Consider the following 57671-nt stretch of genomic DNA (forward strand, 5'->3'; position numbering starts at 1 on the left):
CACCGACAATGCGCTGGCGTTCATGCCAGAGCAACCGACCGTCGCGGCGGATATCCAGTTGCGATTGAAAATGCCCGGCATCGAAGCGCTCGCCACTGGCCGGACGACCCAGCGCCACCACATCCCAATAGAACAACCGGGCATCACCTTCAAGCTCGATAGAGGTGCTGAGTTCGGCCTGGGCGGCGCTGAAGATAATGGTTTCCTGTGGCAGCCATTCCAGCGTTGCGCCCGCTTCGACGTGAAAGTCCAGCTTCTGGTAAGCCGGCCCTGCGGCGCGATACCACTTGGCCGCACCGGGGCTGGTCAACTGGGACCAGGCATCGGCGCCAACATGGACGTTGATGTCCAGCCGGTCACCGCCGGCAATCCCGCCCGGCGGGTGGACGATAATGTGCTGGCAGACTTGCGGGCCTTCGGCATACAGATGCTTTTGCACCCGCAGCGGGCCTTTGTGCCGGCGCTGGACGGGACGCGTGCTGTCGCCGGATCGGGCATAGCCGAGCTCCAGCTCGGCGTGCCAGCTGGGGGTGAACAGAGCGGTGTGGGCAGGAAGGTTCATGATCAGTGCTTATCGTCAGGACGCTACAGGTTAGATCGTAACCAGCCCGCGCACACCTTCGGTTTCCATATTTTCTCCACGGCCTTGCTGGACGATCTCTCCCCGGGACATCACCAGGTATTGATCGGCCAGTTCGGCTGCGAAATCGTAGAACTGCTCCACCAGCAAAATTGCCATGTCGCCGCGTGCCGCGAGTTTTTTGATCACCGCACCGATCTCCTTGATCACCGACGGCTGAATGCCTTCGGTGGGTTCATCGAGAATCAGCAGTCGCGGACGACTGGCCAGGGCGCGGCCGATGGCCAGCTGTTGTTGCTGACCACCGGACAAGTCGCCGCCGCGACGTTGCTTCATCTGCAGCAGCACCGGGAATAGCTCATAGATAAACGCCGGGACTTCCCTGGCTTCGGAACCCGGGAAACGGGACAGGCCCATCAGCAGGTTTTCTTCCACTGTCAGTCGGCCGAAAATCTCCCGGCCTTGCGGCACGTAGGCGATTCCTGCATGCACCCGCTGGTGCGGCTTGTAACCGGTGATGGCTTTGCCTTCCCAGTTCACCGCGCCTTCTTTTGCCGGCAGCAGCCCCATCAGGCATTTGAGTAGCGTGGTCTTGCCGACGCCGTTACGCCCCAGCAGGCAGGTGACCTCACCGACTTTCACGTCAAACGACAGACCCCGCAGGATGTGGCTACCGCCGTAATACTGGTGCAGCTTGTCGACTTGTAGCATGTTCTCATCCTTTCGAAATTCTGCTCTTCGTAGCAACTGGCGCAGCCTGCGTTCGGCCGCGTAGCGGTCGTAGAGCCTGCAATCGCGTTTTGTCAGGTGTATCGCCGTTGCCGAATTACGAGTGCTTCGCCCTCGAACGCAGCCTTCGGCAGCTGCTACGGTTGGGGCACGTGCTTCAACGCCCGAGATAAACCTCAATCACCCGTTCATTGTCCTGCACCTGCTCCAGCGACCCTTCGGCCAGCACACTCCCCTGGTGCAACACGGTGACGTGGTCGGCAATCGAGCCGACGAAGCCCATGTCGTGCTCCACCACCATCAGCGAATGCTTGCCGGCCAGACTCTTGAACAGCTCGGCGGTGAATTCGGTTTCGGCGTCGGTCATGCCCGCCACCGGCTCGTCGAGCAGTAGCAGTTGCGGGTCTTGCATCAGCAGCATGCCGATTTCCAGAAACTGCTTTTGCCCGTGGGACAGCAAACCCGCCGGGCGACTGACCGACGCCGTCAGGCGAATGGTTTCCAGGACTTCGGCAATGCGGTCTTGTTGCTCGCCATTGAGTTTGGCCCGCAGGCTGGCCCATACCGATTTGTCGGTTTTCTGCGCCAGCTCAAGGTTCTCGAACACGCTCAAGGCTTCGAACACGGTAGGTTTCTGGAACTTGCGACCGATCCCGGATTGGGCGATCTGCACTTCGCTCATCTGCGTCAGGTCCAGGGTTTCACCGAACCAGGCCTTGCCGTGGCTGGGACGGGTCTTGCCGGTGATCACATCCATCAGCGTCGTTTTACCGGCACCGTTGGGACCGATGATGCAGCGCAATTCGCCGACGCCGATGTACAGGTTCAAGTCATTCAGCGCCTTGAAGCCATCGAAGCTGACGCTAATGTCTTCCAGAGTCAGGATGGTGCCGTGGCGAGTGTTCAGACCGGGGCCGGCGCGCTGGCCGAGGCCAATCGCATCGCGGCTGGTGCCGGCGTCCTTATTGGGCTCCGGTGGGAAAAACACCGGTTCGAGCATGAATTCAGTCGTCGCAGTGACTCTCATTGTTCACCTCTTTTTTTCAGCAGCCCGATCACACCCTTGGGCAGATACAGGGTCACGACGATAAACAGCGCGCCAAGGAAGAACAGCCAGTACTCGGGGAAGGCCACGGTGAACCAGCTCTTCATACCGTTGACCACACCGGCGCCGAGCAGCGGTCCGATCAACGTGCCGCGCCCGCCGAGGGCGACCCACACTGCCGCTTCGATGGAGTTGGTCGGCGACATTTCGCCGGGGTTGATGATCCCCACTTGCGGCACATACAACGCACCGGCCAGACCGCACAACACTGCGCTCAACACCCAGACAAACAGCTTGAAGCCGCGCGGGTCATAGCCGCAAAACATCAGGCGGTTTTCTGCGTCGCGCAGAGCGGTCAGCACACGGCCGAACTTGCTTTGCGCCAGACGCCAGCCGATGAACAGGCTGGCTACCAGCAACAGCACCGTGGCCACAAACAGCACCGCCCGGGTGTTCGGTTCGGTGATGCCGAAACCGAGAATGCTGCGGAAGTTGGTGAAGCCGTTATTGCCGCCAAAACCGGTTTCGTTGCGAAAGAACAGCAGCATCCCGGCGAAGGTCAGGGCCTGGGTCATGATCGAGAAATACACGCCCTTGATCCGCGAGCGGAAGGCGAAGAAGCCGAACACCAGCGCGAGCAAACCCGGCGCCAACACCACCAGGCACATGGCCCAGAGAAAGTGGCTGGTGCCGGTCCAGTACCAGGGCAATTCGGTCCACGACAGAAAGGTCATGAACGCCGGTAGCTCGTCGCCCGAGGCCTGGCGCATCAAGTACATGCCCATGGCGTAGCCGCCGAGGGCGAAGAACAGGCCGTGACCCAGTGACAGCAACCCGGCGTAACCCCAGACCAGATCCAGCGCCAACGCGACAATCGCGTAGCAAAGAATCTTGCCCACCAGGGTCAGGGTATAAGCCGAAACGTGCAGCGGATTGTCCGCCGACAACAGTGAAAGCAGCGGCAAGGCCAGCAACAGCGCGAGCACCAAACTGCCGACGATCAGAGTGACTTTGGGCCCGGCTTTTTTGGTCGCCGTGAGCATCAGAGGCTGGTTCATCAGTCGATCACCCGTCCTTTCAGTGCAAAGAGTCCTTGCGGGCGTTTCTGGATAAACAGAATGATCAGCGCGAGGATCAGGATCTTGCCGAGCACGGCACCGATTTGTGGTTCGAGAATCTTGTTGGCGATGCCCAGGCCGAAGGCCGCCAGCACGCTACCGGCCAACTGGCCGACACCGCCGAGTACCACCACCAGGAACGAATCGATAATGTAGCTCTGGCCCAGGTCCGGGCCGACGTTGCCGACCTGGCTCAGGGCGACGCCACCAAGCCCGGCGATACCGGAGCCCAGGCCAAAGGCGAGCATGTCGACACGCCCGGTGGGCACGCCGCAGCAAGCGGCCATGTTGCGGTTCTGGGTCACGGCGCGCACGTTCAGGCCCAGGCGAGTCTTGTTCAGCAACAGCCAGGTCAGCACTACAACGAACAGGGCGAACGCGATGATCACAATGCGGTTGTATGGCAGCACCAGGTTCGGCAGCACTTGAATGCCGCCGGAGAGCCAGGCCGGGTTGGCGACTTCGACGTTCTGCGCCCCGAACAGCAAACGCACCAACTGGATCAGCATCAGGCTGATGCCCCAGGTCGCCAGCAGGGTTTCCAACGGACGGCCGTAGAGGTGTCGAATGACCGTGCGCTCGAGAATCATGCCGATCCCCGCCGTCACAAAAAACGCCACCGGCAGCGCGACCAATGGATAGAACTCGATGGCTTGGGGCAGGAAACGCTGGAATAACAACTGCACTACATACGTGGAGTAGGCGCCGAGCATCAGCATCTCGCCGTGGGCCATATTGATGACACCCAGCAGACCGAAGGTGATCGCAAGTCCCAGCGCCGCGAGCAGCAGGATCGAACCCAGAGACATACCGCTGAAGGCCTGACCGAGCATCTCTCCGATCATCAGTTTGCGTTTGACCTGAGCCAGACTGGTTTCGGCGGCGGTGCGAACGGCTCCATCGGCTTCGACGCCCGGATCCAGCAAGCCTTCAAGGCGAGTGCGGGCCAGCGGGTCGCCGGTTTCGCCGAGCAGCCGCACGGCCGCCAAACGCACGACTGGATCGCTGTCCACCAGTTGCAGGTTGGCCAGAGCCAGGCTCAGGGCCGCGTGAACGCCTTCGTCTTTTTCGCTGGCGAGTTGTTGCTCCAGAAATTTCAATTGCGCCGGTTTGGCGCTTTTTTGCAGTTGCTGCGCAGCGGCCAGACGCACCTTGGCGTCAGCGGCGAGCAGTTGCTGGCTGGCTTGCACGGTGTCGATCAGACCCCGCAGGCGGTTATTCAGGCGCAAGGTTTTGGCTTCGCCGTCGAGGGTCAGTTGGCCTTGCTGCAAGGCGTTGATCAGTTCGACACGAGCCGGATCGGGCTGCGCGGCCCAGTCTTCCAGCAGTTTGGCTTGCTGCACGGGATTGGCAGCGACGAAGTCTTCGGCGTCGCCGGCGTATGTAGCCATCGGCAATAGCAGCGTGAGGGCGAGGATGAAGCGGTAGAGGGCAGTGGGCATAGCAGTGTCCTATTGATCGTTCCCACGCTCCGCGTGGGAATGCCGCCACGGACGCTCCGCGTCCGCTTTGGAAGTGACGCAGAGCGTCACGGGATGCATTCCCACGCGGAGCGTGGGAACGATCAGTGCTTAATTGCTCTTCACCGCATAATCCGGCTTCTTGTCGTTACCCGGAATGAACGGGCTCCAGGGCTCGGCGCGGATCGGGCCTTCGGTCTGCCAGACCACCGAGAACTGACCGTCAGCTTGAATCTCGCCGATCATCACCGGCTTGTGCAGGTGGTGGTTGGTCTTGTCCATGGTCAGGGTGTAACCCGACGGCGCGGCGAAGGTCTGGCCGGCGAGGGCTTCACGAACCTTGTCGACGTCCGTGGATTTGGCTTTCTGCGCCGCTTGCGCCCACATGTGGATGCCGACGTACGTGGCTTCCATCGGGTCGTTGGTTACGGCTTTATCCGCGCCCGGCAGGTTGTGTTTCCTGGCGTAGGCTTTCCAGTCGGCGACGAATTTTTTGTTGACCGGGTTCTCCACCGATTCGAAGTAGTTCCACGCGGCGAGGTTGCCCACCAGCGGCTTGGTGTCGATGCCACGCAGCTCTTCCTCGCCGACCGAGAACGCCACGACCGGGACGTCGGTGGCTTTCAGACCCTGGTTGGCCAGCTCTTTATAGAAAGGCACGTTGGAGTCGCCATTGACCGTGGAGATCACCGCAGTCTTGCCACCGGCCGAGAACTTTTTGATGTTGGCGACGATGGTCTGGTAATCGCTGTGGCCGAACGGGGTGTAGACCTCTTCGATGTCCTTGTCCGCCACGCCTTTGGAATGCAGGAACGAGCGCAGGATTTTGTTGGTGGTACGCGGGTAGACGTAGTCGGTACCGAGCAGGAAGTAGCGCTTGGCGCTGCCACCTTCTTCGCTCATCAGGTACTCCACCGCCGGGATCGCTTGCTGGTTGGGCGCCGCACCGGTGTAGAAGACGTTCGGCGACATCTCTTCGCCTTCGTATTGCACCGGGTAGAACAGCAGGCCGTTGAGCTCTTCGAACACCGGCAATACCGATTTACGCGACACCGAGGTCCAGCAGCCGAACACCACCGCGACCTTGTCCTGGGTCAGCAGCTGCCGGCCCTTTTCGGCGAACAGCGGCCAGTTCGAGGCGGGGTCCACGACCACCGGCTCAAGCATCTTGCCGTTGACGCCGCCCTTGGCGTTGATCTCGTCAATGGTCATCAGCGCCATGTCTTTAAGCGAGGTTTCAGAGATCGCCATGGTCCCTGACAACGAGTGCAGGATCCCGACCTTGATGGTCTCGGCGGCCTGGATGCTCCAGGTCATACCCATCGCGGCAATCGATGCCGACAGAGTGAAAGCCTTGATCAAGCTACGACGCTTCATTGTGCGATCTCCATGATATTAAGGTTTTTTTCTTGGTTGGCAGATACGGACGCTGAAGGGGCTTTAGCAAGGGTTGTGCCCGGTCGGGCAAAGGCAAGGAAATGTCGTATTACGCAGGGTTGCAAAGCGTGGTGCGCACCAAGCCGGGGCCGACAAAAGTGCTCAGTGCGTTTGTGTGCGCCGCATTGGTGCCTGCATTGCCGGGGGCGGCGTTCGACCGCGGTTATCGTCGGCGCATCAGACCAATGAAAAACACCCCGCCAATCGCCGCAGTGGCCACGCCAATCGGCAAGTCTTCAGGCGCGATCAGCGTGCGTGCGGCGACGTCGACCCACACCAGAAAAACACTGCCGAGCAACACGCACACTGGCAGCAATCGCCGATGTTCAGCGCCGACCAATCGGCGGGCGATGTGCGGCACCATCAATCCGACAAAGCCGATGGAGCCGCTGATGGACACCAATACCCCGGTCATCAGCGAGGCAATCAAAAACACCCGCAAGCGCACGCTGCGGGCATTCAGACCTAATGTCACAGCGGTCTGTTCGCCGGCCATCAAGGCGTTCAGCGGGCGCGCCATGCCCAGCAGCAACACCAGCCCGGACACTACGCTGGCGGCCGGAATCGCCAGCAGTTCCCAGCGCGCCAGACCGAGGCCGCCGAGCATCCAGAACATCACGGCTGAACTTGCCCGGTGATCGCCGAGAAACAGCATCAGGTTGGCGATTGCCATCATCACGAAGGACACCGCGACACCACACAGCAGTAATCGATCACTGTCCAGGCGACCGTTGCGATTGGCGATGGCCAGCACCACCAGCATGCTCAACAGTGCACCGATGAACGCGGCGATCGGCAGGGTCAACAGGCCGACGATTTCGCCGACATGTAGCACTACGATCACCGCGCCCAAGGTGGCGCCGGAGGTCACGCCCAGCAGGTGCGGGTCGGCCAGCGGGTTGCGGGTCACCGCTTGCAGCACCGCGCCAATCAACGCCAGGCCGGCGCCGACCAGCGCACCAAGCAACATCCGCGGCACGCGAATCAGCCAGACGATGTGTTCCTGCCCGGCGCTCCAGCTCACTTCGCCGAGACCGAACGCCTTGTACAGTAGAATCCGCCAGACCACGTCCACCGGTACCCGCGCCGAACCCGCACCCAGCGACACCACACAGGACACCAACAGCAGCGCGCCGAGACCGATCAGCAGCAGGGCATAACGACGGCTGATCATTCGCCGTGGAATCCCTTGGCCATGGTTTCAATCGCCGCGACGTTATCGATGCCCGGTGTGGCCTGGACGTAGGGGATGACGATGAAACGCTGATTCCTGATCGCGTCTACCGACTGCAGTGCCGGGTTGTTTTCCAGGAACTGTTGCTTCTGCCCGGCGCTGACTTCGCCATAGTCGACAATCACGATCACCTGCGGATTGCGCTCGACCACATTCTCCCAGTTGACCCGGGTCCAGCTGGCCTCGACGTCATCAAGGATATTGCGCCCGCCGGCGGCGTCGATCAGTGCTTGTGGCATGCCCAGTCGACCTGACGTCATGGCGCGGTCCTCGCCGCTGTCGTAGAGGAACACTCTGGGTTTTTCTGCTGGCAGGTCCTTCTGGATCTCGGCGACTTGCGCCTGCATGTCGGCGATCAGCTGGTTGGCGCGATCCTGCACGTCGAAAATTTTCCCGAGGTTGCGCAGGTCGTTGTAGGTGTCTTCCAGCGTAGCGGGGGGACGCTTCATCACGAAGGCGCAGGACTCGGTCAGTTCGTAGACATTAATTCCCAGCGGGCCGAGGGTCTGCGGCGTCAGGTCACCGCCCACGCGCATACCGTAATCCCAACCGGCAAAGAAGAAATCGACATTGGCATTGAGCAGGGTTTCCACCGACGGGTACTTGCTCGCCAGTTCCGGCAAGCCGTCGAGGAGGCTCTGCATCCGGGGTGTCACGGCTTTCCAGCCACTGATGCCGCTGTACCCGACCATGCTCGGTTTGAGGCCGAGCGCGAGCATCATTTGAGTCATATTGATGTCGTGACTGAGGGCGTGTCTGGGTGCCTTTTTGAAGGTTACCTGTCGGTTGCAGCTCTGGATCGTCAGCGGGTAATGGGTGGCTTCGGCGAATGCCTGGGCAGTGCCTGACAGCAAGGCGACAGACAGGCTGGCGCGCAGCAGGGAACGCAAAATCATGGTTGGGTTATCCAGGTAATTCGTGGGTAGCCGGACAGCGGGTGTCGGTCGATCAAGGCTTGGACACCGAAGACTTCGCGCAGCAACTGAACGGTCAGCACTTCGTGCGGTGTACCGCTGGCGACAATGCGCCCGCCGTTGATGACGTACAGCCGATCACAAAACGCCGCGGCGAGATTGAGGTCATGGATGCTGGCGAGGGTGCCGATCTGCAAGCGTTTGACCCGTTGTAACAGCTCCAGCTGATAACGCGGATCGAGGTGGTTGGTCGGCTCGTCGAGGATCAGCAGTTGCGGTTGCTGAGCCAGGGCGCGGGCGAGGATTACCCGCTGCTTCTCGCCGCCCGACAGGGTGGCGAAGGCGTGATCCTCGAAACCCCGCAGGCCGACTGATTCCAGTGCTTGCTGACAGATGCGTCGATCTTCGAGGGTGTCGCCGTCGAACAGACCTTTGTGCGGTGTGCGGCCCATGGCGACCACTTCATCGACGGTCAGGCCAAAGGCATCGGGGAATTCTTGCAGCACCACCGCGATGCGCTGCGCGCACCAGCGAGGCGACTGTTTCCAGACATTGTGATGTTCGAGTTTGACCTCGCCGCTTTCCGGTTTGCTGAAGCGATAGGCACAGCGCAGCAGGCTGGTTTTGCCGCTGCCGTTGGGTCCGATCAAACCGACGAACTCACCCGCCGACACCTGCAGGCAGGCCTCACGCAGTTGGAACTGGTGATGGCAATGGCCGTGACCCAGAGGGGTCCAGGCCAGGTTGGTGAGGTTCAGCGAGGTCATTCAATACTCATTAATTGCGTTGAGGCTGAATCCATCGCGGGCAAGGGCCAGGCGCCCCCCCTTGCTCCTGCAGGATCACGCTGTACCGCAGGAGCGAGGCTTGCCCGCGAAAATGTGAGGAACATTGCGGGCCGGCATTGTAGAGCCTGCAAGGCCGTTTCATATATCTCGCAGTCTTCAGCTTGAAGATGAGGCCGGCTCAGCTTTCCCCGCCAGCCGCGACAGTAGTATCCGGTCCAGGATCCACACCGCGATCAACGATGCCCCGACCAACGGAAATGCCACCGCCAATGCGAACATGATGACCATCGCGGTTTTCCACTTCGCCAGGTCGTGGCGCAATGGCGGAACACCGAGTCGACCTTGTGGGCGGCGCTTCCACCAGATCACCACGCCGCTGACCGCGCTGAGCAAAATCATCAGGCACACCAGCAGCACCACGATCTGATTGAACGCTCCGAACATCTTGCCTTCGTGCAGCATCACGCCCATCTCCGTGGCGCGGGCGACGTTGCTGTAGTGCTGCCACCGCACATCGGCGAGCACGCTGGCGGTGTATTGATCGACATGCAGGGTCGCGTCGTTACGTGGGTCGTCGGCGAACACAGCGATGGTGAAAACGCCGGTGGCGGTGGTCGGGAAGGTGATGCTATAGCCCGGCTCTACCCGACGCTGGACGGCAATGTTCTGCACCTCTTGCAGCGAGATTGTCGGCGCGGCCGCAGCGGTTGGGCTGCCTGTGTGAGCCATGTGTTCGGCATGGTCGCCGGACATCGGCATCGGCGTGTTTTCCATTGCCCACGGTATGGTCTGGCGCGTCGCCGTATTGAGGCTGCGAGCCTCTTGATCGGACTTTGGCACCTCGTTCCACATGGCCGCCGGGAAGCGGTTCCAGAGCTCGGCGTATTGCTTGCCCCAGAAACCGGTCCAGGTCATGCCGCTGAGCAGCATCACCAGCAGAAACGCCGCGCCCCAGAAACCGGTCACCGCATGCAAGTCGCGCCAGAACAAGCGCCCTCGATTGCTCAATCGTGGCCATAACACGCCGGCCGATGACTTGCCTCGCGGCCACCACAGGTACAGACCGGAAAACACCAGCATGATGCCCCAGCCGGCAGACAGCTCGACCAGCCGATCACCCACGGTGCCGATCATCAACTCACCATGAATGGCGCGGGCGATGGCTTGCAGGTTTTTCCTGGCGTCCTGGTCACCGAGGATTTCTCCGCGGTACGGATCGATGAACACGTTCAGTTCATGACCGTCGTTTTGCACCACGAACTGTGCGCTACGTTCGGGGTTGACCGGCGGCAGGTATTGCTTGACCTGCCCCTGCGGATAAGCGACCTGCACACGGCGAAGTTGCTCATCGGCGCCAAGCGTTTGATGACCGGCCGGGACGTTCAGCAGGTTGCCGTACATCAACGGGTCGAGTTGGGGTTTGAACAGGTAGATGATCCCGGTCAGGGCCAGCATCACCATGAACGGCGCGACGAACAGCCCGGCATAGAAATGCCAGCGCCAGGCCAGGTTGTAGAAAGACACTTTAGGTTGGCTCATCAGGAGCGCTCCGCTTTGGCATGGATCTTTTAATGTTTTTTGCGACTGCTTCGCAGTCGATCGCGGGCAAGCCTCGCTCCTACGCAAATATGTGATCCCTGTAGGCGCGAGGCTTGCCCGCGAAGCTTTTTAGAAACTCATATCCACCTTGGTCCAGAGCGTGTGCCCCGGTTCATTGATGGCTTGCCGAACAGGTTGTCGACGCCGCTGCTGGCCAGCACTGGTTGGCATGGAACTTTCGGGTTGGTGATGATGGTCAACGGTGAGCTGGGGGCAATGGCGGTGATCACCGTCGGGCTCGGTTCGTTTGTATGTCGGGTGTGTTCATCGGGTTGTTCGGCCGCCAAAACCAGCGGTGTCAGCAGCGCGCCGTGGAGGACGGCTATGGCCTGTTTGAGGCGAAGACCTGGCTCGTTCAGGGCAAGAAGAGAATGTGCCTGAGCAGAGCGCAAGCGAGTGTCAGTAGAAAACCTGGACATAAAGGTTCCATCAATCAATCGTAAACAACACGGCCAGCAGCCTGCGGCTGTCTTTTCTACAGTCGGCCGGGTGATGTGAAATGTGGGTGTTTACGTGATGATGGGCGGGGCGCGGGTTCGGGCGCCGGGGAAGACTGCTTGCCGGGCATGGCCCAGACGCGGGAAAGGGTTGATGAAATTCGTCGGCGGCGGTGTGTCGAATGCCGCGAACGACAGGCTACCGGGCAGCGCCGGGCAGTTGAACAGGAGGCTGCAATACCCGCACTTCTCCCAGAGCATTTGATGCTCGGCAGGCGCCTTGACGGGTTTGGCATCGTGGTTCGAAGTGCCATGGCAGCCGGGCTCGTCCATGCGCATGTCCATCGACATGTTCATTGGCATGGCGTGATCCATCGGCATCGCTTGGGAAATCAGCGGACCGATAAAGATCATCAGCATGGCGAACAAGCTGATCCAGCTACCGCGTTTGACCCTCAACGAATCATGATGCGGCACTGATCGCCTGACGCTTGGCGAGCGCAGGGCGTTCACAGGTGTTGTGGGCTGTGATTACTGGGCGTGCATATGCTCTTCAGTGCCTGCGGGCGCTTGCTTCTGCACCGCGACCTCGACGGTTACGTCGCCTGATTTTTCAAAATGCAGGGTCATTGGGAAGCGCTTTCCTTCGCTCAGCAAGCTGCGGTCTTTGAGCTCCAGCAGCATCACGTGGTAGGCCATCGGCGCGAACGTAATGTCGCCACCGGCAGGAACTTCCACGCTGGGCACCTGCTGCATTTTCATCAGGTCGCCCTGCTTCACATGCTCGTGCAGCTCGGCCAGGCCGGCGATCGGCGAGGCCACGCCGAGCAGGCGGTCGGCGGTTTTGCCGTTGTTGTGAATGACGAAATAGGCTGCGACGGTCGGGGCATTGGGTGGCAGTTCCTGCGACCACGGATGAGCGATGTGCAATTGGCCGGCAGCATATTCGTGAGCATGGGCAAAGCAGGCGGGCAACAGCAAAGCGGCAAGCAGCAAAGACTGCTTCACCAGGGATTGTTTCAACATGGCAGTTCTCCTGAACGATTCAAAACGCAGATCAATTGCGAGAAGGAATCAGACCAGAGGCGAGGCGCGGGGATTGAGGTTCGGCCATTGCTGGCGCGGCGTGGGCGTTTCGAAGGTGGGCGGCGGCACGCTTCTATTGGACTCGAACCGAGCGAAATACAGCTGCGACATATGCCCCGGTAACGCCACCAACGGTGCCGAACCCGAACAGCACCAGCAATGCTGCATGTTGGAGTGATCGTCGTTTTGTGGTGCTTTTTGCTCAAGCGTGCCCAGCGAAATCGCTACCAGTTTGGTGCCGTTCGAGGAGCAGAAGCTGCCCCACAACAACTGCTCGGCAGGCGACTGATTCGCAGCCTGGGGCATCGTCCCGGAAATCGGCATGGCGAGCATGTTGAACAGCACTGCAAAGCAGGCGATCCAGGCAAATGCAAGCCGTTGTCGGGACATCGGTCAGATCCGTTGAGATGGACGATCAAGCAAGGTATTTAGCCTGATCAAGGGCGATAAGTAAAAAGACCGCGTGCGGTTTGGTGTCGCAGTGCCTTGGCCAGCAGGTACAAAAGTCTGCGCGCGACTTCCGGCTCGTCGATTCGAAAGAGTGTAGCGGCTTCGATTCGTAATGCCTGGGCGAATACCGGTTGTGGCTCGGCACAGGTGTCGTGATCGACGCGGTCCAATGTGGGAACTGGCTTGCCTGCGATCGAGTGCGCAGCACTCACAATGATTACTGCCGCACAGAAGTTTACTGGGGTAACAGATAACCTTGCTGCGTCAGCGCCTCGAGCGTATTGGCGACAGTCTCAAACTCCCGCTCAACCCTCACCATTTCCGGCCTTTTCAATATCAACACCGGTACCCCACGCTCGCGCGCCACTTCCAGCTTGGGTTCGGTGGCGCTGCTGCCGCTGTTTTTACTGATCAGCACATCAATCCGGCGTCGTTCGAACAGCTCCCGCTCATCGTCGATTAAAAACGGCCCACGGGCGCCGATCACTTCGCAGCGCTGATTGCCGGGATACGGGTCGAGTGCTCGTAAAGTCCAGAACTGTCCGTCCGGGATTTCATCCAGATGCTGCAACGGCTCGCGCCCCAGGGTGAACAGCGGGCGCTTGAAGGGCTTGAGCGCTTCAACCAACCCGGCCCAATCGCTGACTTCCCGCCAGTCATCACCTGCCTGTGCTTGCCAGGCCGGTCGCCGCAGCGCCCAGCAGGGGATGCCGCTCAATTGCGCAGCGGTCGCGGCGTTCTGGCTGATTTGTGCGGCATAGGGGTGGGTGGCGTCGAGCAACAAGTCGATGCCTTCGTCTTCGATGAACTGCGCCAAACCTGCCGCGCCGCCATAGCCACCGACCCTGACCTGACAGGTCAAATCCGTCGGCACCCGGCCGATGCCCGCCAGGCTGTAGACATGTTGCGGGCCCAGCGTGCGGGCAATCGCCAAGGCTTCGGTGACGCCGCCGAGCAGCAGTAACCGTTTCATTGAAAAGCTCCGGCATGGCCGACGATGCCGCCCTGGCGATCGATGGCAAACACCTCGACCTGAACCTGCGCCGGTACCACGCTGCGGGCGAAGTCCAGTGCGTGTTGGCACACCGCGTCGCCAAGGGCGATTCCGACAGCGCTGGCCATGGCCAAGGCTTGTTGACTGGTATTGGCTTCGCCGATGGCTTGCTGCAAGGCGTCATCGGCGCCGACGTCTGCCGCCCATTGCGCCAGTTGCGGCAGGTCAATGCTCGAATGACGGCTGTGCAAATCCATATGCCCGGCGGCGAGTTTGCTGATTTTGCCAAAGCCACCACAAATGCTGAGTTTATCCACAGGCACTTTGCGCAAATGCTTGAGCACCGCACCGACAAAGTCGCCCATTTCGATCAGGGCGATCTCAGGCAGGTCGTATACGCGGCGCATGGTGTCTTCGCTGGCGTTGCCGGTACAGGCGGCGATATGCGTGTAACCATTGGTTTTGGCGACGTCGATGCCCTGGTGGATCGAGGCGATGTAGGCCGCGCAGGAGAACGGCCGGACAATACCGCTGGTGCCGAGAATCGACAGGCCGCCGAGGATACCCAGCCGTGGGTTCATGGTTTTCAGTGCAAGGGCTTCGCCGCCCTCGACGTTGATCGTGACCTCAAAGCCGCCGTCATAATTACGCTCTTGCGCCAGTTGTAGCAGGTGATCAGTGATCATCTTGCGTGGCACCGGGTTGATCGCCGGTTCACCGACGCCCAGTACCAGCCCCGGCCGGGTGACTGTGCCGACGCCAAGGCCTGCGCTGAAACGTATACCCGGTTCGGCGTTCAAGCGTACGTGGGAATACAGCAACGCGCCGTGGGTGACGTCTGGATCATCGCCGGCATCCTTGATCGTTCCGGCTTCGGCGCCGTCTTCGGCCAGGCGACAAAACTCCAGGCGCATCTGTACGTGCTTGCCTTTGGGCAGGGTGATATCCACTGCGTCGTGGCTGATACCGCTGAGCAGCAAGCGGGCGGCAGCGAGGCTGGTGGCGGTGGCACAACTGCCGGTAGTCAGGCCGCTGCGCAGGGGCGCAGGTTGTTCGGCGGTTTCGTCACGCATGGAGCTGGCAATTCCCTTGCAGGAGCGAGCGGTGCGGCGATCCGACTTGCCCGCGATGGCATACTCGAACTTCACACATCATCGGGCTTGACTACTTCCAGCAAGGTAATCGGCAACGCCTGGCGCCAGGTATCGAAATCCCCCAAGGGCTGCGCCTGAGCGATATGAATGCGGGTCAGTTCACCGCCATGCTGTTCGCGCCAGGCCATCAAGGTCATTTCGCTTTGCAGGGTGACGGCGTTGGCGATCAGCCGGCCGCCGGGTTTCAATTGCTCCCAGCAGGTGTCGAGCACGCCCTCGCGGGTGACGCCGCCGCCAATGAAAATCGCATCCGGTCGCTCCAGGCCTGTCAGCGCTTGCGGCGCGCTGCCGCGAATCAATTGCAAGCCGGGGACACCGAGGGCATCACGATTGTGTTCGATCAGTTGCTGACGGCCGTCATCGGCCTCGATGGCCAAGGCGCGACAGCCTGGATGAGCGCGCATCCATTCAATGCCGATCGAGCCGCTGCCGGCGCCGACATCCCACAGCAGCTCGCCTGGCACCGGAGCCAGGCGGGCGAGGGTGATGGCGCGAACGTCACGCTTGGTCAGTTGCCCATCGTGTTTGAAGGCCGCATCCGGCAACCCGGCGAGTCGCGATAAGCGCGGTGTGCCGGGTTCGGCGATGCAGTCGATGGCGACCAGATTCAGATCGGCGATGGTCGGCTCGCTCCAGTCGCTGGCAATACCTTCGATGCGTCGTTCGGCAGGTCCGGCCAAGTGTTCCAGTACCGTGATCCGGCTCGGCCCGAACCCCCGCTCACGCAACAGCGCGGCGATCGCCGCGGGGCTCTGGCCATCGTTGCTCAGTACCAGCAATCGAATACCGCTAAATAGTTGTGCGCCCAGGGCCGCCACAGGGCGGGCGACCACCGAGAGCGTCACCACCTCTTGCAGCGGCCAGCCCAGTCGAGCGGCCGCCAACGAGTAGGAGGACGGCGCGGACAAAACCTGCATCTCATCGTTGGCCACCTGCCGCGCCAGGCTGGCGCCGACGCCAAACAGCATTGGATCGCCGCTGGCCAACACGCAGACGGGCTCGCCGCGCTGCGCCAGCACCGGTTCCAGGGAGAACGGGCTGGGCCACAGTTGACGCTCGCCACGGATGCAAACCGGCAACAAGTCCAGTTGCCGCTGGCCGCCAAAAATCCGTGAAGCGCCCAGCAGGGCGTGTCGAGCATTCTTGCCCAGACCGCTGAAGCCGTCTTCACCGATTCCTACTACTGTCAGCCAGGGCGCCATCCATATTCCTCAAACAAAAAAACAGTGGCTCCGAGACACGGGTTGGCTGGGCCTCGGACCAAAGCGCAATGATAGCGCGGCTTCGATAGGTTTTTCCTGCGCTGTTCGACAGGTGCTCAGAATGACCGCGGGATGAACTGGATAACGCGAATGTTTTGCCGATGGTTAAGGACGACCTGAATTAGCCACCGATATTTCGAGGCCCCTTCCATTTGCGACTCAAAAAATGGGTGGTCTGCCAAAAAACGGGCATTGGCTGTTGTTAATTCATGTCTTTTCCTTGGACTGCGCCTTTTCTCGGCACACTTCGCGCATCGCAGACGCGCCTGTCCCGCACCCAACAGCCGCTTTCGCATCATCCACAGGTTTGACAGAGTCAATAGTGTGGTCTGTTGCGCGGTGTTTTTCAGAAGTCCGCGATAGCGCACTTTCGTATAACCCGTCCGATCCATCTCAATCGGGAAGTGCTCGCGCAGGGGCTGCTGACACTTGCCGGCATGTCTGTTTCATCGAGGCTCAACCGCTCCGTTCGTGTGAGGTGTGTATGTCTCCATGTATGGAGGTCTTTTTCAGCGGTTCCTTAAGCCTGACTTTTCTCCGGGCAAGCTATGGGGTGAAGAGCGTGTTGTTGATGGGGTGTTGTTTGAAAGGATGAGTAATTGAATTATTTTGTTTTTTTAAAGTTGGGCTTTGTGAGTCGTGCGTCTGGATTTTTATCTGCATTTGACTAGGTTTAATAAACAGTGTCGAAAATTGCTTTTTAGATAATGGTGTACTCGGATGCTGTACGGAAGGCTTTGTGGATGCTCTGGATGAAATACAATATTTAAGGACCGATGAAATGATTAGAACATCGATGGATGCCCCCGCGAGTCTTGAGGCGCGACTGGCCTTCATTAACGCCGCACAATTACCTCCTGTGCACCGATCTTCGACGCGCGCCTGGATCGATAAAAAGACGCGTGGTTCGACTGGGCCGGGCAGGGGGCGTGCAGCCGTGGTGGGCAGTGCTTTACTGTCGTTCACCTCCGGGGTGTCTCGGCAAGATCAACAGGATGTACAGGACTGCGTACTGTATTTGGAACAATATACTGATACGAAGTATGACCGAGAGAGTCAGTGGTATGAATGGCTGCAGCATTTTACGCTTGGGCTTTGGCACTTAGGGTGGATACATGATCGCCCGGTCATGCTTGAGAGCCACTTGACGACGCTCTACGGACCAATCACTCAGTCCGTTCTGGATGTCTTGAAGCCAATATCCAGTGGGGCCATGTATAACGTAGCCGTTGATGCATTCAATGCTTTGAAAAATAATCTGGCTGCATTGAAACTGTTCTCATCAAAGAGTGCCAGAGCGGGAGGGCGAAGTTTCCAGGTGATGCCATGTGCCGATAATGGCCAGGGTCAACTATCAATGGCAGTGAGTCATTCATGGTTTGTTTCTGTCAAGACTTCGGAGGAGTTTCTATTTATAAAGTGGGAGGAGCAGGAGACCACGCTGGTGCACCACTATGGATATTTCACCCTCGATCGAAAGCGTTTTTTCGAAATAAGAGAGGCTATGCTAAAGAAAATTACAGACCGATCATCAGGTTATTTCGAGGAGCTGACGCTATAAACAGCCTGGCGTTTCGCTACAGTTGACCGGTAAATAGCATTGAACAATGCCCGTGCGTTATGTTGATGGTCGCTGACCCAAGAGGCCATCAACTTTAACCAGGATGGCCTCCTTGCTTGAGGTCCATCGGGTTTGCGCAAGAAAACAGCGTTCCGACCAGCAGGCTTTTCATGCCCTTGATCAAAGCAGGCATAATACGCCGCCTTCGACCGCGAAGCGCTTTTCCACGGGCTGATCCTTGAACACTCCAACACCTGCAAATCCGCTCATAACGACTCTGCGCCCCTCGGCTTGCCCGGGGTTGCTGCGTATCGTCCAGGCAGCGGACGGCGGTATCTGCCGGATCAAACTGGCTGGCGGTTCGATCAGCGCGGCGCAAGCCTGCGCAGTAGCCGACGCGGCCGAGCGCTACGCGGGTGGCGTGATCGAGGCGACCAACCGCGCCAACCTGCAGATCCGCGGGATCGGCAGCGAGCAGACGGCATTGATCGACAGTCTGCTCGCCGCAGGGCTCGGCCCGACCACGGCGGCCGGCGATGACGTACGCAATCTGATGCTCAGCCCAAGCGCCGGGATCGACCGGCACATGCTGATCGACACGCGACCGCTCGCCGGGCAGATTCTCGCCACCCTGCAAAACCACGAACGTTTCCACGATTTGTCGGCCAAATTCGCCGTGCAACTCGATGGCGGTGAAGCACTGGTGATGCTTGAACATCCCCATGACTTGTGGCTGTCGGCGGGTGAGTTGAACGGTGAACTGCTGCTGGCCTTTGGTTTGGCGGGTTGTCCGATAGACCCACCATTGGCCGCGGTGCCGCTGGCCCACGGTCATGAACTGGTGGTCGCGGTGCTGGAGCTGTTTCTTGAGCTGGCCCGCCCGGATCAGACTCGTATGCGTCATCTGCTGACGGAACTTCCGGTGGATAACTTTTTGCGGGCGTTGGCCAAGCGGGTGCCATTGATCGCGATCGCCGAATGGCAACGGTCGCCCGCGCCGAAGCTGTTGCATCTGGGCACTTATCCACAGCGTGAAGCGGGCCGGGTCTATGTCGGCGCTGTCACTCCGTTGGGTCGCCTCGATCCGGCGATGCTGCGCGGTGCCGCGCAGCTGGCCAGCGAGTCTGGCGATGGCAGCCTGCGGTTTACCCCTTGGCAAAGCCTGTTGCTACCCGGTATCGACACAGATCATGCGCCTGAAGTGACGCAGCGCCTGCAACAACTTGGTTTGCTATGTTCGGCCGATCATGCGCTGGCGCAGTTGATCGCTTGCACCGGCGCAAGCGGCTGCGCAAAGGGCTTGGCCGACACCAAGGGTGATGCGCTGCAACTGGCTGCGCTGTTGCAGCGCCAGGGCAATGCACCGAGTGTGCATTTGTCGGGGTGCCAGCGATCCTGCGCTGCCGCACATACTGCGCCCGTCACGCTATTGGCCGTCGCCCCCAGCCGTTACGACCTCTATTTTCGCGATGCAGGGCAGCCGGGTTTCGGCGCCCTGCATGCGCGCAACCTCACCATTGAAGCGGCAGGCGCATTGCTCGACGCCCGCCCACGGAGCCACCTTGATGCTTGATTACATCCGCGACGGTCAGGAGATCTATCGCAACTCGTTCGCGATCATTCGCGCCGAGGCCCGCCTGGACCGAATCCCGGCCGACCTGGAAAAACTCGCGGTGCGGGTGATCCACGCCTGCGGCATGGTCGACGCAATCGATGGTCTGCAATTCTCGCCTGGCGCGGGCAAGGCCGGGCGTGATGCGCTGGCGGCCGGTGCGCCGATTCTCTGCGATGCGCGAATGGTCTCCGAGGGCGTGACCCGCGCGCGTTTGCCAGCCAACAATCAAGTGATCTGTACCCTGCGCGACGAGAGTGTGCCGGACCTGGCGCGGGAGTTGGGCAACACCCGTTCAGCGGCCGCACTGGAACTCTGGCGTCCGTATCTGGAAGGCAGTGTGGTGGTGATCGGCAACGCGCCGACCGCGTTGTTCTATTTGCTGGAAATGCTCGATGCCGGCGCGCCGAAACCGGCATTGATTCTCGGCTTTCCGGTGGGCTTCGTCGGCGCCGCCGAGTCCAAGGCCATGCTCGCCGCTGATAGCCGTGGCGTGCCCTTTGTGATCATGCAAGGCCGACTGGGCGGCAGCGCCATGGCCGCCGCCGCTGTCAACGCCCTCGCTACGGAGATCGAATGATGCAGCAACCTGGACGCTTGATTGGCCTGGGCGTCGGCCCGGGTGACCCGGAGCTGATTACGGTTAAAGCCCTGCGGCTACTGCGCGAATCGCCGGTGGTGGCGTACTTTGTCGCCAAGGGCAAGAAGGGCAATGCCTTCGGCATCATCGAAGCCCACCTGCAAGACGCGCAGACGTTACTGCCGCTGGTCTATCCGGTGACCACCGAAGCATTGCCCGCGCCTTTGTCTTACGAGCAAGTGATCAGCGATTTCTACGACGCTGCCAGCGAGGAAGTCGCCAAGCATCTGAATGCCGGTCGCGACGTGGCGGTGATCTGCGAAGGCGATCCGTTTTTCTACGGCTCTTACATGTACTTGCATGATCGCCTTGCTGAACGCTACGACGCCGAAGTGATACCGGGTGTGTGCTCGATGCTCGGCGGCGCTTCGGTGCTGGGTGCGCCGTTGGTTTATCGCAATCAGAGCCTGTCGGTGTTGTCCGGCGTGTTGCCGGCCGAAGACCTCAAGCGCCGTTTGGCCGATGCAGATGCTGCGGTCATCATGAAGCTGGGGCGCAACTTCCCCAAGGTTCGTCAGATACTGGAAGAACTCGGGCTGGCGGATCGGGCGCTGTATGTCGAGCGTGCAACCATGGCCAACCAGAAGATCGTGCCACTGGATCAGGTTGAGCCAATGTCCTCGCCGTACTTCTCGCTGATCATTGTTCCCGGCGAAAGGTGGCAAGGCTGATGACTCGTCCTGCACCGGCAATTGTCATTCTGGGCAATGGCAGCCTCGCCACTGCGCGCAAGATCCAGCAGCTGTACCCGCAGGCCATGATCCACGGCCTGGCCGAGCGGGTTGAAGGTGCCGACCGGACCTATCACGAGTTCGGTGCAACCTTGCGCCTGCTCTATCAGCAGGACACGCCGATCATCGCCTTGTGCGCAGCCGGGATCGTGATCCGGACTCTGGCGCCGCTGCTACTGGAAAAAGGCGCCGAGCCGCCGGTACTGGCCGTCGCTGAAGACGGCAGTGCCGTGGTGCCGTTACTCGGCGGGCTGGGAGGGGTGAACGTCCTTGCGCGAGAAATTGCGGCCGGATTGGGTGTCGCGGCCGCCATCACCACCAGCGGTGAGTTGCGCTTCGGTACCTGCCTGCTCAATCCACCCAGTGGCTATGCCTTGGGCGATCTGGAGTCAGGCAAGCGCTTTGTCTCGGACCTGCTCGCGGGTGAAAGCGTGCGTATCGAAGGCGCAGCTCCCTGGCTGGCCCAGGCGCAGCTGCCGGAAGATCAACACGCCCGGCTGGCGATCCATGTCGGTTGTGCCGAGCGTGAGCCCGCGGCCAATGAACTGCTGATCTACCCGCGCAGTGTGCTGGTGGCGGTGAGCGCCAGTGTGGCGGATCTGGCGACAGCCATTGGTGCGGCCCTGCACGAATCAAAGATTGCCGTTCAATCGGTTGCGTGCCTGTTGGCGGCCGACACGGAAATGGCCAGTCCTCAGTTGCGTGAAGCCGCTCTCCAATTGAATGTGCCGCTGCGTTTTGCAACTGCTGCCGCCAGTGTCAGCGAGCTGGCGCAACACGCGGTCCCGCAACTGCTGCCGCCACTGAGTGTCGGCAATGGCATTGCGATAGCCGTCGCCAATCAACCGCTGGACCCTTTGCGGATCGGTCGCGCCCGTGGCCGTCTTGCGGTCATTGGTCTAGGTCCAGGTGCTGCCGAACTGATGGTGCCGGCAGTCAAGGCTGAGCTGGCCAAGGCCAACGATGTGCTCGGTTATGAAACTTACGTGCGCATGGCCGGGCCGTTCCGCGCCGATCAAGTGCTGCACTGCACCGACAACCGCGAAGAAATGCAGCGCGCCCGACATGCCTTCGAACTGGCCGCCCAAGGCCGCTCGGTGGTTGTCGTCTCATCGGGAGATCCGGGTGTGTTCGCCATGGCCGCAGCGGTGCTTGAAGCCCTGCATGAGTCAAATGAACCGAGCTGGCACAGCGTCGATCTGGAGATCCTGCCGGGTGTTTCCGCCTCCCTGGCCACCGCCGCGCAAGCCGGTGCACCGCTGGGGCATGACTTCTGCGTGCTGTCGCTGTCGGACAACCTCAAGCCGTGGGACATCATCGAGAAGCGACTGGACCTGGCCGCGCAAGCCGACCTGGCGCTGGCGTTCTACAATCCGATTTCCCGCTCACGGCCGTGGCAGCTTGGCCGGGCGCTGGAAATCGTCGGGCAGCACCGCACGGGCGCAACGCCAGTGGTGCTGGGGCGTGATATCGGTCGCCCTGGTCAAACCTTGCGAGTGACCACCCTTGGCGAGCTGACACCCGATCAAGTGGACATGCGCACCATGGTGCTGATCGGCTCATCCACCACCTGCGTATTTGCGCGTGCAGACGGTGGTGAGTGGGTCTATACGCCAAGGTGGTATGGCGATAAACCTTAGCTGTAATTCGGCGCTATTGGCTGTCAGGCGCACACGATAAAACCTGTGCGCGCTGACAACCTTTTCCCAGGTTGGTTTGTCACCCTTCTGAATAATAGTCAGAACGTGGGGTGAGACTCGTCTTGTTCGCTTGTAAGTTTAATTGCTCTTGATTATATTGGCTGCCTTTCTGTATGGGTTGCTTCTTTGCGGAGTGAGTAATGTGTCGAACGAATAAGTCACGCCTGGCTGGACTTGGTTTCGTTATTTATAGTTGCGGCTGAATTATTTAAAATGTATTGCAGTCGCCGCTTTTTTCATGTGTCGAGTCTGGGGTATGTGCTCGTAATATATTGTCAAGTGTCTGGTGTGGAAGTTGTCGGGTTTGGGCGCTAGCTTTAGGAGGCCAGCTAAAAAGCTGAAACCCAAACTGATATGAGTATTTAATGATGACATTTGAAATGGATGTGGCCGTTCCCAGTCTTGAGGAAAGCAGGGCTTTTTTTCGTGACGCAAAAGTTGCACCACAATCTTTACGTCCCCAGGTTCGGTCGCTGAACATGCCCTTGGTGAAACAAGGTAATGAAGACTCGGATTTACTCCTTGGCAAGTATGCTCCCGCGGTAATGGGGTTTGCTGATAATGTCTCGGAAAATAATAGACAAGCTGCAATGGACAGTATTCACTTTTCCGAGCGATATGCTGATACAAAAGCGGATGTCAAGAATACGCCGATTGCGTGGCATGCCCATTATCGTGAGGCAATGAAGCACTGCGGCTGGACTATGACCTCCTATAAATATGATGACCATACAACTTCCCAGACGAACATCACGATGGAGTCCATTGTCCTGGATATTGTCAAGGTCGTTGCCGGGGCCAATGCTGCTGCAATGCTGGACTTGCTGGGCAGTGTATTCAATACGATAAAATCTGATGATAAGCTTATACAAATTTTCGATAGCACCAGCAAGAAGGGCAGTACGGGAGAGTTCAGGATTGTGCCGTGTTTACAGTCCCGTGGCGGTACGGTGATTACTTTATTCCTGGCCATGGATTGCGAACTCAGGTCAAGTCAGGGTGGAGCCTGGTTCTGGAAGTGGAAGTGGTCCCGGCTTAAAATGAAAAAAGTAGCCACAATGGTTGAGCTGAATATGCGTGTTCACCTCCGAAATCAGGACCTAATGCACGCGGTACTGGATCGGTCTTCGGAAGACTTCTTCGAAAAAGCCAAACTCCAATAAGTAATAGTCCCGACTGGGTTGCTCGACGAGTAACCCTTTTTTGGAAAAAATACGACTTATGGGAGCTCCGCGATGAGTGCTGATTATGATGTGATGGTGGTTGCAGGAAATCTGCTGTCGACTTCGGACGGTTTGCCGGATTCCTGGAGGGACGATGCGCTGAACGCTCTGCTTTTTTCTCAGCTGTTTGCAAACTCTCAGGTGGATAAATTTGATAAGCCTGAAAAGTGGTACAGGGCTCATACCAAGGCCATGGTGCAGACGAAGTGGCGTCGTACTCATTACCGGTCGGAAACCTTCGAGCCGGACAGAAAATCGATAATCACGCTTCAAGAGCTGATTCAGGTGCACTTACCGGGTTGTTTGAACAGTTCTCAAAGGCTGAGCGTTGGGGATATGACGAGTCGCATTGCTCAGCTCCCCTGTGCTGAGGTGGTTCAGACGGTATTTCGGGAGCACGTAACAAGTACAGTACGGACTGGAATCAGTTCGCCCGGGAAAGCTGCGATTTCAACTATCGCTCTGCAGGCAGGTTTTATCGAACAGGGTCCCATTATCTGTTCGGTATATATCAATTTTAGTACTTCTGAGGTTGTCGATATCAACCTGTTTAATCAATGTTTTTCGGGTAAACACATTGTTGGCAAAATCAGTGTCGATTTTTCACAGCAAGAGCTGGATAAGGTGGATTATGAAAAATACAACGTGCGTGAGAAAGTGCTGAGCCGACTCTCCGGTGCGCAAGACAATTTGATTCTTGCCGTGCCTTCTAACTGCATTCAACTCGACTGCAGCAAGTGCTGTACCTCCGTCACGTGCCAAAAGCACGACGAATCGACAGGGTAACGTTGTTCTCATCATTTTAGAGGTCCGCAGGATGCGGACCAACATAATTCAAGGAGGGGCTGGATATGAGTAGCGAAATAGACGAATTGAACTCGCCAGAGTTTCTCGTGCGAGCTGAATATTTTAATAGTCTGGAGACGTCGCGGCCTATTGTTAATGGAACCAGGCACTTTGCCAGGCTGCGCTCTGTCATGGGGAACCTGGCAGTACAGGCCGTTCCTCAGGATGGTGCCGCTGTCATTGGGGAGAGTGTTGTCGCCTACGATCGTAAATTGACGCCGCAGAACCGCGAGGACTTCGATGACAGCATCCTGTTTGCGCAACTTGTTGCGGGCAGGAGATTCGATCCGGACACACACCTTGCCCAGTGGTTTAAAGAATATGCCAAGGCGCTGGAGATGGCTGGTTGGGGTACTGCAAGCCACGCTTTTTCCGAGTTTCAAAGTCGTGAAATACAATTCACGATGGATGAGGCTATCCTGCAAATCATTACCGCCATCGCCGGGCCGGATAAACTCCAGCTCTTGGGGCTGGTAACCGGTGCATTCAAAGCACTGGAAAAAAATGATAATGCGTTAAAACTGTTTGAATCCAAGAGCAAGAAAAGTCGCTCGAGCAATTTCCAGGTTGTCCCGTGCATTCTGACTGCCGATGGTCAACTCAGCATGGCGATAGCGTGTGTGCACTTGATGGCCAAGTCGCGTATCACGAAAGTTCTGTTCTTTAAGTACTACGGTGAGGACATAAAACTTTATCGTGCGGCGGGACGTCGCGGATTGAATCAGCGTGTCTACAATAAATTCAGAACTAAAATTCAGGATTATGTCGATAGCGCCAGGGCAAGCTACTTTGAGAACCTGATCTAAGTAAGCCGAGAGCCTCGGTTGCCCGAAGTTCTCGAGCTTTAATGCCGGTTTAGAGTGATAAGGGCATGACTGAAATGGACGTTCAAGATAAACAGGTGTGCCTCTGCGCTGGCGAATTGCTGGTGTTTTCGGGGGCGGTGGATCCTCAGCTCAGAGAAGATGTTTTACATTCAAATCTGGCCGCTCAACTCAGAGCCAACAAAGATCATCCCGGATTCTCGGAGAATGCCGAGTGGTATGCGGGTTTCATAAAGGCGTTAGGTGTTTGTGGCTGGAGAATTCATGCTCAGGAGAGCCGTTCGTATGAGCTGGAATCCTCTGTCGAGTTCTCTGTGGCAGGAATTGTTGAAAAGGAACTGGCGACCCATTTACCAGTACCGAATGTTGCTGCGGTACTCGACGGTCTCAAGGCAGTGGCCGAACTCCCGGCCTTGCGTGACCACACCGTCAAGGCGCAACGGCACGCGTCCTCTGAAACGGGTGGGGCACTCACCACCGGGGTCCGGCTACTCGTTGCTCTGTGCAATCACGGCTCGACGATGAATTTGCTGTTCCTGAATTTTGAGACTTCAGAGGTTGTGGAGCTGAATGCAGTTGATCAGCTTTTTTCCACTGACAGGTTCTTCTCGGGCCTGTCGGTCAGCTATTGCTCGCTGGAACTCTCACAACGAGTATTTGCGAGGCAGCGAGACCGATTGACCAGGCTGCTTGAGCCTCACCAGCAATTGTTGTCGATAATCGCTGGGGGCACACAGGAAAATTGATGGCGACCAAAGCCGATACACGTTGAAGCTTCAATCCAGGGGGATCAGGGCCAGGCCCTGATGCATATCAGCATTACGGCACCAGATACCCTTTGACCCCGGTAAAGATAATCTGCGCTGCCAGCGCGCACACGAACAGCCCCATCAACCGACTGACGATTTGCAAACCCTGATCGCCAAGAATGCGTTCGATGCGGTTCGACAGGTAGAGCACGACGCCGACGGTGAAGCTGGCTATGGCAATGCTGAGAATGGCGGTGAGTTTGTCGTCCCAGTGCGGCTGGCTGACGCCCATGACCAGCAGAGCACCAATAGTGCCAGGGCCGACTGTCAGGGGAATGGTCAGCGGGACGATGGTCACGTCCTGCTGCACGTTATCGGTCTGCACTGCCGACTTGCCTTGAGCCATGCCCAGCGCCGAGATGAACAGCACGCTCCCGGCACCGATGCGAAAGGCATCCACGGTGATGCCGAACACGCTGAAAATCACCCGTCCGAACAGATACAGCAAGACGCTGGAGACCAGGGTCGCGAGGGCGACTTTCCAGGCCAGACGCCGACGTTCCTTACTGGAATAGCCACGGGTCAGGCTGATGAAGCAGGACAGAACGAAGAAGGGGCTGTAGAGCACCAGCATCTTCAGGTAAACGCTGAACAGCACGTGGAGCATGGTTGGAGCTCGCGGCGAAGGAGGGCGACGGAGAGTCTATCAGGCGTTGTGCAGTCTGTCGGCTCAGGAGGTTTGAGCCGTTGGCTGATTGTGCGAATCACGTTGCGCAACCCAATGCTCGACCAACTCGCGCAGTTGCGACAGCTCGACCGGTTTGGCCATGTGCCCGTCCATGCCGGCCTGGCGAGCGCGCTCCTTGTGTTCGGTCAGGATGTGCGCGGTAAGCGCTACCACCGGCGTGCGCATGCGCTGATTGCCAACTTCCCAGGCGCGCAATTGTTGCGTGGCGGAAAAACCGTCGAGGATTGGCATTTCACAATCCATCAGCACCAGATCGTAACGTTGGGCCTTCATCGCGCGCAGGGCTTCTTCGCCGTTGCTGGCGGTGTCCGGCTGCAGGTTGAGTTTGCCCAGCATGCCGCGAATCACCTTGGTCGAGATGCTGTTGTCTTCAGCGACGAGGATACGAAAATCGTGTGGCACCTTGATCGCTACAGGCACGCCTGATGGTGCGTGATAGGGCATAACGAGCCCTTTGTTGCGTTGGGTCAACTCGTCGGCCAGCGTAGTCTTGAGGGTGTAGCCAGCGACAGGTTTGGCCAGGATGCGTTTGATCCCGGAGTTGCGCGCAATGATCTTGCTCGGTGCGTTGCTGATACCGGTGAGCATGATCAGCAGAATATCGTGGTTCAGGCTCGGGTCTTCCTTGATCTTCGCGGCCAGTTGCATACCGGTCATGCCAGGCATGTTCTGATCGAGCAGGACCACGTCGAAGTAGTCGCGCAGGTGGGCCTTGGTTCGCAGCAGGGCCAGCGCTTCCTTACCGGAAGGGACTGCGCTGACGTTCAGGCCCCATGCGCTGCATTGCTGCACCAGGACTTTGCGGCAGGTGTCGTTGTCATCCACCACCAACACTCGGGCACCTTGCAGCGGGCCATCAAGATCGGAGGTCGGGTGTTCGAGGCGTTCCGGATCCAGGGGCAAGGTCAGCCACAGCGTGCTGCCGCTATTATTGCCGCTTTTGATGCCGAACTCACCGTGCATCAGCAGGATCAACTGGCGGGCGATGACCAGCCCCAGGTTGCCACCCAGGCGCGTCGCGGAGAGAAAATTCTTGCTGTGCAGCTCGGCATGCAGCAAGGCATCGCGTTCGCTTGTGTCCATGGGAACACCGCTGTCTTGTACTGCGATGCGTAGCCGAGGTTTGGGGCTGCGTTCGTCGAGGGCGACGACGATCAGGATTTCGCCCTCGTCGGTCTTCTTCAGCGCGTTTTCCAGCAAACTCAGTAGCGTCTGGCGCAGACGTGTGGGGTCACCGCTGATCACCCGTGGTACTTGCGGCTGAATAAAACTGATCAGCTCGACGTTTTGCTGCTCGGCCTTGGCCCGGAAAATACTCAGGCAGTCTTCGATCAGCGCGTTGAGGTCGAACTGCACATCGTCCAGCTCGATTTGCCCGGACTCGAGCCTGGAGATGTCGAGAATCTCGTTGATCAAGGTGAGCAGTTCGTTGCCGGCGCTGTGGATGGTCTGCACGTAGTCCCGTTGTTTGACGGACAGTGGTGTGCCCAGCAGCAGCTCGGTCATGCCCAGCACACCATTCATCGGTGTGCGGATCTCATGACTGATTTTCGCCAGGAACTCGGCCTTGGCGTTGATCTCGGCATTGCTGGCGGCCAGGTCGCGGCTGATGCTGAAGCGGGCTTCGGTGATGCTGCGCTGACGCTCGCTCAATGCGATGCTCATCAGCAGGCCGCTGATGCAGATGAACCCGAGCAACGTCATGATCAGACCTTGCGGAGCCACCAGGGTCAACCCCAAAAGTGCTGGCAGAATGATCAGGGTGCCAATGTTGAATATCACCATGGCCACAACGAACAGGCGTGCCGGACGGTAGCCTTTCTGCCAGTGATAAGCCGCGACGAACAGCATGCTCAGGCCGGCGAGAGCCACCAGCGCATAGGTCATGATGTTCAGCGGCAGTGTGTTGACAAAGAGCAGCAGCAAGCCGCACAAGGTGATGAGAAGGATATCGCCCAGCAACAGTTTGTTCAGCGGATGTGGGCCAAGGGGAGCGAAGAATCGGTAGGCGAACATCAGGCCGCAAGGCGCGGTCAGCAGCAAGGACAGGTAGGCGCCGGGCGTTTGCAAGGCGTGCCAGTCCGACAGCCATGGGCCAGCAAGATTGAGCAGAAGCAGCAGGCTCAGCAGCAACAGACCTTCGCAGGCGGCCAGCCACATACAGCTTCTGGAGCGCGTGTAGGCGTAGCGGGTCAGGTTATGCAGGATCAGCATCGCCAGGCAGCCGAACAGCAGGCCGTAGATCAGGGGCTGGCCTTGATCTGCTGCGCTCATGACTGCAGATTGCAGGGTGATGTAAGGGCGCAATTGGTGTTCGGAAACCAGTCGCAGGTAGACATCGAGGGCTTTTTGACTTTGTGGCAGCGGCAGGATGTAGTCGCTGCTGGGCAGCGGTCTCTCGGCCTGCGGCTGAGCGTTGCCGGTGTTCACTTGCTCGATCAGCTTGTCGTCGTCGAGCACGTATAAATTAAGGTGAGCAAGATCAGGCGCGAAAATTCGCAGCAGTTGCTCGTGTTTGTCTGGCTGGAGTTTGAAGCGTAGCCATAAGGCGCCGTCAGGCTCGGCAGCGGTCAGGTGACTCAGTTCGATCGGGCTGAATTGATTGGTGTAGCGGGCAGAACGGATGTCGCTCAGTTGCAGATCGGCCGTTTCGTCAAGCAATACCGCCCAACCGCTGCCTTGCGCGGCCTGGACCGGTAGCAAACAGAGCAGAGTCAGCAGACTGACGGTGAAGCCTATGGCAATCCTGAGCCAGCGCACGGCGAAATCCCTTCGTAGATTGATGCCAGAATATAACTATGCGCGGGGCTGGAATAGTACGGCAAGGGCCAGAAGCCCTTGCCTATCCAAATGGATAGCTTATTCCTGATTTTCGCCACGCTCGCGGGCAATGGCACGGTAGCCAATGTCCTTGCGGTAGAAGCAGCCTTGCCAATCGATTTTGGCCGCCAGTCTGTAAGCTTGCTGTTGAGCCGCATCGACGCTCTGGCCCAAAGCGGTGGCGCAGAGTACTCGGCCGCCAGCGGTGATGACCTGACCGTCTTTCAGTGCAGTGCCAGCGTGAAAGACTTTGCCTTCCAGTGTGGCCGCTGCATCCAGACCTTCAATGATCGCGCCTTTGGCGTAATCACCAGGATAGCCGCCGGCTGCCAGAACGACACCCACGCTTGGACGTGGATCCCATTGCGCTTCGACCTTGTCCAGTGCCTGGGCCAGAGCAGCCTCGATCAGCAACACCAGGCTCGATTGCAGACGCAGCATCACCGGTTGGGTTTCCGGATCGCCGAAGCGGCAGTTGAACTCGATGACTTTCGGATTGCCAGCCTTGTCGATCATCAGACCGGCATAGAGGAAGCCGGTGTAGACGTTGCCTTCCTCGGCCATGCCGCGCACGGTTGGCCAGATCACCAGATCCATGACGCGTTGGTGAACTTCGCTGGTGACCACCGGGGCAGGGGAGTAGGCACCCATGCCGCCGGTGTTCGGGCCAGTGTCGCCGTCGCCGACGCGTTTGTGGTCCTGGCTGGTGGCCATCGGCAGCACGTTCTTGCCGTCGACCATGACGATGAAGCTGGCTTCTTCGCCGTCGAGGAATTCCTCGATGACCACACGGGAACCGGCTTCGCCGAAAGCATTGCCGGCGAGCATGTCACGTACGGCGTCTTCGGCTTCAGACAGGGTCATGGCGACGATCACGCCCTTGCCGGCGGCCAGGCCGTCGGCCTTGATCACGATCGGTGCGCCTTTCTCACGCAGATAAGCCAGGGCTGGCTCGATCTCGGTGAAGTTCTGGTAGTCGGCGGTCGGAATCTTGTGGCGGGCCAGGAAGTCCTTGGTGAAGGCTTTGGAACCTTCCAGCTGTGCGGCACCGGCAGTCGGGCCGAAGCAATCCAGGCCACGGGCGCGGAACAGATCCACGACACCGGCGACCAGCGGCACTTCCGGACCGACGATGGTCAGGGAAACGTTCTTCTCGGCGAAGTCGGCCAGCTGCTCCAGGGCCAATACGTCGATAGCGACGTTCTCGCACTTGGCTTCAATGGCGGTGCCGGCGTTGCCCGGGGCCACGAATACTTTTGCGACACGCGGATCCTGAGCCACTTTCCAGGCCAGGGCGTGTTCACGGCCACCGCTGCCAATGATCAAAACATTCATTTCAAAAACCTCGGATGACGCTAATTCGGGGGAAGCTGATCGTTCCCACGCTCTGCGTGGGAGTGCCTCTACGGACGCTCTGCGTCCGATGCCGTGGGACGCGGAGCGTCCCGGGCTGCGTGCCCACGCAGAGCGTGGGTACGATCAAACAGATTAATGACGGAAGTGGCGCATGCCCGTAAAGACCATCGCAATACCCGCTTCGTCGGCCGCGGCAATCACTTCGTTGTCACGCATCGAGCCGCCAGGCTGGATCACGGCAGTGATACCGACCTTGGCCGCGTTATCGATACCGTCGCGGAACGGGAAGAAGGCGTCCGAGGCCATGACCGCGCCCTGGACTTGCAGCCCGGCGTGTTCAGCCTTGATCGCGGCGATGCGAGCGGAGTTCACGCGGCTCATCTGGCCAGCGCCGACACCGATGGTCTGACGGTTCTTGGCATACACGATGGCATTGGACTTGACGTACTTGGCGACTTTCCAGGCGAAGATCAGGTCATTGATCTCCTGCTCGGTCGGAGCGCGCTTGGTCACCACTTTCAGGTCTTCGCTGCCGATCATGCCGATATCGCGGCTCTGGACCAGCAAACCGCCGTTGACGCGTTTGTAGTCCCAGGCCGGAACGCGGTCAGCCGACCACTGACCGCAGGTCAGCAGGCGCACGTTCGCTTTCGCGGCAACGATGGCGCGAGCTTCTTCGGTGACGCTTGGAGCGATGATCACTTCGACGAATTGACGCTCGACGATGGCCTTGGCGGTTTCAGCGTCCAGCTCGCGGTTGAAGGCGATGATGCCGCCGAACGCCGACTCGGTGTCCGTCGCGTAAGCCAGTTCGTAAGCCTGGCGGATACCGCCTTCGGCGTCCGGGCTGACCGCCACGCCGCACGGGTTGGCGTGCTTGACGATGACGCAGGCTGGCTTGACGAAGCTCTTCACACACTCCAGTGCAGCGTCGGTGTCGGCCACGTTGTTGTACGACAGCTCCTTGCCTTGCAGTTGGGTCGCGGTGGCGATGCCGACTTCGGCCGGCTTGGCCTCTACGTAGAACGCCGCGCTCTGGTGCGGGTTCTCGCCATAGCGCATTTCCTGGGCCTTGATGAACTGGCTGTTGAAGGTGCGCGGGAATTCGCTGCGACCGGAGGTCGAGAGGGTTTCGGCGGTCTGGTTCACAGTGCCCATGTAGTTGGCGATCATGCCGTCGTAGGCGGCGGTGTGCTCGAAAGCCTTGAGCATCAGGTCGAAGCGCTGAGCGTAGGTCAGGCCGCCGGCCTTGAGGCTTTCCAGAACATTGGCGTAATCGCTGGCGTTGACCACGATGGCCACGTCTTTGTGGTTCTTGGCCGCGGAACGAACCATGGTCGGGCCGCCGATATCGATGTTCTCGATCGCGGTCGGCAGATCACAACCTGGCTTTGCGATAGTGGCTTCGAACGGGTAGAGGTTGACGGCAACCAGATCGATCGGCTTGATGCCGTGCTCGCTCATGATAGCGTCATCGATACCGCGACGACCCAGGATGCCGCCGTGGATTTTCGGGTGCAGGGTCTTGACCCGACCGTCCATCATTTCTGCAAAGCCGGTGTAGTCCGCGACTTCTACTGCGGCCACGCCGTTGTCCTGCAGCAGCTTGAACGTACCGCCGGTGGAGAGGATCTCGACGCCCAGGGCTTCCAGCTCACGGGCGAATTCGAGGATCCCGGTCTTGTCGGAAACGCTGATCAAGGCGCGGCGGATCGGCAGGCGGGTAGTCTGGTCGGTCATCTCAATTTCCATCAAAAGCAAAGGAGTCAGCAAAAAAGGCGACCGGTCTTACGCGGGCGCCTTTCTGGTTTGATTGAATGCTTACAGCAGATCGTACTGCTTGAGTTTCTTGCGCAAGGTGCCGCGGTTCAGACCGAGCAACTCGCTGGCCTTGGTCTGGTTGCCCTTGACGTAGTTCATCACGCTTTCGAGCAACGGCGCCTCGACTTCGGAGAGCACCAGGTTGTACACGTCCGTGACGGCAGCGCCCTCAAGGTGGGCGAAATAATTGTGCAGCGCCTTCTCGACACTCCCGCGAAGGGTCTGACCCTCTTCGCTCGGTGTATTGAGGTGCTGTTTCAAATTTACATTGTCGCTCACGGGTGTTGTTCCACTCACTAAAGTCTCGCTCATCATCGTCATGCGGCCACCCCTTCTCCGTCCCCTGTCACCAGGCTCTTGTAACGCTCGGCGAAAAACTCACGAACGTTGGCGCGCTGTGCTTCCGTATCATCCAAACGATTGAAGTGGGCGCGGAACTCCCTGGCGCCCGGCAGGGTTGCGAGATACCAGCCCACATGCTTGCGAGCAATGCGTACGCCCATGACATCCCCATAAAAGGTATGCAGCGCGGCCAGATGCTCTAGCAGAATACGTTCCACCTCGAACAGCTCCGGTGCCGGAAGTGTTTCGCCGGTACGCAGAAAATGCTCGATCTCACGAAAAATCCATGGTCGCCCTTGGGCGGCCCGGCCAATCAACAGACCATCGGCACCGGTCGCCTGGAGCACGTACCGGGCTTTTTCGGCCGAGTCGATATCGCCGTTGGCGAAGACCGGAATGGACACCGCCTGCTTGATCGCGGCAATGGTGTCGTACTCGGCTTCACCGGTGTACAGATCGGCGCGGGTCCGGCCATGGACTGCCAGCGCCGTGATTCCTGCCTGCTCGGCGATCTTCGCCACCGTCAGGCCGTTTTTGTTCGCCCGGTCCCAGCCGGTGCGGATTTTCAAAGTGACCGGTACATCGACTGCGGCCACCACGGCGTGCAGGATCTCGCTCACCAAATCTTCGTCTTTCAGCAACGCGGAGCCGGCAGCCTTGTTGCAGACCTTCTTCGCCGGACAACCCATGTTGATATCAATAATCTGCGCACCCAACTCGACGTTGGCGCGGGCCGCATCCGCGAGCATCTGTGCATCACCGCCGGCGATCTGTACCGAGCGTGGCTCGGGATCACCTTCGTGGATCATGCGCAGACGCGATTTGCGACTGTTCCACAAGCTCATGTCGCTGGTGACCATTTCCGAGACTACAAGGCCTGCGCCCAACCGTTTGCACAGCTGACGAAAGGGCTGGTCAGTGACGCCCGCCATGGGAGCGAGAATCAAGCCGTTAGGCAATGTATATGGACCGATGCGTACCGCCGACATAGGGCTTCCCTGTTGTGGGGCCGGATCATTAGAGTTCGAAAAAGGGTTGGCATGATACCCGCTCTCGATGACTGGATAAAGGCTGAATTGGATAAATTCTGAACAGTTATTCTGTTATCGCCAGCGGTTTGGCTCGACGCGAGGGAGTCAAAAAGCTGTCTTCAATGTGCAGTTACGCCAATTGACTGCGGCGTTTCATTCGGGTGAATGGAAGCTCAGGCTGTAGTTGACGGCTTTCGGGCCGGGGTCAAGGATGTCCAGAGCGATATGGATCGGCGTCTGTGGCGGCATTTCTGCCAGGCCTTCAAGTTCGCCGTTGAGGTATTCGCTTGGTTTGAAGCGCCGACTGGCGATCAGGTGCCCATTGAGGTCGGCAAAGCGTAACTCCAGCAACGGAAAGGGCTGAGAGAATTGTGCGCGGTTGTAGATGATTGCATCGACCACCAGTGCGCCACTGAAATCCGGATGGCTGCGCACCACCAGATTACTGCTCTTGATGCGCGCGATGTCGACCTTGGACGGCACTGTGCAGCCGATTTCCGGGCACAGTTGCTGGAACCATGGCCGGTATTGGTCCTGACGGGCCAGCTCGTCGAAATGGTAGGCGATGTACTGGCCTGCCAGTGCGGCGGCGCCGAGCAGAATCAATAATCCCCAGAAGAAGCGTCTGCCCCAGGGGGAGCGGCGCTTTTGCCAATCAAGATGCACCGGTTCGTCGGCCAGGTCCTGCAGCACCTCGTCATGCAGGCCAGGCTCACTGCGTGCGTGTTTTTTGCTCGCTGGTTCGGCCTCCAGCGGCTCTTCGTCGTCATCTGCTGCCGACAAGCGTTCGTGGTGTTCGTGCGCTAGCGGCTCCTGGCTCGGGCGCATAGGCGGCGCGGTGGGTTCGTCGTCAAGATCGGCCAGCTCAAAAGACAGTGAGGGCTCGGTGCGGCCGGGTTTGGGCGGTTCGACGGGCGGGGCTGTCGGTTTACTGTTTGTGTTGGCTGCAGGCTCAGCGGGCTCAATCGGTTCTGCGCGCTCGGCAGCCGATCCGCTGAACAGGCTTTCGGACCATTGTTCTTCCTCGCTGTCGGTCGTATCCCTGCGTGCGCTCAGCGAATCCTCCTTGTGCTTGCGCTCTTGCCCGAACTCCTTGGTCGGCTGGATTTCCCGTTGTTCGAGCTTGGCGAGTTCTTCGTCGAGGTCGAGATTGTCCAGGTCGAGTTCGGCGGCCGTCCATTGCTTCTGGCTGATCGCCCTGGGGGCGGAGGTCTCGGTCGGTGTTGTCGCATTGGGGGCGACGGCTTCATTGCCAGTGCGTTGCTCGAGCAACTGCCGCGCGGCGTTGAACACCTGCAGGCATGAGCCGCAGCGAACCACTCCACGGGCTACGCTCAACTGGGCGTGGCTTACGCGAAAGCTGGTTTGGCAATGCGGGCACTGGGTGACGAAGCTGTCGGTCATGCGGCAATCCGGTTTGTGCAGGCGTCCATTCTAGCGCCGACGGCCAGTGATACGCACCCAGCCTTCGCGATTGGCAATCGGGTCCAGCTCGAAGTCCCGGGCATAAGCTGCTGCGACGTCTTCGCCCTGTTCGGCGAGGATGCCCGACAGCGCCAGGCGGCCACCCGGCCTGACCAGGCTGGACAGTTGCGGGGCCAGGGAAACCAGGGGGCCAGCGAGGATATTGGCGACCAGGACATCGGCCTGAACCTGCGGCAAATCCTGTGGCAGGTACAGCGGGAACAATTCTTCGGCAATGTTGTTGCGCCCGGCGTTATCGCGGGAAGCCTCCAGGGCTTGCACGTCGATGTCGGTGCCGACGGCTTCTTTGGCGCCCAGCAGCAGGGCGGCAATCGCCAGGATCCCCGAGCCGCAACCGAAGTCCAGCACGTTGCAGTCCTTCAGGTCCTGGCCGTCGAGCCATTCCAGGCACAGCGCGGTTGTCGGGTGGGTGCCGGTGCCGAAGGCCAGGCCCGGGTCGAGCAGCAGGTTGACGGCGCCCGGCTCCGGTGCGGCATGCCAGCTCGGGACGATCCACAGACGCTGGCCGAAGCGCATTGGCTGGAAGTTGTCCATCCAGCTACGTTCCCAGTCCTGATCTTCGATCACTTCGCAGTGATGTTCAGGCAGCGGGCCGCCGGTCAGCAGTTCCATATGGGCGAGGACGCTGGCGGCTTCTGTGCCGCCTTCGAACAGTGCCAGCAAATGGGTGTGGGACCACAGCGGGGTGGTGTTCAGTTCCGGTTCGAAGATCGGCTGATCTTCGGCGTCCATGAACGTCACCGAAACGGCGCCGACTTCAAGGAAAGCGTCTTCGTAGGTTTCGGCTTGTTCTGGGCTGATGGCGAGACGGACTTGCAGCCAAGGCATGGCGGGCACCTTCGGAAAATGTAATTGCAGCCTGGCGGGCTGTGAGAAGCGCACAAGTTTACGCGAGGCGAGTGCAGAAGACGACAAGGGTGACGCGCGATGGGCTCTTCGCAGGAGCGAGCGGTGCGGCGATCCGACTTGCCCGCGAAGAACGATGACGCAGTCGGCCTGAAAGATCGCGGCGCCTGAGTCGCGGGCAAGCCGCGCTCCTGCAGGTGGCGTCGTAACCAGAAACAACAAAGCCGCAATCAAGCGGCCTTGTTGGTCTGGATCAAGCTTAGTGCTGCTTGGCCAGCTTGTGCTCCAGGTAGTGGATATTCACTCCACCTTCGCAGAAGCCTTTATCGCGGACCAGATCGCGGTGCAGCGGGATATTGGTTTTGATCCCGTCGACAACGATTTCATCCAGTGCATTGCGCATGCGCGCCATGGCTTCATCGCGAGTCGCCCCCCAAGTGATCAGCTTGCCGATCAGGGAGTCGTAGTTCGATGGCACCTTGTAGCCGCTGTAGAGGTGCGAGTCGACCCGTACACCATTGCCGCCTGGAGCATGGAAATGCTTGACCATGCCAGGGCTCGGGATAAAGGTTTTAGGGTCTTCGGCGTTGATCCGGCATTCCAGCGCGTGGCCGTGGATCTTCACATCGTCCTGGGTGTACGACAGTTTGTTGCCAGCGGCGATGCTGAGCATCTCCTTGACGATGTCGATCCCGGTGACCATTTCCGATACGGGGTGCTCTACCTGTACCCGAGTGTTCATCTCGATGAAGTAGAAATGGCCATTCTCGTACAGGAACTCGAATGTGCCGGCGCCACGGTAGCCGATGTCGATGCAGGCTTTCACGCAACGAGCGAGCACTTCCTGGCGAGCCCTCTCGTCGATGCCCGGTGCCGGGGCTTCTTCGAGAACTTTCTGGTGGCGACGTTGCAGCGAGCAATCGCGGTCGCCCAGATGAATGGCGTGGCCCTGGCCGTCGGAAAGTACCTGGACTTCCACGTGACGCGGGTTGGTCAGGAATTTTTCCAGATAGACCATCGGGTTGCTGAACCAGGCAGCCGCTTCGGCGCGGGTCTGCTTGGCCGCTTCGACCAGGTCTTCTTCGCTGTGCACTTCACGCATGCCGCGACCACCGCCGCCGCCAGCGGCTTTGATGATCACCGGATAGCCGACTTCGCGACCAATGCCGATAGCGGTTTCCGGGTCTTCCGGCAGTGGGCCGTCGGAGCCCGGTACGGTCGGTACGCCGGCGCGCTTCATGGCGTCCTTGGCTGAAACCTTGTCGCCCATCAGGCGAATGGTGTCAGCTTTCGGGCCGATGAAGGCGAAGCCGGATTTTTCGACCTGTTCGGCGAAATCGGCGTTTTCCGCGAGGAAACCATAGCCAGGGTGAATCGCCGTGGCGCCAGTGACTTCAGCGGCCGCGATGATTGCCGGGATGTGCAGATAAGACAGGTTGGCAGGCGCCGGACCGATGCAAACGCTTTCGTCGGCCAGACCCAAATGCATCAGCTCTTTGTCGGCAGTCGAGTAAACCGCGACGGTCTTGATGCCCATTTCCTTGCAGGCGCGCAGGATCCGCAGGGCAATTTCACCGCGGTTGGCGATCAGGACTTTTTCCAGCTTCGCAGGTTTCAACATCGTTGGCTCTCCGCGGTTCAAACGATGGTGAACAGTGGTTGGTCGTACTCAACCGGCTGGCCGTTTTCTACCAGGATGGATTCGATCACGCCGCTGGACTCAGCCTGGATGTGGTTCATCATTTTCATCGCTTCAACGATGCAGATGGTGTCGCCTTTCTTCACGCTCTGGCCAACTTCAACGAAGGCTGGCGAAGTCGGTGCCGGGGTACGGTAGAAGGTACCGACCATCGGGGACATAACCACGGTGCCGTTGAGTTTCGGTGCTGCCGGGGCTTCAACAGCGGCCACCGGAGCAGCGGCGACTGCGGCAACCGGAGCCGGCGCGGCGGCCATAGGTGCTGGCGCGTAAAACTGTTGCGCAGGGGTTTTGCTGTGACGGCTGATCCGTACGGATTCCTCGCCTTCCTTGATCTCCAGCTCGTCGATACCGGATTCTTCCAGCAGTTCGATCAGTTTCTTAACTTTACGGATATCCATGAATCATCAACTCCCAAGGGTCGGTCAGGGGCGTTTAGCTTGTTGTTCAAGCTGTTCCAGGGCGGCCTCCAGGGCCAGTCGATAACCGCTGGCGCCAAGGCCGCAGATCACTCCCACCGCAACGTCGGAGAAGTAGGAGTGATGGCGGAAAGGTTCGCGTTTGTGCACGTTAGACAAATGCACTTCGATGAATGGGATGCTCACCGCCAGCAACGCGTCACGTAATGCGACGCTTGTATGTGTAAAAGCTGCTGGATTGATCAAAATGAAGTCCACACCCTCGCCGCGCGCGGCATGGATGCGGTCGATCAATTCGTACTCGGCGTTGCTTTGCAGGTAGAGCAAATGGTGGCCGGCATTACGGGCCCGCTGTTCCAGATCCTGATTGATCTGAGCCAGAGTTACCGCACCATAGACCCCCGGTTCGCGGGTGCCGAGCAAGTTCAGGTTGGGTCCGTGCAGAACCAGTAAGGTCGCCATCTGCTGTTCCTTGTGATCTGTGTACAGTTGTCAGAACCCGGCGACTATGCCGCAAAGCCTTTGTGACTGTCCAGTTCTCTGCAATAGCCAGCACAATGCCCGATGTTTGCGCGAAATATATGACCACCTGATTAAATCTGGTCATTCGCTTTCGCGACACGTTCGGCGAAGTCCGCTGCATTGATCTCGCCGATCACTCTCACCTCACCCTGTTCGACGCCGTCTTTGCCGAAAAACATCAGTGCAGGCGGGCCGAACAGTTTGTAACGGTCGAGCAGCGTGCGTTGTTCGCGGTTGCTGGCGGTCATATCGAAGCGGATCAGCCGATAACCCTTGAGCCGTTCGACGACGGTGCTGTCGTTAAGCACCTCATGCTCGATGACTTTGCAGCTGATGCACCAATCGGCATACCAGTCGAGCAGCAGCGGGATGCCGGCAATTTTGGCTCCAGCGAGGGCGAGCTCCAGTTCCGCAGGCGTGTTGATGGTCTGCCATTCGCTGGCGTCTTGGGCGTGTGTGTCAATGGCTGAATTGACGGTCATTGACCGGCCGATCGGGCTCAGCGGATCGCTCTGGCCGCTGAATGCGCCATACCAGCAGGCCAGCGCATAGAACAACAGTAATAACCCCAGCAACTGCGCCAGGCGCTGTCTCGGTGCCTTGTAGATGAACTCCAGTGCGCCGAGAAACAAGCCGACACCGGCAGCCAGCAAACCGATCAACAGCAAGGTGATCTCGCCTGGAAGCACGCGACTGAGCAAGCCGACTGCCAGCCCAAGCAGCAGAATGCCGATGGCATGTTTAACGTAGATCAGCCATGGGCCGCTTTTTGGCAGCCAGGCCGCACCACCAGTGGCGACGAGCAACAGCGGTGCGCCCATGCCCAGACCCAATACGAACAGCTTCAGCGCGCCGCCCAGTGCATCACCGCTGGCGCTTATGTAAAGCAGGGCGCCAGCCAATGGCGCCGAGACGCAGGGCGAAACCAGCAGGCTCGAAACCACGCCCAGCACTGCTGCGCCCCACAAGGAACCGCCTTCGGTGCGGTTTGCCACCCGGTCCAGGCGACTGCTGATGGCGTGCGGGAGTTTCAGTTCGAAGATGCCAAACATAGCCAGGGCAAACACCGCGAAAAACAGTGCGAACGGCACCAGCACCCAGGCTGACTGCAGACGTGCCTGCAGATTCAGTTGTGCGCCGAACATTCCCATCAGTGCGCCGAGCAAGGCAAAGCAGGCCGCCATCGGGAGCACGTAGGCCAGCGACAGATTGAAACCGCGCAAGCCACCGACCTGGCCGCGCAGTACAACGCCGGAAAGGATCGGCAGCATCGGCAGCACGCAAGGGGTGAAGGTCAGGCCAAGACCCGCGAGGAAGAACAGCGCCAGTTCGCGCCAGGTCCAACCGGTCTGATGACGGGGCGTCGGCATATCGGTGCCGACGACTGAAGCAAACTTGCCGTCGATGCTCAGTCGCTCGGTTTCCGGCGGGTAGCACAGACCTTTATCGGCGCAGCCTTGATAGGTGACCGCCAGGGTCAAGGCGCGCTGATCGCCGGGCACGCGCGGTAGCTCTACATCGAGAATGCCGTGGTAGACCTCGACGTCGCCGAAATACTCATCATGTTTTTTCTCGCCCTGCGGCAGTTGAGCGGCGCCCAGGCCAATGTCGGCGGGCTCGCTGCGAAACTGAAAGCGATGGCGGTAGAGGTAATAACCTTCGGTGGCGACGAAGCGCAGCTTGATCGATTGCGGCGTGCTTTCAATCAGGCTCAACTGAAAGGCTTCGTGTACCGGCAGGAAGTCGGCGCTGTTATTGATCGCGCCCAGCGTCGAACTGGGGCGACTGTCCAGCAATCCGGTGGCGGTCGCCGGCAGGGCGAGCAATAACAGCATCAGGCAGAGCAGACGGCGCATAGCGATCTCGCGTATCTAACGTGTGCGCATGATAGCGGAGTGGGGCGGGGTATGCAGGAAGAGGGGGGATGATCGTTCCCACGCTCTGCGTGGGAATGCCTCAATGGACGCGCAGCAATCGCTTCGGCAGTGACGCAGAGCGTCACGGGCTGCATTCCCACGCGGGAGCGTGGGAACGATCAAAAGTGGTCTTTAAACCCTGAAGGCCTGAACGGCGGTATGCAACTGCCCGCCCAGCGCCAATAAATGTTCGCCCTGGCTGCGCCCTTCACCAATCCTCAGCAAGTTATCCCCACCCAATTGGTGAATCCGCTCACTGTGATCGCGGATTTCACTGACGGCGCCGCTCTGCTGGGCGGTGACATCGGCGATGCGAACCGCGGTGTCGGAAATGGTCTGTATCGCCCCGACGATTTCATCCAGGGCTCCGTCAGCTGCTTGTGCCTGGTTGGCTGTGGCTTCGGCGTGTTCGACCTGGGCGCGCATGCCTTCCACCGATTGTCGGGCTGCGGTTTGCAGGCCCGCGATCAGTGTCTGGATCTCGGCGGTGGCACCCGCGGTACGCTGCGCCAGTGAGCGGACTTCTTCGGCGACCACTGCAAACCCTCGACCCATCTCCCCTGCGCGAGCGGCTTCGATGGCGGCGTTCAACGCCAGCAGATTGGTCTGGTCGGCGATCGAACGGATCACTGTGAGCACGCCGCCGATGGTCGCCGACTCTTCGGCCAGGTGTTCGATCATCTGCGCGTTGCCTTGCACTTCGCCCACCAGGGCGTGCAACCCGGTGAGGCTCAAACCGATCACCTTCTGGCCATGCTCGACCGCAAGCCCGGCGTGACGGCTGGCGTCGGCGGCCTGGCTGGCATCACCGGCCACCTGCACAATGGTGGCTTCCAGTTCGCCCAATGCGTCGCGTATTTGTGCGGTATCCCCAGCCTGCCGTTCGGCACCGCTGTGCAGGCCGCTGCTCAACTCGGCCAGGGCGCGGCTGCTGCCAGCGACTTGTTCTGCGTTTTGCCGGATGGTCCCCACCAGATCAACCAGATACGCCCGCAGGCGATTCAGTGACTCTTCAATATCGTGCAGCTCGCGGTTGGTGGCGCCCAGTTGGATATTCTGGCTGAAGTCGCCTTCGGCCCAGGTCGACAAGGCCGGAGCCAGATTGGTCAGCACGCGGGCGAGCCGCCGTTGCAAGGTGTCAATAAGCAACGCGATCAACAGGATCAGGCCAATCATCAGTCCCTGGATCATCCGTACTTCGCTCTGAATCTGTCCATGTTGAGCGCGGACAGCAGGCTCCAGAGCAGCAATCGCCTGCTGAACGTCAGCGATCTTGAGGTGAGTGGCATCACTGAGCCCGGCGCGTTTTTGAATCTGCTCGCGAGTGCGGCTCAGTTCGGCCGGGTAACGTGTCAGCAGGCTGTTCAGTTCGCGCTTGAGGCCAATGCCAGTATCTTCTGCGGCGCTTTTTTCAGTGTTCTCCAGCCCCATCATGGAGGCGAAGTCTTCGGTATTCGATTCGCTACTGGTGGTGACGCCTAACAACGGTAGAGTCTCCAGCTGTTCAGCCTGGGAGCGGATGCTGGTCACCTCACGCTCGACGTCGGCAGCCAGTTCGCTACGACCGCTGCTGACCAGCTTGTCCCGGGCCAACGACAGCTTGGCCAGGTGCTGTGACGCCGCCAGTAGCAATGGCAAGTAACCTGCGGCAATCGGGGTATTGGCGCCGCTGGCGTACTGGCTGAGTTGTTCCAGGTTGGCGCCCAGCTCACGCTCGGCCTGCAGGAGCAGGGCTTGCGGGTCGCCGGCGAGTTTGCCGGCAGCCAGCAGGTCGGTCTTGCTGAAGCTATCCAGGCTCGAAAGGCTTGGGCGCAGGCTTTGCGCCAGCTCGGCAGGTAATTCGCCGAGCTCTGTTTGAAGCGTTTCGAGCGATTGGCTGGCGGCACTCAAGCGCAGGGCGTCGCCACTGGCCAGGTAATCTTCAACATTGCGTACCACCTGATTCTGGAACTGCTGCGACAGGCCCAAGTAGCGTTCCATCAGCACATAGGGGCGTTCCAGTGCCTGTTGCGACCACCAGAGCGTGGCGCCCAGAGCGAGACAAACGGCGACTAATAGGAGGGTGTTGAGATTGGTCAGCAGCTTCAGGCGCATCGTGGCTCTACCAACGATAGAATGGTAAGCGCTTGAAGTTATTGCGTTTCTGTTACAGCGTTATGACTGACTCGGTGGTTTCCGATGAAAAAGTGGCACTTTGCTTTGATTGCAGAGCGGCTTGCACACGATTGCGTCCGGCGTGCTTGGCACGGTACAGCGCTTCGTCCGCCTGGCTGGCCATCATCAGGCTGTCGGAGTCCTCGCGCAGTTCTACGACGCCGGCGCTGAAGGTGCACCAGAGATCCTGAGGTTGCGCCGGATAGTGAATCTCGGCAAAGCGCTGACGGATTTCATTGAGCACGTTGTAGGCCGATTCGATATCGGTGTCGGGCATGATGATGGCGAACTCTTCGCCACCATAGCGGCCGATAAAGTCGGTCTTGCGCAGACGTTGCTTGAGGAATAGCGCCAGGCTCTTGATCACGCGGTCGCCCATGGGGTGGCCGTGGCTGTCGTTGACCCGTTTGAAGTGGTCGATGTCGAGCATGGCAAAGCTCAGCGGCTTGCTTTCGCGGCGGGCACGGAAACTGCAGTCTTCGAGCAATTGCAGGATATGGGTATGGTTGTACAGGCCGGTCAGGCTGTCGCGAACCATCCGCGCCTTGAGATTGCGCGCCCGGGCCGCACGGTTGCGCACCGTGGTGATCAGGTGCCGCGGCTTGATCGGCTTGGTCAGGAAATCGTCGCCACCTTCGCTCATGGCATCGAGTTGCTTGTCCAGGTCGTTTTCGGCCGACAGATAGATGATCGGCACGCTGACATAGCGGTCATTGTGGCGGATCACCTTGGCAAGTTCCGTACCGGTGCAGGCCGGCATGTACATGTCGAGAATGATCAGGTCCGGCTGAAAGTCCGCCAGTTCAGCCATCGCTTGAATCGGCTCGATCAGGGTGCGGGTGACGATACCGGCGCTGTTGAGCAGGCGTTCGGTGTGCAATGCCTGAGCGCGCGAATCATCGATGATCAGCACTTTGTACGGTTCGTACTGGGCGACGCAGGTCAGGACTTCGATTTTCTCCAGCAGGCTCGAAGCTTCAAGGGTACCGGTCAAAAACTCCTGACCGCCGGCGCGAACGGCGGCGAGACGGGTCGGGGTATCGGTTTCGTTCAGGCTGAAGAACAGCAGTGGCAGCTTGTGCTCAAGGCCTTCCTGGGCCTCGGCCGCCAGCCGCAGGCCCATGCCGGCGCCACAAAAATCGACATCCATGACGATCGCTGCCGGAAGCCGCTCGACCAGCGAGGAGCGGAACGCCGCTACACTGTCCAGCGACTGGGCGCTGAGTCCAAAGAATTCGAGTTGTTTGGCCAGCCGCTCGGCGCGGTCGTGATCTTGCAGCATCACGTAGATCGGCTTGCGCAGCGGTGGCAGGAAGGTTTGTTCGAGTTGCTCGCCATGACGCAGGCCGGTGCGGGACAAGCGTTGCATCAGGCGATTGAGATCGGTGATCAGCCCGCTGTTCAGACGCCCGCGGTTGGCATCCACGGCTTTCAGAGAGTGGCCGATGCTGTGCGCGAGCTGACTGTGTTCGGGCTGTTCAAACCGTTCGGCGAACCGCAGCAGGCGCAAGTTGGCCTCGGCCAGTTCGGACATATCAGTGGTCGACCATTCGCTTCGCTGCAGGCGTTGCCATATCTCAAGAATCTGACGTGCCTGATGAATCACCCGCTGGGCAAAGTGGTGCTTGAGGCGCTCACGGCTGGGGTCTTCTGGCTCGGTCATATCCTGACTACTAGTTAGGGGGCATGCTGAGATTGACTGGTGGCTCTATGCTAGCACCTCTTTTCGATTGCATGAGTGTCCTGCATCAATAAACTGCAAAGCGATGCCATTCATTTTTTGAACGGCGGGTCTCATGGGTTGGTGGCTGCGCTTCATTGATAGTGGTGGCTTGATGCGCGACTATTGTGCGGCGTCCTGGTTTGCGGCTGATTTAATCCGCTCGAACCGGGGCGCGATGGAGTAGGGTTGTGGTCGAACCGATGAATTCAAGTGATTGAAAGGATATAGCCATGCTGGACTGGAAGAACCGCGCAGGCAGCGCGCCTGATCGTGCCGCTGAACCTGAGTCGGCAACCCGCAGCTATTTCGGTGGTTTGCTGTTCAGCCGTGCCTTGGGCACAGTGGTGGGTTTGTACCTGCTGGTGACCCTTGTCGTGGGCTGGTACTGGAGCCAGGAACCGGCACTGTTTGCGGTTCAGCAGAATGCTCAAATGGCGGCTGAGAAGGACGGCAAGCAGATGGTCGTCGGTTACACCACGGTGGAAACCCTCAAGACTGTTGCCGGTACGCTGCTGCACAAACCTGGCGGCTACCTCTCCAATGATCGCTTCCCACCGGGCGTCTGGCTGGACGATATCCCTAGTTGGGAATATGGCGTGCTGGTACAGGTCCGCGACCTGACCCGTGCCCTGCGCAAAGACTTCGCCCGTTCGCAATCGCAGTCCGCAGAAGACGCTGATCTGGGCAAGGCCGAGCCGCGTTTCAACTTCGACAACAAAAGCTGGATGCTGCCTTCCAGTGAGTCCGAGTACCAGGAAGGCATCAACTCGCTGAGTCGCTATCAGGCGCGGCTGTCAGATCCATCGCAGAAGAACGCCCTGTTCTACGCCCGGGCCGACAACCTCAATAACTGGCTCGGTGATGTGGCCACTCGCCTGGGCTCGCTGTCGCAACGACTGTCGGCCAGCGTCGGTCGGGTCAAACTCAATACTGCGCTGAAAACCGAAGCACTGGCACCCGGTCAAGTGCCGCAGCTAGATGAAGAGTTGGTGGAAACCCCTTGGTTGCAGATCGATAACGTGTTCTACGAAGCCCGCGGTCAGGCCTGGGCATTGTCCCATCTGCTGCGCGCCATCGAAGTCGACTTTGCCGACGTATTGGCCAAGAAAAACGCCACGGTCAGCGTGCGTCAGATCATTCGTGAGCTGGAAGCCTCCCAGGAGCGAGTATGGAGCCCAATGATTCTCAACGGCAGCGGCTTTGGCGTGCTGGCCAACCACTCGCTGGTCATGGCCAACTACATCTCGCGGGCCAATGCAGCGGTCATCGATTTGCGTCAACTGCTCTCCCAGGGTTGAGTCATGGTCGTTACCTCTAAAGAGGCCGCACATCGCGCGGCCTCGGATGCCGAACACATCGCCTGGGTCGATGAGCAAGACAACTTGCTTGGCGCCCTGGTCCGGTCCGATTTACGCGAGCGTGGGCTGATCGGGCGCGGAACTTACATCATGCTGTTCAATTCGGCCGGTGAGCTGTGCGTGCATCGGCGCACCCTGAGCAAAGCTATCTATCCCGGTTATTGGGACGTGGCAGCCGGCGGCATGGTGCTGGCGACTGAGACCTATGCCGAATCGGCGGCCCGTGAACTGGAAGAAGAGCTTGGGGTCAGCGGTGTGGAATTGACTGCACATGATCACTTTTTCTTCGAAGACACTGGTAATCGACTGTGGTGTTCGGCGTTCTCGGCGGTCTGGGACGGGCCATTGCGTTTGCAGCCAGAGGAAGTGCTGGAGGCGCGCTTTATGCCGATCGATCAGGTCATGCAGGAAATTCAGCAAAAGCCCTATTGCCCGGACTCTCTGGCGGCCTTGAAGCGTTATCTGCGCTCACAGGGCGCAAACGTCGCAAAAGATGTATAAATTGGCGCCGATTGACTCTTAGCAAGTGCGCTTTTTGCCGTTACACTGCGCGACCTTTTGTAGGAGCGAAGCTTGCTCGCGAAGGACGCATGAACGACATGTGCTGTCTGATGCCGCGCGTTATCGTTGACGTCCATCGCGAGCAAGCTCTGCTCCTACAAGTCTGTACCGTTTCAGTAGCGCTGCCCCTGCCTGAGTGGGGCTTCGCGGTCGATGGCACTTGCCAAAGCGCTTCGACCAGTCTTTGTCCTCCCAAGAGGATTGCCGGTGGCCAAAAAAGCCGCATCCTTCGCCGCCCTTGGTGGCCTGGTATTTTCCACCGACGCAGGTCGACATTGCCCGGACTGTAGCCAGCCGGTGGATGCCTGCATCTGCAAACAAACCGTTGTCCCTGCCGGCGACGGCATCGCTCGCGTGCGTCGCGAAAGCAAGGGCCGTGGCGGCAAGACGGTGACCACCATCACCGGCGTGCCGTTGGCCGAAGATGCCCTCAGTACGCTTGCCACGACGCTGAAAAAGCGTTGCGGCACCGGCGGCACGTTGAAAGACGGGGTCATCGAGATCCAGGGCGAGCATGTCGAGCTACTCTTGGCAGAGCTGATCAAGCTCGGTTTTAAAGCTAAGAAGTCCGGCGGCTAGCAGCCTCTGTGAAGACCACCCCGACTTGACGCAGTCCTGATCCGATACAGGTTTGCCGTCGTCTCCATGGTTTTCACAGAGCCTGTTCATGACCGGTTTCTAAACTCCGCGCTGTAGGCGAGGTCTATCCCCCTCGAATACAGGCTAATCGTCATTTTCATTCTTTAGACTGCGCCAGCCTTATCTCAGGCGACGCTCTATGACTTCATTTATAGGGGACTTCGATGTCCGTACGACGCACACGCAAAGACGATGGCAGCCAATGGACAGTTGCGGACAGCCGCAGTGTTTATGGGATTCGCCATTGGGGGGCCGGGTATTTCGCGATCAGTGACGCCGGTCGCGTCGAAGTTCGTCCGAACGGCCCGAACAGCTTGCCTATCGATCTGTTCGAACAAGTCGATGAGCTGCGTAAAAGCGGCCTGTCGTTGCCGCTGCTGGTGCGCTTTCCGGACATTCTGCAAGACCGCGTACGTCAGCTGACCGGCGCATTCGACGCCAACATCGAGCGTCTGGAATACCAGAGCAAATACACCGCGCTGTACCCGATCAAGGTCAACCAGCAAGAAGCGGTGATCGAGAACATCATCGCCACCCAGGACGTGTCCATCGGCCTGGAAGCCGGCTCCAAGCCGGAATTGCTGGCGGTGTTGGCGCTGGCGCCCAAAGGCGGAACCATTGTCTGCAACGGTTACAAGGATCGTGAGTTCATTCGCCTGGCACTGATGGGCCAGAAGCTCGGTCACAACGTGTTCATCGTGATCGAGAAAGAATCCGAAGTTGAGCTGGTGATCGAAGAAGCGGCCTCGCTCAAGGTCAAACCTCAGGTCGGTCTACGGGTGCGTTTGTCTTCCCTGGCCTCGAGCAAGTGGGCTGACACCGGCGGTGAAAAATCCAAATTCGGTCTGTCTGCCGCTCAGCTGATCTCAGTGGTCGAGCGTTTCCGCGCCGCCGGTCTGGATCAGGGCATTCGCTTGCTGCACTTTCACATGGGCTCGCAGATCGCCAACCTGGCGGACTACCAGCATGGCTTCAAGGAAGCGATCCGCTATTACGGCGAATTGCGCAACCTTGGCCTGCCGGTAGATCACATCGACGTCGGCGGCGGCCTGGGCGTTGACTACGACGGTACCCACTCGCGCAATGCCAGCTCGATCAACTACGACATGGACGACTACGCCGGTGTCGTGGTCGGGATGCTCAAGGAGTTCTGCGATGCGCAGAGCCTGCCGCATCCGAACATCTTCTCCGAGAGCGGCCGCTCGCTGACCGCCCACCACGCCATGCTGGTGGTCCAGGTGACCGACGTCGAGAAGCACAACGACGACGTGCCAGTCATCGAGAACAAGGAAGAGCTGCCGGAAACCGTGCAATGGCTGGTAGACCTGCTGGGGCCGACCGACATCGAGATGGTCACCGAGACCTACTGGCGTGCCACGCACTACATGAGCGACATCGCTGCCCAGTACGCGGATGGCAAACTGACCCTGGCCGAGAAAGCTTTGGCCGAACAGTGCTACTTCGCGGTCTGCCGTCGCCTGCACAACTCCTTGAAAGCCCGTCAGCGTTCCCACCGTCAGGTGCTCGACGAACTCAACGACAAGCTCGCCGACAAGTACATCTGCAATTTCTCGGTATTCCAGAGCCTGCCGGACACCTGGGCGATTGGCCAGGTACTGCCGATTCTGCCATTGCACCGTCTCGACGAAGAGCCGCTGCGCCGTGCTGTGCTGCAAGACCTGACCTGCGACTCCGATGGCAAGATCAAGCAGTACGTCGATGAACAAAGCATCGAAACCAGCCTGCCGGTGCATGCGCTGAACGACGGTGAAGATTACCTGCTGGGGATTTTCCTGGTGGGCGCCTATCAGGAAATTCTCGGTGATATGCACAACCTGTTCGGTGATACCGACTCGGTGAATATCTACCAGAATGCGGACGGCAGCGTGTATCACGCCGGTATCGAAACCCACGACACCATCGAAGACATGCTGCGTTACGTGCATTTGTCTCCGGAAGAGCTGATGACCCACTATCGGGACAAAGTCGCCTGCGCGAAGATCAGTCCGGCCGAACGCACTCAATACCTCGACGCTCTGCGTCTGGGGCTGACTCGCTCGTCTTACCTGTCTTCTTGAGGTAACAAACTGTCGCGCCAGGTTGTCTGAAAACGCACTGCAACCCGTGTGTTTTTTCAGATGGTCTGGCGCGGCATTTTTTTCAGACGTATATGGCGCAAGCCATTTGTTTTCGAAGAATCAAAGAGTGCAGGTCTTCATTTCATTTAGGCCGCTTTCTGATCTGTACCAGGCTCTCTACTCGACGATGTCTCTCAGCGAGAATCTCACGTCGCCCCCTCCGTAGAAACACGCCAATATTTGATCCAGCCAGTGAACCGTTCGTGTTCGAACTGCACCCGCTCAGTGGGCAATGACGCTAAACCAGCCATCATTCTTGCTTAAGAGCCAGGCGAAAGCGCCGAGGGTCAGGCTGCGTAGCAGCATAAACAGCAGAAACGCCAGCCACAGACCATGGTTGCCAAAGCTCTGTAGAGCCCAGGCCACCGGTAGCACGATGATCACGGTCAGCAGCATACCGTTGCGCATTTCCCTGGCACGGGTGGCGCCGATGAACAGACCGTCGAGCAAGTAGCTCCAGACCGCGATCAGCGGTAGCGCGGCGAGGTAAGGCAAGTAGCTGAACGCGGTGTCGCGCACGCTCTGGATGTTGGTCTGCATCTCGATGAACAGATGACCGGCAAACAGAAACAGCACGGCGAAGCCCAGGCTGGTCAGCAACGACCAACCGCAGGCTACCACCAGCGAACGGCGCAAGGCCTGCCGGTCATGGGCGCCGATGGCGTGACCGCACAGAGCTTCCACTGCATGGGCCAGGCCATCGAGCGCATGGGCGGTCAGTAGTAAACCGTTGAGCAGCAGAGCGTTGGCCGCGACGGTTGCGTCACCCAGTCGAGCTCCTTGCACGGTGATCAGGAAAAACACTGATTGCAGTGCCAGGCTGCGAATGAAAATGTCCCGATTGACCGCCAGCAGCGGTCTCCAGCTTTGCCACAGTGCCAGCGCCGCCCATGCAATGTGGCCGGGGTAGGCGCGCAGGGCTTTGCGGGTCATGGCCAGACCAATCAGGGCACCGGTCCATTCGGCGATGACCGAGGCCCGCGCCGCGCCAACTACACCCCACTCCAGTCCGAGGACGAACCACAGGTTCAGCGCGATGTTCACCAGGTTCGTGCTCAGCAGAATCGCCAGCGGTGCGCGGGCGTTCTGGGTGCCGAGGAACCAGCCGACCAGCGCGTAACTGGCCAGCGCTGCGGGTAGACCGAACAGCCGGGTATGGAAAAAGTCCCGGGTCATTTGGTCGAGTTCGGCGGAGGGGTGCATCAGGTTTAAAGCGACGCCGCTCAGCGGCACGGCGATGACCCCAAGCAGCAGCGCCAGGCCCATGGCCAAGAGCAAACCTTGCAGCAGGACCTGTCGAAGTGCTGCGCCGTCTTCACGCCCGGCGGCCTGGGCGGCAAAACCGGTGGAGCCCATGCGCAGAAAGCCCATCGACCAGGCCAGAAACAGATACAGGTTGGCACCGATAGCCACAGCACCGAGTTGGTGGGCGTAGGGCAGATGACCGATCACCGTGCTGTCGACCAGGGCCACCAGTGGAACGGAGATGTTCGACAGAATCATCGGCGCCGCGAGCGCCCAGACACGGCGATGGGTTGAGCGGTGGCGCCAGTCGGTGATCAGGGTGGACATGCAGGCTCCTTGAGAGAGCAGGCATTGTAGCGGCAGTTTCGGGACTCGCGCCGTCTCCTTGATCGTTCCCACGCTCTGCGTGGGAACGCCGCCATGGACGCGCAGCAATCGCCGTTGATGTGACGCGGAGCGTCACGGGGTGCATTCCCACGCGGGAGCGTGGGAACGATCATCAGCAAATTCTTCAATGACCAGAACCAGCCCGCCCGGCGCCGGTCAATGTGACCGGCGCCCCAGGCGGTTTGGCATCAGTGATATATAGTTCAAGGCTACGATACTCCTGCCTATGAGTGCCCCATGCTTAACAAAGGACTGTTTCTGGCCTGTGCGTTGGCGCTGCTAAGCGCTTGCGATTCGTCGACTTCCGACAAAGCGCCTCCCACCGCCGCGCCCCCGGCGGTGGTCACAGCGCCCACGGCCAAGGCGATTCAGGACACTGCGGTACTGAAGCAGCGCTACGCCGGCCGTGAGTTAAGCGTGGTGGACGTTTCCGAAGTTCAGCTTGATGGTGCCAGCACGCTGTCGGTGAGCTTTTCGGTGCCGCTGGACCCTGAGCAGAAATTCGACGAAAAACTGCATCTGGTCGACAGCAAGTCGGGCAAGATCGACGGTGCCTGGGAACTCTCCGACAACCTGACGGAACTGCGTCTGCGCCATCTTGAGCCCCGGCGCAAACTGGTGCTCACTGTCGATGCCGGGCTACGCGGGGTCAACGATGCCAGACTTGCCGTCGAGTACGTCAGCCGCCTGGAAACCCGTGACCTGCAACCCACCGTAGGCTTCGCCAGTCGTGGCACCTTGCTGCCGACCCGTCTGGCCGAAGGCCTGCCGGTGATCGCGCTGAATGTCGACAGGATCGACGTCGAGTTCTTCCGGATCAAACCCGAATCCCTGCCGGCGTTTCTCAGTCGGTGGGGCCGCAGCGCCAGCCTGCAAAGTTATGAATCGCGCGAACTGCTGCCGATGGCCGATCTGGTTTACGGTGGTCGCTTCGACCTGAACCCGGCACGCAATACCCGGGAAACCCTGTTACTGCCGATCGCCGGCCTCAAGCAACTGCAACAGGCTGGCGTTTACCTGGCGGTGATGCGTGCTTCCGGCACCTATAACTACTCGCAACCGGCGACCCTCTTTACCCTCAGTGACATCGGCCTGTCGGTGCACCGTTACCAGAACCGTCTGGATGTCTTTACTCAAGCGCTGGACGGCGGTAAAGCTCTGGATGACGTCAGTCTCGAACTGCTTGATAGCGAGGGCCGGGTAGTAGGCCAGGGCAAGACCGGGAAGGGCGGCCATACCGAGTTGTCGCTGCCGAAAAAAGCCGAAGTGTTGCTGGCCCATCAGGGCGAGCAGACCAGTATGTTACGACTCAACAGCGCCGCGCTGGACCTGGCCGAGTTCGATATCGGCGGGCCACAAGCCCATCCCCTGCAGTTTTTTGTGTTTGGCCCGCGTGACCTGTATCGCCCCGGCGAAACCGTGCTGCTCAACGCCTTGCTGCGGGACAAGGACGGTAATGCCGTCAAACCGCAGCCGGTCAGCGTTGAAGTGCGTCGCCCGGATGAGCAGGTCAGTCGCAAGTTCGTCTGGGACGCCGATGCGTCCGGTCTCTATCAATACCCACTGCAACTGGCCGGTGAAGCGCCGACCGGGCGTTGGCAGCTGGTGTTCGATCTGGGTGACGGCAAGCCGCAGTTGTATGAGTTCCTCGTCGAAGACTTCCTGCCCGAGCGTCTGGCCCTTGAGCTAAAAGGCCGCGATGCCCCGATCAAACCGGCCGATACCGCGGAAATCAGCGTCAAAGGCCGTTATCTCTATGGTGCCCCGGCCTCGGGCAATCGCCTGAGCGGCCAGGTTTATGTGCGCCCGCTGCGTGAGGCGGTCAACGCGCTACCCGGTTATCAATTCGGCTCGGTCACCGAAGCAGAGCTGAGTCAGGATCTGGATCTGGACGAGAGCACGCTGGACGCCAACGGCGAGGCAACCATCGATCTGGAAAGCAAATGGGCCGGGGCCAAGTCGCCGCTGCAACTGATCGTTCAGGCCAGCCTGCACGAGTCCGGTGGTCGCCCGATCACTCGTCGTGTGGTGCAACCGGTATGGCCGGCGGATCGTTTGCCGGGGCTGCGGGCGTTGTTCGATGGCAAAGAAACCGACGGCAACGGCCCGGTCGGGTTCGAGCTGCTGCTGGCCAACAATGAAGGTCAGAAGCTGGCGGCGGACAACCTCAAGGTACGGCTGGTGCGCGAGCGTCGTGACTACTACTGGAACTACTCGCAAAGCGATGGCTGGAGCTATCACTTCAACGAAAAATTCCTCACCCTCGATGAAGAGACCGTCAGCATCAAGGCCGGTGACACCGCGAAAGTCAGTTTTCCGGTGGAGTGGGGCCCGTATCGCGTCGAAGTCGAAGACCCGCAGACCGGACTGCTCAGCAGTCTGCGTTTCTGGGCCGGTTACCGCTCCCAGGACAACACCGAAGGCGGCGCGGTGCGACCGGATCAGGTCAAACTGGCGCTGGACAAGCCCGCCTATGGCGATGGCGACACGGCTAACGTGACAGTCACGGCGCCCGCAGCTGGCAAAGGTTATCTGCTGGTGGAGTCCAGCGACGGACCATTGTGGTGGCAGGAAATCGATGTGCCGGCCGCAGGCAAAAGCTTCGCGGTCAAGCTCGATCCGAAATGGTCGCGGCATGACCTGTATGTCAGCGCGCTGGTGATTCGTCCGGGTGAACGCAAAGCCAATGTCACCCCGAAACGCGCGGTCGGCGTGCTGCACCTGCCGCTGGATCGGACCCGGCGCAAACTCGGCGTGACCCTGAATGCACCGGAAAAGATGCGCCCCAAACAGCCGCTGACGGTGAAGATTCAGGCGAAAAATGCCGATGGCAGCATGCCGAAACACGTGCACGTGCTGCTGGCTGCGGTGGACGTGGGCATCCTCAATATCACCGAATACCCAACGCCTGACCCGTACTCCAGCTTGTTCGGTCGCAAGGCGTATGGCGCTGACCAACTGGATATCTATGGGCAGCTGATTGAAGCCGGGCAGGGCCGTTTGGCCAGCCTGGCGTTCGGTGGCGACGCGGCGCTGGCCAAGGGTGGCAAGCGTCCCGACACCAGCGTGACCATCGTTGCCCTGCAAAGCGCGCCGGTGACCCTGAACGAACAGGGCGAAGGTGAAGCCAGCGTCGACATTCCGGACTTCAACGGCGAACTGCGTCTGATGGCTCAGGCCTGGACCGATGATCGCTACGGCATGGCCGAAGGCAAAACCGTGATCGCCGCGCCGCTGATCGCCGAGCTGTCGGCGCCGCGTTTCCTTGCTGGTGGTGACCAGACGATGCTGGCGCTGGACCTGTCGAACCTCTCGGGCAAGGCACAGAATCTGACGGTGCAACTGAGTGCCGAGGGCCAACTGAGTCTGCTCGGTGACGTGACCCACAGCGTGCAACTGACTGAAGGCCAGCGCACGACGTTGCAGATTCCGGTGCAGGCACTGGGTGGCTTTGGTCAGGGCAAGGTCAAGGTGCTGGTCAACGGCCTCGACCTGCCGGGCGAGAGCTTGCCGCCGTTCAACCGCGACTGGACGCTGGGCGTGCGTCCAGCCTATCCGGCGATGCTCAAACACTACCGCGCGGTGCTCAAGGATCAGCCGTGGAACTTGCCGGAAGGTGAGCTGGCGGCTTTCGAGCCGGCCGGGCGTGAAGCCTTGCTCAGCCTGTCGAGCCGACCACCGTTGAACCTTGGCGAACAGATCCGTGCGCTCAAGGCGTATCCGTATGGTTGCCTGGAGCAAACCACCAGCGGGCTGTATCCGTCGCTTTATGCCGATGCCGCGAGTCTTAAACGCCTCGGCCTGGAAGGCGAGCCGGATGCTGATCGCAAACGCAAGATCGAGCTGGGCATAGAACGCTTGTTGGGCATGCAGCGCTACAACGGCAGTTTCGGTTTATGGGGGGCGAACGGTGAAGAAGAGTACTGGCTGACCGCCTACGTCACCGACTTCCTGTTGCGTGCTCGCGAGCAAGGTTTCACCGTACCGCCTGAAGCCCTGAAAAAGGCCAGCGAGCGGCTGCTGCGTTATGTGCAGGAACGTAACCTGATCGAAGTGAACTACAGCGAAAATGCCGAGCACACGCGCTTCGCGGTACAGGCATATGCCGGTCTGGTATTGGCCCGCAGCCAACAGGCGCCGCTGGGTGCGTTGCGCAGTCTGTTCGAGCGGCGTACCGATGCCCGCTCCGGTCTGCCGCTTGTGCAACTGTCCATTGCCTTGCAGAAAATGGGCGATCAGCCGCGTGCTGATCAGGCCTTGATCACAGGGTTGGCAGCGTCGCGCAACAGCAAGGACTGGCTCGCCGATTACGGCAGCCCGCTGCGCGATCAGGCGCTGATTCTAGCCTTGCTGGAAGAGAACGACCTGGCCAGGGGTAAGCGTGAAGAGCGTCTGTTCGAGTTGTCCGATCAACTGGCTGCCAGCCGATACCTGTCGACCCAGGAGCGCAACTCGCTGTTCCTCGCCGGCCGTGGTTTGCTGGGTAAACCCGAAGCCATCTGGAATGCGCAACTGAGCAGTGGTGGTGAAACCCGTGAGCTGAGCAATAACCAGCCTGGCCTGAAACTTGAAGGCCCGTTGCTGGCTTCGCCGCTGTCCCTCCACAACGAAGGCAAGGAGCCTGTGTATCAGCAACTGACCATCTCCGGTTATCCACAACTGGCGCCGGTAGCCGGTGGCGAGAACCTGAGCATTCGCCGCGAGTACCTGGGCATGAACGGCCAACCGTTGAGCCTCAAGGCCTTGACCAGTGGTGATCTGGTGCTGGTGCACTTGGCACTCAGTGCCAAACAGCGAGTACCGGATGCCTTGGTGGTGGATTTATTGCCGGCCGGTCTGGAGCTGGAAAACCAGAACCTGGCTCAGAGCGCTGCGAGCCTGGAAAACGCCAGTAGCAAGGTCAAGGAATGGCGGGACTCGATGCAGAACGCCAACCTCAAGCATCAGGAATTTCGCGATGACCGCTACGTGGCGGCGATGGACCTGGACGGTTACGGTACTGCGCACCTGCTGTACCTGGCGCGGGCCGTCACCCCTGGCGCCTACCGCGTACCACCGCCGCAAGTGGAGTCGATGTACCGGCCGAACTGGCAGGCTGTGGGCGAAACACTGCCGCAGATGGTGATCAAGGGTAGATAGCGCAGAGATTTTTGTGATCGTTCGCACGCTCCCGCGTGGGAATGCAGCCCGTGACGCTCTGCGTCACAAGAGCGGACGCAGAGCGTCGAGTGAGGCATTCCCACGCGGAGCGTGGGAACGATCAGCGCGTAGGAACTGCCGAAGGTTCGGGCCGCGTTCGGACGATATTTTGCTCTTTGGGTTCAATGAATAATCCAGCTCAACAACCACAGCCCGAGCACCAGCCAGATGATCCCCATGATGATCGAGGCCCGCATAAAGGCGCGGATCGCCGAGTACAGCAGCATCAGGCCGATGATCAGCGCGAGGATGCTGATGATCGAGGCGTCCATGCCCAGCGCCCGGGAAAATCCATCGATAAAATTGCTGCTGGCGTGAGTCAATGCATCGAAAAATCCACTGAGCACATCGACGATAAACCGGATGACTGAGCCAAGTGCCTGGCCGAGCCATTCGGAAAAGCTTTCTACCTGCATGTATGCGTCCTGATGAAAGGGTTGGCGTCATTGCCATGCCCGGGCCTTAGGCCATTATTCGCTATAGCGAGTTCCCTTAAAGCATAGAGGTTTGCGGGTTTGAATTTGCGATTAGTTACTGAGCGTCTGCGTTCCTTGTGGGAGCTGGCTTGCCTGCGATTGCGGCGACGCGGTGTGTCAGGTGAATTACCTTCGCGAGCAAGAACCCGGCGTCCCCCCAGGCTCCGGCAGGGGCCGCGCTGGATGAGATTTTTGCGTAGGGCTCTGGTTGCTGTACTGCTGTTGATCGCACTGCTCTGGCTCGCCGACCGCATCTGGCCGTTGCCCTTGCCCCAAGACGATCTGGCGCGTGTGGTGCTGGCCGAAGACGGCACGCCGCTGTGGCGGTTCGCCGATGCCAATGGCGTATGGCGCTACCCGGTGGAGCCCCATCAGGTTTCGCCGTATTACCTCCAAGCGCTGCTGACCTACGAAGATCGCTGGTTTTATCAGCACCCCGGCGTTAATCCCTTGGCGCTGGCGCGCGCCGTATGGCAGAACCTCTCTGGCGGGCGCGTGCTGTCGGGGGGCAGCACATTGTCGATGCAGGTCGCGCGCCAGCTTGATCCGCACACGCGCACGCTGCTCGGCAAGCTGCGGCAACTCTGGCGCACCGCGCAACTGGAATGGCATC

At 59.5% G+C, this 57671-nt stretch carries 47 protein-coding genes and 2 pseudogenes (2 of these 49 cut by a window edge); 15 read left to right on the plus strand and 34 right to left on the minus strand.

Going from position 1 to position 57671, the window contains the following annotated elements:
* From AC07O1_RS02070 to AC07O1_RS02155, 18 genes and pseudogenes are all read right to left on the minus strand, one after another.
* On the minus strand, positions 1 to 562 hold the 5' portion of the coding sequence (locus AC07O1_RS02070) for an urease accessory protein UreD (RefSeq protein ID WP_495087769.1). Its footprint begins 278 nt before the window's first position; only the first 562 of its 840 coding nucleotides appear in the window; its start codon is at positions 560 to 562; its stop codon lies beyond the left edge, outside the window.
* Positions 563 to 592: 30 nt separating this feature from the next.
* A complete protein-coding gene (gene urtE / locus AC07O1_RS02075; protein WP_494993487.1) occupies positions 593 to 1291 on the minus strand; it encodes an urea ABC transporter ATP-binding subunit UrtE in 699 nt (232 codons plus the stop codon).
* Between the two features lie 175 nt (positions 1292 to 1466).
* The gene (gene urtD / locus AC07O1_RS02080) at positions 1467 to 2336 is read right to left on the minus strand and encodes an urea ABC transporter ATP-binding protein UrtD (RefSeq protein WP_494993488.1); all 870 of its coding nucleotides are present in this window, start codon (positions 2334 to 2336) and stop codon (positions 1467 to 1469) included.
* Positions 2333 to 3412 (minus strand): urea ABC transporter permease subunit UrtC, encoded by a 1080-nt coding sequence (gene urtC, locus AC07O1_RS02085; protein ID WP_495087770.1) that lies wholly within the window; start codon positions 3410 to 3412, stop codon positions 2333 to 2335. The genes urtD and urtC overlap by 4 nt, the downstream gene beginning before the upstream one ends.
* Positions 3412 to 4914 (minus strand): urea ABC transporter permease subunit UrtB, encoded by a 1503-nt coding sequence (urtB, locus tag AC07O1_RS02090; RefSeq protein WP_495087771.1) that lies wholly within the window; start codon positions 4912 to 4914, stop codon positions 3412 to 3414. The genes urtC and urtB overlap by 1 nt, the downstream gene beginning before the upstream one ends.
* Positions 4915 to 5043: 129 nt before the next feature.
* Entirely contained in the window at positions 5044 to 6309 is a 1266-nt protein-coding gene (gene urtA / locus AC07O1_RS02095) for an urea ABC transporter substrate-binding protein (protein WP_495087772.1), read from the minus strand.
* 223 nt (positions 6310 to 6532) lie between these two features.
* A complete protein-coding gene (locus tag AC07O1_RS02100) occupies positions 6533 to 7543 on the minus strand; it encodes a FecCD family ABC transporter permease (RefSeq protein WP_495087773.1) in 1011 nt (336 codons plus the stop codon).
* A complete protein-coding gene (locus tag AC07O1_RS02105) occupies positions 7540 to 8499 on the minus strand; it encodes an ABC transporter substrate-binding protein (protein ID WP_495087774.1) in 960 nt (319 codons plus the stop codon). Before AC07O1_RS02105 ends, AC07O1_RS02100 begins: the two co-directional genes overlap by 4 nt.
* On the minus strand, positions 8496 to 9284 hold the full coding sequence (locus AC07O1_RS02110) for an ABC transporter ATP-binding protein (protein WP_495087775.1): 789 nt from the start codon (positions 9282 to 9284) through the stop codon (positions 8496 to 8498). The genes AC07O1_RS02105 and AC07O1_RS02110 overlap by 4 nt, the downstream gene beginning before the upstream one ends.
* Before the next feature lie 177 nt (positions 9285 to 9461).
* Positions 9462 to 10844: a PepSY-associated TM helix domain-containing protein gene (locus tag AC07O1_RS02115; protein ID WP_495087776.1), complete on the minus strand. Its 1383-nt coding sequence runs from the start codon at positions 10842 to 10844 to the stop codon at positions 9462 to 9464.
* A 149-nt stretch (positions 10845 to 10993) separates the two neighbouring features.
* Positions 10994 to 11323, minus strand: a pseudogene (locus AC07O1_RS02120) (TonB-dependent copper receptor); the annotation flags it as partial.
* Between the two features lie 90 nt (positions 11324 to 11413).
* On the minus strand, positions 11414 to 11818 hold the full coding sequence (locus AC07O1_RS02125; RefSeq protein WP_495087777.1) for a DUF2946 domain-containing protein: 405 nt from the start codon (positions 11816 to 11818) through the stop codon (positions 11414 to 11416).
* Between the two features lie 54 nt (positions 11819 to 11872).
* Positions 11873 to 12352, minus strand: a complete 480-nt coding sequence (locus AC07O1_RS02130) for a copper chaperone PCu(A)C (protein WP_495087887.1) — start codon at positions 12350 to 12352, stop codon at positions 11873 to 11875.
* A gap of 63 nt (positions 12353 to 12415) precedes the next feature.
* The gene (locus tag AC07O1_RS02135) at positions 12416 to 12817 is read right to left on the minus strand and encodes a DUF2946 domain-containing protein (RefSeq protein ID WP_495087778.1); all 402 of its coding nucleotides are present in this window, start codon (positions 12815 to 12817) and stop codon (positions 12416 to 12418) included.
* Between the two features lie 295 nt (positions 12818 to 13112).
* A complete protein-coding gene (locus AC07O1_RS02140; RefSeq protein ID WP_495087779.1) occupies positions 13113 to 13850 on the minus strand; it encodes a cobalt-precorrin-6A reductase in 738 nt (245 codons plus the stop codon).
* A complete protein-coding gene (locus AC07O1_RS02145) occupies positions 13847 to 14944 on the minus strand; it encodes a cobalt-precorrin-5B (C(1))-methyltransferase (protein WP_494993499.1) in 1098 nt (365 codons plus the stop codon). Before AC07O1_RS02145 ends, AC07O1_RS02140 begins: the two co-directional genes overlap by 4 nt.
* A 71-nt stretch (positions 14945 to 15015) precedes the next feature.
* Positions 15016 to 16227, minus strand: coding sequence for a precorrin-6y C5,15-methyltransferase (decarboxylating) subunit CbiE (cbiE, locus tag AC07O1_RS02150; RefSeq protein ID WP_495011264.1), 1212 nt, complete (start codon positions 16225 to 16227; stop codon positions 15016 to 15018).
* Between the two features lie 317 nt (positions 16228 to 16544).
* Positions 16545 to 16697 (minus strand): annotated as a pseudogene (locus AC07O1_RS02155) (IS5/IS1182 family transposase); the annotation flags it as partial.
* Between the two features lie 329 nt (positions 16698 to 17026).
* On the opposite strand from AC07O1_RS02155, the gene AC07O1_RS02160 reads away from it, so the two are divergent.
* The 9 genes from AC07O1_RS02160 to AC07O1_RS02200 all read left to right on the plus strand — a co-directional run bounded on the left by AC07O1_RS02160 (position 17027) and on the right by AC07O1_RS02200 (position 26170).
* A complete protein-coding gene (locus tag AC07O1_RS02160) occupies positions 17027 to 17848 on the plus strand; it encodes a hypothetical protein (RefSeq protein WP_495087780.1) in 822 nt (273 codons plus the stop codon).
* 238 nt (positions 17849 to 18086) lie between these two features.
* A complete protein-coding gene (gene cobG / locus AC07O1_RS02165) occupies positions 18087 to 19421 on the plus strand; it encodes a precorrin-3B synthase (protein ID WP_495087781.1) in 1335 nt (444 codons plus the stop codon).
* The gene (locus AC07O1_RS02170) at positions 19414 to 20040 is read left to right on the plus strand and encodes a precorrin-8X methylmutase (RefSeq protein ID WP_494993503.1); all 627 of its coding nucleotides are present in this window, start codon (positions 19414 to 19416) and stop codon (positions 20038 to 20040) included. The genes cobG and AC07O1_RS02170 overlap by 8 nt, the downstream gene beginning before the upstream one ends.
* The gene (locus tag AC07O1_RS02175; RefSeq protein ID WP_495087888.1) at positions 20040 to 20771 is read left to right on the plus strand and encodes a precorrin-2 C(20)-methyltransferase; all 732 of its coding nucleotides are present in this window, start codon (positions 20040 to 20042) and stop codon (positions 20769 to 20771) included. Before AC07O1_RS02170 ends, AC07O1_RS02175 begins: the two co-directional genes overlap by 1 nt.
* Complete coding sequence (gene cobJ / locus AC07O1_RS02180; RefSeq protein ID WP_495087782.1) at positions 20771 to 22471, plus strand: precorrin-3B C(17)-methyltransferase; 1701 nt, start codon at positions 20771 to 20773, stop codon at positions 22469 to 22471. Before AC07O1_RS02175 ends, cobJ begins: the two co-directional genes overlap by 1 nt.
* A 425-nt stretch (positions 22472 to 22896) precedes the next feature.
* Positions 22897 to 23694, plus strand: a complete 798-nt coding sequence (locus AC07O1_RS02185; protein WP_495087783.1) for a hypothetical protein — start codon at positions 22897 to 22899, stop codon at positions 23692 to 23694.
* 72 nt (positions 23695 to 23766) lie between these two features.
* Positions 23767 to 24540, plus strand: coding sequence for a hypothetical protein (locus AC07O1_RS02190; RefSeq protein ID WP_495087784.1), 774 nt, complete (start codon positions 23767 to 23769; stop codon positions 24538 to 24540).
* A gap of 65 nt (positions 24541 to 24605) precedes the next feature.
* Positions 24606 to 25406, plus strand: coding sequence for a hypothetical protein (locus tag AC07O1_RS02195; RefSeq protein WP_495087785.1), 801 nt, complete (start codon positions 24606 to 24608; stop codon positions 25404 to 25406).
* Positions 25407 to 25471: 65 nt separating this feature from the next.
* Positions 25472 to 26170 carry a hypothetical protein gene (locus tag AC07O1_RS02200; protein WP_495087786.1) on the plus strand — a complete coding sequence of 233 codons (699 nt, stop codon included), beginning with the start codon at positions 25472 to 25474 and terminating at the stop codon, positions 26168 to 26170.
* 73 nt (positions 26171 to 26243) lie between these two features.
* On the opposite strand, the gene AC07O1_RS02205 is transcribed toward AC07O1_RS02200, so the two are convergent.
* From AC07O1_RS02205 to AC07O1_RS02270, 14 genes are all read right to left on the minus strand, one after another.
* Positions 26244 to 26840, minus strand: coding sequence for a MarC family protein (locus AC07O1_RS02205; RefSeq protein ID WP_494993508.1), 597 nt, complete (start codon positions 26838 to 26840; stop codon positions 26244 to 26246).
* A gap of 63 nt (positions 26841 to 26903) precedes the next feature.
* Positions 26904 to 29681, minus strand: coding sequence for a hybrid sensor histidine kinase/response regulator (locus AC07O1_RS02210; RefSeq protein ID WP_495011271.1), 2778 nt, complete (start codon positions 29679 to 29681; stop codon positions 26904 to 26906).
* Positions 29682 to 29780: 99 nt separating this feature from the next.
* Entirely contained in the window at positions 29781 to 31076 is a 1296-nt protein-coding gene (purD, locus tag AC07O1_RS02215) for a phosphoribosylamine--glycine ligase (RefSeq protein ID WP_495087787.1), read from the minus strand.
* A 153-nt stretch (positions 31077 to 31229) separates the two neighbouring features.
* Positions 31230 to 32837: a bifunctional phosphoribosylaminoimidazolecarboxamide formyltransferase/IMP cyclohydrolase gene (purH, locus tag AC07O1_RS02220; RefSeq protein ID WP_495087788.1), complete on the minus strand. Its 1608-nt coding sequence runs from the start codon at positions 32835 to 32837 to the stop codon at positions 31230 to 31232.
* A gap of 81 nt (positions 32838 to 32918) precedes the next feature.
* Positions 32919 to 33239: a DNA-binding transcriptional regulator Fis gene (fis, locus tag AC07O1_RS02225; protein WP_494993512.1), complete on the minus strand. Its 321-nt coding sequence runs from the start codon at positions 33237 to 33239 to the stop codon at positions 32919 to 32921.
* Positions 33236 to 34249, minus strand: coding sequence for a tRNA dihydrouridine synthase DusB (gene dusB, locus AC07O1_RS02230; protein ID WP_495087789.1), 1014 nt, complete (start codon positions 34247 to 34249; stop codon positions 33236 to 33238). Before dusB ends, fis begins: the two co-directional genes overlap by 4 nt.
* Before the next feature lie 195 nt (positions 34250 to 34444).
* Positions 34445 to 35695 (minus strand): DUF3426 domain-containing protein, encoded by a 1251-nt coding sequence (locus tag AC07O1_RS02235; protein ID WP_495022835.1) that lies wholly within the window; start codon positions 35693 to 35695, stop codon positions 34445 to 34447.
* Between the two features lie 30 nt (positions 35696 to 35725).
* On the minus strand, positions 35726 to 36604 hold the full coding sequence (gene prmA, locus AC07O1_RS02240; RefSeq protein WP_495087790.1) for a 50S ribosomal protein L11 methyltransferase: 879 nt from the start codon (positions 36602 to 36604) through the stop codon (positions 35726 to 35728).
* 277 nt (positions 36605 to 36881) lie between these two features.
* The gene (accC, locus tag AC07O1_RS02245) at positions 36882 to 38243 is read right to left on the minus strand and encodes an acetyl-CoA carboxylase biotin carboxylase subunit (RefSeq protein ID WP_495087791.1); all 1362 of its coding nucleotides are present in this window, start codon (positions 38241 to 38243) and stop codon (positions 36882 to 36884) included.
* Positions 38244 to 38260: 17 nt separating this feature from the next.
* Positions 38261 to 38722, minus strand: coding sequence for an acetyl-CoA carboxylase biotin carboxyl carrier protein (gene accB, locus AC07O1_RS02250; protein ID WP_494993517.1), 462 nt, complete (start codon positions 38720 to 38722; stop codon positions 38261 to 38263).
* 24 nt (positions 38723 to 38746) lie between these two features.
* Positions 38747 to 39202 (minus strand): type II 3-dehydroquinate dehydratase, encoded by a 456-nt coding sequence (gene aroQ, locus AC07O1_RS02255; protein WP_419119014.1) that lies wholly within the window; start codon positions 39200 to 39202, stop codon positions 38747 to 38749.
* Between the two features lie 131 nt (positions 39203 to 39333).
* The gene (locus AC07O1_RS02260) at positions 39334 to 41118 is read right to left on the minus strand and encodes a protein-disulfide reductase DsbD (RefSeq protein WP_495022834.1); all 1785 of its coding nucleotides are present in this window, start codon (positions 41116 to 41118) and stop codon (positions 39334 to 39336) included.
* Between the two features lie 192 nt (positions 41119 to 41310).
* A complete protein-coding gene (locus tag AC07O1_RS02265; protein ID WP_495087792.1) occupies positions 41311 to 43272 on the minus strand; it encodes a methyl-accepting chemotaxis protein in 1962 nt (653 codons plus the stop codon).
* Positions 43273 to 43324: 52 nt separating this feature from the next.
* Positions 43325 to 44995: a GGDEF domain-containing response regulator gene (locus tag AC07O1_RS02270; RefSeq protein ID WP_495087793.1), complete on the minus strand. Its 1671-nt coding sequence runs from the start codon at positions 44993 to 44995 to the stop codon at positions 43325 to 43327.
* A gap of 290 nt (positions 44996 to 45285) precedes the next feature.
* On the opposite strand from AC07O1_RS02270, the gene AC07O1_RS02275 reads away from it, so the two are divergent.
* The 4 genes from AC07O1_RS02275 to speA all read left to right on the plus strand — a co-directional run bounded on the left by AC07O1_RS02275 (position 45286) and on the right by speA (position 49691).
* Positions 45286 to 46353, plus strand: a complete 1068-nt coding sequence (locus AC07O1_RS02275) for a DUF2333 family protein (RefSeq protein ID WP_494993521.1) — start codon at positions 45286 to 45288, stop codon at positions 46351 to 46353.
* Between the two features lie 3 nt (positions 46354 to 46356).
* On the plus strand, positions 46357 to 46914 hold the full coding sequence (locus tag AC07O1_RS02280; protein WP_495087794.1) for an NUDIX hydrolase: 558 nt from the start codon (positions 46357 to 46359) through the stop codon (positions 46912 to 46914).
* Between the two features lie 267 nt (positions 46915 to 47181).
* On the plus strand, positions 47182 to 47553 hold the full coding sequence (locus AC07O1_RS02285; protein ID WP_494993523.1) for a translation initiation factor Sui1: 372 nt from the start codon (positions 47182 to 47184) through the stop codon (positions 47551 to 47553).
* A 224-nt stretch (positions 47554 to 47777) separates the two neighbouring features.
* Positions 47778 to 49691: an arginine decarboxylase gene (gene speA, locus AC07O1_RS02290; protein ID WP_495087795.1), complete on the plus strand. Its 1914-nt coding sequence runs from the start codon at positions 47778 to 47780 to the stop codon at positions 49689 to 49691.
* 282 nt (positions 49692 to 49973) lie between these two features.
* On the opposite strand, the gene AC07O1_RS02295 is transcribed toward speA, so the two are convergent.
* A complete protein-coding gene (locus AC07O1_RS02295; protein ID WP_495087796.1) occupies positions 49974 to 51323 on the minus strand; it encodes an MATE family efflux transporter in 1350 nt (449 codons plus the stop codon).
* Positions 51324 to 51620: 297 nt separating this feature from the next.
* On the opposite strand from AC07O1_RS02295, the gene AC07O1_RS02300 reads away from it, so the two are divergent.
* On the plus strand, positions 51621 to 56522 hold the full coding sequence (locus tag AC07O1_RS02300) for an alpha-2-macroglobulin family protein (protein WP_495087797.1): 4902 nt from the start codon (positions 51621 to 51623) through the stop codon (positions 56520 to 56522).
* Positions 56523 to 56704: 182 nt separating this feature from the next.
* Here the strand turns inward: AC07O1_RS02300 and AC07O1_RS02305 are convergent, their stop codons facing one another.
* Positions 56705 to 56998 carry a hypothetical protein gene (locus AC07O1_RS02305; protein ID WP_495087798.1) on the minus strand — a complete coding sequence of 98 codons (294 nt, stop codon included), beginning with the start codon at positions 56996 to 56998 and terminating at the stop codon, positions 56705 to 56707.
* Positions 56999 to 57241: 243 nt separating this feature from the next.
* Here AC07O1_RS02305 and pbpC point away from each other — a divergent pair, with 243 nt between their 5' ends.
* On the plus strand, positions 57242 to 57671 hold the 5' end (the start) of the coding sequence (gene pbpC / locus AC07O1_RS02310; RefSeq protein WP_495087799.1) for a peptidoglycan glycosyltransferase PbpC. The gene runs 1892 nt beyond the window's last position; only the first 430 of its 2322 coding nucleotides appear in the window; it begins with the start codon at positions 57242 to 57244; its stop codon lies beyond the right edge, outside the window.

The organism is Pseudomonas sp. GW821-FHT07G10 (genome assembly GCF_059418545.1).

What these genes read in the sequence shown, in the direction of transcription:
- urtE (WP_494993487.1), bottom strand. Translation starts at nt 1,291, where the DNA reads ATGCTACAAGTCGACAAGCTGCACCAGTATTACGGCGGTAGCCACATC.
- urtD (WP_494993488.1), bottom strand. Translation starts at nt 2,336, where the DNA reads ATGAGAGTCACTGCGACGACTGAATTCATGCTCGAACCGGTGTTTTTC.
- urtC (WP_495087770.1), bottom strand. Translation starts at nt 3,412, where the DNA reads ATGAACCAGCCTCTGATGCTCACGGCGACCAAAAAAGCCGGGCCCAAA.
- urtB (WP_495087771.1), bottom strand. Translation starts at nt 4,914, where the DNA reads ATGCCCACTGCCCTCTACCGCTTCATCCTCGCCCTCACGCTGCTATTG.
- urtA (WP_495087772.1), bottom strand. Translation starts at nt 6,309, where the DNA reads ATGAAGCGTCGTAGCTTGATCAAGGCTTTCACTCTGTCGGCATCGATT.
- AC07O1_RS02100 (WP_495087773.1), bottom strand. Translation starts at nt 7,543, where the DNA reads ATGATCAGCCGTCGTTATGCCCTGCTGCTGATCGGTCTCGGCGCGCTG.
- AC07O1_RS02105 (WP_495087774.1), bottom strand. Translation starts at nt 8,499, where the DNA reads ATGATTTTGCGTTCCCTGCTGCGCGCCAGCCTGTCTGTCGCCTTGCTG.
- AC07O1_RS02110 (WP_495087775.1), bottom strand. Translation starts at nt 9,284, where the DNA reads ATGACCTCGCTGAACCTCACCAACCTGGCCTGGACCCCTCTGGGTCAC.
- AC07O1_RS02115 (WP_495087776.1), bottom strand. Translation starts at nt 10,844, where the DNA reads ATGAGCCAACCTAAAGTGTCTTTCTACAACCTGGCCTGGCGCTGGCAT.
- AC07O1_RS02135 (WP_495087778.1), bottom strand. Translation starts at nt 12,817, where the DNA reads ATGTCCCGACAACGGCTTGCATTTGCCTGGATCGCCTGCTTTGCAGTG.
- AC07O1_RS02140 (WP_495087779.1), bottom strand. Translation starts at nt 13,850, where the DNA reads ATGAAACGGTTACTGCTGCTCGGCGGCGTCACCGAAGCCTTGGCGATT.
- AC07O1_RS02145 (WP_494993499.1), bottom strand. Translation starts at nt 14,944, where the DNA reads ATGCGTGACGAAACCGCCGAACAACCTGCGCCCCTGCGCAGCGGCCTG.
- cbiE (WP_495011264.1), bottom strand. Translation starts at nt 16,227, where the DNA reads ATGGCGCCCTGGCTGACAGTAGTAGGAATCGGTGAAGACGGCTTCAGC.
- AC07O1_RS02170 (WP_494993503.1), top strand. Translation starts at nt 19,414, where the DNA reads ATGCTTGATTACATCCGCGACGGTCAGGAGATCTATCGCAACTCGTTC.
- AC07O1_RS02175 (WP_495087888.1), top strand. Translation starts at nt 20,040, where the DNA reads ATGCAGCAACCTGGACGCTTGATTGGCCTGGGCGTCGGCCCGGGTGAC.
- cobJ (WP_495087782.1), top strand. Translation starts at nt 20,771, where the DNA reads ATGACTCGTCCTGCACCGGCAATTGTCATTCTGGGCAATGGCAGCCTC.
- AC07O1_RS02185 (WP_495087783.1), top strand. Translation starts at nt 22,897, where the DNA reads ATGATGACATTTGAAATGGATGTGGCCGTTCCCAGTCTTGAGGAAAGC.
- AC07O1_RS02190 (WP_495087784.1), top strand. Translation starts at nt 23,767, where the DNA reads ATGAGTGCTGATTATGATGTGATGGTGGTTGCAGGAAATCTGCTGTCG.
- AC07O1_RS02195 (WP_495087785.1), top strand. Translation starts at nt 24,606, where the DNA reads ATGAGTAGCGAAATAGACGAATTGAACTCGCCAGAGTTTCTCGTGCGA.
- AC07O1_RS02200 (WP_495087786.1), top strand. Translation starts at nt 25,472, where the DNA reads ATGACTGAAATGGACGTTCAAGATAAACAGGTGTGCCTCTGCGCTGGC.
- AC07O1_RS02205 (WP_494993508.1), bottom strand. Translation starts at nt 26,840, where the DNA reads ATGCTCCACGTGCTGTTCAGCGTTTACCTGAAGATGCTGGTGCTCTAC.
- purD (WP_495087787.1), bottom strand. Translation starts at nt 31,076, where the DNA reads ATGAATGTTTTGATCATTGGCAGCGGTGGCCGTGAACACGCCCTGGCC.
- purH (WP_495087788.1), bottom strand. Translation starts at nt 32,837, where the DNA reads ATGACCGACCAGACTACCCGCCTGCCGATCCGCCGCGCCTTGATCAGC.
- fis (WP_494993512.1), bottom strand. Translation starts at nt 33,239, where the DNA reads ATGACGATGATGAGCGAGACTTTAGTGAGTGGAACAACACCCGTGAGC.
- dusB (WP_495087789.1), bottom strand. Translation starts at nt 34,249, where the DNA reads ATGTCGGCGGTACGCATCGGTCCATATACATTGCCTAACGGCTTGATT.
- AC07O1_RS02235 (WP_495022835.1), bottom strand. Translation starts at nt 35,695, where the DNA reads ATGACCGACAGCTTCGTCACCCAGTGCCCGCATTGCCAAACCAGCTTT.
- prmA (WP_495087790.1), bottom strand. Translation starts at nt 36,604, where the DNA reads ATGCCTTGGCTGCAAGTCCGTCTCGCCATCAGCCCAGAACAAGCCGAA.
- accC (WP_495087791.1), bottom strand. Translation starts at nt 38,243, where the DNA reads ATGTTGAAACCTGCGAAGCTGGAAAAAGTCCTGATCGCCAACCGCGGT.
- accB (WP_494993517.1), bottom strand. Translation starts at nt 38,722, where the DNA reads ATGGATATCCGTAAAGTTAAGAAACTGATCGAACTGCTGGAAGAATCC.
- aroQ (WP_419119014.1), bottom strand. Translation starts at nt 39,202, where the DNA reads ATGGCGACCTTACTGGTTCTGCACGGACCCAACCTGAACTTGCTCGGC.
- AC07O1_RS02260 (WP_495022834.1), bottom strand. Translation starts at nt 41,118, where the DNA reads ATGCGCCGTCTGCTCTGCCTGATGCTGTTATTGCTCGCCCTGCCGGCG.
- AC07O1_RS02265 (WP_495087792.1), bottom strand. Translation starts at nt 43,272, where the DNA reads ATGCGCCTGAAGCTGCTGACCAATCTCAACACCCTCCTATTAGTCGCC.
- AC07O1_RS02270 (WP_495087793.1), bottom strand. Translation starts at nt 44,995, where the DNA reads ATGACCGAGCCAGAAGACCCCAGCCGTGAGCGCCTCAAGCACCACTTT.
- AC07O1_RS02275 (WP_494993521.1), top strand. Translation starts at nt 45,286, where the DNA reads ATGCTGGACTGGAAGAACCGCGCAGGCAGCGCGCCTGATCGTGCCGCT.
- AC07O1_RS02280 (WP_495087794.1), top strand. Translation starts at nt 46,357, where the DNA reads ATGGTCGTTACCTCTAAAGAGGCCGCACATCGCGCGGCCTCGGATGCC.
- speA (WP_495087795.1), top strand. Translation starts at nt 47,778, where the DNA reads ATGTCCGTACGACGCACACGCAAAGACGATGGCAGCCAATGGACAGTT.
- AC07O1_RS02295 (WP_495087796.1), bottom strand. Translation starts at nt 51,323, where the DNA reads ATGTCCACCCTGATCACCGACTGGCGCCACCGCTCAACCCATCGCCGT.
- AC07O1_RS02300 (WP_495087797.1), top strand. Translation starts at nt 51,621, where the DNA reads ATGCTTAACAAAGGACTGTTTCTGGCCTGTGCGTTGGCGCTGCTAAGC.
- AC07O1_RS02305 (WP_495087798.1), bottom strand. Translation starts at nt 56,998, where the DNA reads ATGCAGGTAGAAAGCTTTTCCGAATGGCTCGGCCAGGCACTTGGCTCA.